Origin of the sequence: Bradyrhizobium canariense, assembly GCF_019402665.1 — a bacterium.
Taxonomy (GTDB): Bacteria; Pseudomonadota; Alphaproteobacteria; order Rhizobiales; family Xanthobacteraceae; genus Bradyrhizobium; species Bradyrhizobium canariense.
On sequence record NZ_VSST01000084.1, the window covers coordinates 110397 to 165512 of the forward strand.

General features: G+C 63.4%; 59 protein-coding genes and 2 pseudogenes (2 of these 61 running past the window's edge). 30 read left to right on the forward strand and 31 right to left on the reverse strand.

Going from position 1 to position 55116, the window contains the following annotated elements; all coding sequences use genetic code 11:
- From FXB41_RS35520 to FXB41_RS35540, 5 genes are all read left to right on the forward strand, one after another.
- Window positions 1-110 carry the 3' end of a hypothetical protein gene (locus FXB41_RS35520; RefSeq protein ID WP_219685030.1) on the forward strand. The gene continues 151 nt to the left of window position 1, outside the view, so the window shows 110 of its 261 coding nt (coding positions 152-261); its start codon lies off the left edge, out of view; it ends in the stop codon at window positions 108-110.
- A 77-nt stretch (window positions 111-187) separates the two neighbouring features.
- Window positions 188-763: a hypothetical protein gene (locus FXB41_RS35525; RefSeq protein WP_219685031.1), complete on the forward strand. Its 576-nt coding sequence runs from the start codon at window positions 188-190 to the stop codon at window positions 761-763.
- 12 nt (window positions 764-775) lie between these two features.
- Window positions 776-1330 carry an inner membrane-spanning protein YciB gene (locus tag FXB41_RS35530; protein WP_007602177.1) on the forward strand — a complete coding sequence of 185 codons (555 nt, stop codon included), beginning with the start codon at window positions 776-778 and terminating at the stop codon, window positions 1328-1330.
- A gap of 104 nt (window positions 1331-1434) precedes the next feature.
- The gene (locus FXB41_RS35535; RefSeq protein WP_219685033.1) at window positions 1435-1731 is read left to right on the forward strand and encodes a hypothetical protein; all 297 of its coding nucleotides are present in this window, start codon (window positions 1435-1437) and stop codon (window positions 1729-1731) included.
- A 14-nt stretch (window positions 1732-1745) separates the two neighbouring features.
- Window positions 1746-2666, forward strand: a complete 921-nt coding sequence (locus tag FXB41_RS35540) for an SH3 domain-containing protein (RefSeq protein ID WP_219685034.1) — start codon at window positions 1746-1748, stop codon at window positions 2664-2666.
- Window positions 2667-2827: 161 nt separating this feature from the next.
- Here the strand turns inward: FXB41_RS35540 and FXB41_RS35545 are convergent, their stop codons facing one another.
- On the reverse strand, window positions 2828-4483 hold the full coding sequence (locus FXB41_RS35545; RefSeq protein ID WP_219685035.1) for a fumarate hydratase: 1656 nt from the start codon (window positions 4481-4483) through the stop codon (window positions 2828-2830).
- 246 nt (window positions 4484-4729) lie between these two features.
- Here FXB41_RS35545 and FXB41_RS35550 point away from each other — a divergent pair, with 246 nt between their 5' ends.
- From FXB41_RS35550 to FXB41_RS35560, 3 genes are all read left to right on the forward strand, one after another.
- Window positions 4730-5203, forward strand: a complete 474-nt coding sequence (locus FXB41_RS35550; RefSeq protein ID WP_219685036.1) for a hypothetical protein — start codon at window positions 4730-4732, stop codon at window positions 5201-5203.
- A gap of 239 nt (window positions 5204-5442) precedes the next feature.
- Entirely contained in the window at window positions 5443-5616 is a 174-nt protein-coding gene (locus FXB41_RS35555) for a hypothetical protein (RefSeq protein WP_007612258.1), read from the forward strand.
- Between the two features lie 116 nt (window positions 5617-5732).
- Window positions 5733-6407: a methyltransferase family protein gene (locus tag FXB41_RS35560; RefSeq protein ID WP_219685038.1), complete on the forward strand. Its 675-nt coding sequence runs from the start codon at window positions 5733-5735 to the stop codon at window positions 6405-6407.
- Between the two features lie 24 nt (window positions 6408-6431).
- On the opposite strand, the gene FXB41_RS35565 is transcribed toward FXB41_RS35560, so the two are convergent.
- Together FXB41_RS35565 and FXB41_RS35570 are read right to left on the reverse strand one after the other, a co-directional pair.
- Complete coding sequence (locus FXB41_RS35565; protein WP_219685039.1) at window positions 6432-7139, reverse strand: glutathione S-transferase; 708 nt, start codon at window positions 7137-7139, stop codon at window positions 6432-6434.
- Window positions 7140-7325: 186 nt separating this feature from the next.
- Window positions 7326-8006 carry a lectin gene (locus FXB41_RS35570; protein WP_219685040.1) on the reverse strand — a complete coding sequence of 227 codons (681 nt, stop codon included), beginning with the start codon at window positions 8004-8006 and terminating at the stop codon, window positions 7326-7328.
- On the opposite strand from FXB41_RS35570, the gene FXB41_RS35575 reads away from it, so the two are divergent.
- The 5 genes from FXB41_RS35575 (at window position 7996) to FXB41_RS35595 (ending at window position 11898) form a co-directional block, all read left to right on the forward strand.
- A complete protein-coding gene (locus tag FXB41_RS35575) occupies window positions 7996-8211 on the forward strand; it encodes a hypothetical protein (protein WP_219685041.1) in 216 nt (71 codons plus the stop codon). The genes FXB41_RS35570 and FXB41_RS35575 overlap by 11 nt on opposite strands.
- 159 nt (window positions 8212-8370) lie before the next feature.
- The gene (locus FXB41_RS35580; protein WP_219685042.1) at window positions 8371-9384 is read left to right on the forward strand and encodes an NrtA/SsuA/CpmA family ABC transporter substrate-binding protein; all 1014 of its coding nucleotides are present in this window, start codon (window positions 8371-8373) and stop codon (window positions 9382-9384) included.
- A 182-nt stretch (window positions 9385-9566) separates the two neighbouring features.
- A complete protein-coding gene (locus tag FXB41_RS35585) occupies window positions 9567-10223 on the forward strand; it encodes an ABC transporter permease (RefSeq protein WP_240543214.1) in 657 nt (218 codons plus the stop codon).
- A gap of 20 nt (window positions 10224-10243) precedes the next feature.
- On the forward strand, window positions 10244-11083 hold the full coding sequence (locus FXB41_RS35590) for an ABC transporter ATP-binding protein (RefSeq protein WP_007602161.1): 840 nt from the start codon (window positions 10244-10246) through the stop codon (window positions 11081-11083).
- Between the two features lie 89 nt (window positions 11084-11172).
- A complete protein-coding gene (locus FXB41_RS35595; protein WP_007602160.1) occupies window positions 11173-11898 on the forward strand; it encodes a Crp/Fnr family transcriptional regulator in 726 nt (241 codons plus the stop codon).
- Between the two features lie 10 nt (window positions 11899-11908).
- On the opposite strand, the gene atzF is transcribed toward FXB41_RS35595, so the two are convergent.
- The 9 genes from atzF to flgB form a co-directional block, all read right to left on the reverse strand.
- Complete coding sequence (atzF, locus tag FXB41_RS35600; RefSeq protein WP_246649441.1) at window positions 11909-13516, reverse strand: allophanate hydrolase; 1608 nt, start codon at window positions 13514-13516, stop codon at window positions 11909-11911.
- Window positions 13461-14465, reverse strand: a complete 1005-nt coding sequence (locus FXB41_RS35605) for a Tim44 domain-containing protein (protein ID WP_219685044.1) — start codon at window positions 14463-14465, stop codon at window positions 13461-13463. Before FXB41_RS35605 ends, atzF begins: the two co-directional genes overlap by 56 nt.
- A gap of 203 nt (window positions 14466-14668) precedes the next feature.
- Window positions 14669-17251 (reverse strand): cell cycle histidine kinase CckA, encoded by a 2583-nt coding sequence (cckA, locus tag FXB41_RS35610; protein WP_219685045.1) that lies wholly within the window; start codon window positions 17249-17251, stop codon window positions 14669-14671.
- Window positions 17252-17405: 154 nt separating this feature from the next.
- Window positions 17406-18485, reverse strand: a complete 1080-nt coding sequence (flhB, locus tag FXB41_RS35615) for a flagellar biosynthesis protein FlhB (RefSeq protein WP_007602156.1) — start codon at window positions 18483-18485, stop codon at window positions 17406-17408.
- 11 nt (window positions 18486-18496) lie between these two features.
- Window positions 18497-19267: a flagellar biosynthetic protein FliR gene (fliR, locus tag FXB41_RS35620; protein ID WP_219685046.1), complete on the reverse strand. Its 771-nt coding sequence runs from the start codon at window positions 19265-19267 to the stop codon at window positions 18497-18499.
- A 17-nt stretch (window positions 19268-19284) separates the two neighbouring features.
- A complete protein-coding gene (gene fliQ, locus FXB41_RS35625; RefSeq protein ID WP_007602153.1) occupies window positions 19285-19548 on the reverse strand; it encodes a flagellar biosynthesis protein FliQ in 264 nt (87 codons plus the stop codon).
- A gap of 173 nt (window positions 19549-19721) precedes the next feature.
- Window positions 19722-20030 carry a flagellar hook-basal body complex protein FliE gene (fliE, locus tag FXB41_RS35630; protein WP_007612285.1) on the reverse strand — a complete coding sequence of 103 codons (309 nt, stop codon included), beginning with the start codon at window positions 20028-20030 and terminating at the stop codon, window positions 19722-19724.
- 16 nt (window positions 20031-20046) lie between these two features.
- A complete protein-coding gene (gene flgC, locus FXB41_RS35635) occupies window positions 20047-20472 on the reverse strand; it encodes a flagellar basal body rod protein FlgC (protein ID WP_219685047.1) in 426 nt (141 codons plus the stop codon).
- Between the two features lie 72 nt (window positions 20473-20544).
- A complete protein-coding gene (gene flgB, locus FXB41_RS35640; protein WP_007602147.1) occupies window positions 20545-20949 on the reverse strand; it encodes a flagellar basal body rod protein FlgB in 405 nt (134 codons plus the stop codon).
- Window positions 20950-21301: 352 nt separating this feature from the next.
- On the opposite strand from flgB, the gene FXB41_RS35645 reads away from it, so the two are divergent.
- Complete coding sequence (locus FXB41_RS35645) at window positions 21302-22273, forward strand: flagellar biosynthetic protein FliO (RefSeq protein WP_007602146.1); 972 nt, start codon at window positions 21302-21304, stop codon at window positions 22271-22273.
- Complete coding sequence (fliP, locus tag FXB41_RS35650; protein WP_035994574.1) at window positions 22270-23031, forward strand: flagellar type III secretion system pore protein FliP; 762 nt, start codon at window positions 22270-22272, stop codon at window positions 23029-23031. Before FXB41_RS35645 ends, fliP begins: the two co-directional genes overlap by 4 nt.
- Window positions 23032-23320: 289 nt before the next feature.
- Here fliP and FXB41_RS35655 read toward each other — a convergent pair whose 3' ends face one another.
- The 7 genes from FXB41_RS35655 to fliL form a co-directional block, all read right to left on the reverse strand.
- Window positions 23321-23602, reverse strand: coding sequence for a helix-turn-helix domain-containing protein (locus FXB41_RS35655; protein WP_007602141.1), 282 nt, complete (start codon window positions 23600-23602; stop codon window positions 23321-23323).
- Window positions 23578-23778, reverse strand: coding sequence for a type II toxin-antitoxin system RelE/ParE family toxin (locus FXB41_RS35660; RefSeq protein WP_311985937.1), 201 nt, complete (start codon window positions 23776-23778; stop codon window positions 23578-23580). The genes FXB41_RS35655 and FXB41_RS35660 overlap by 25 nt, the downstream gene beginning before the upstream one ends.
- A 230-nt stretch (window positions 23779-24008) precedes the next feature.
- Window positions 24009-27794: a tetratricopeptide repeat protein gene (locus tag FXB41_RS35665; RefSeq protein WP_246649442.1), complete on the reverse strand. Its 3786-nt coding sequence runs from the start codon at window positions 27792-27794 to the stop codon at window positions 24009-24011.
- Between the two features lie 63 nt (window positions 27795-27857).
- Window positions 27858-28616 carry a MotE family protein gene (locus FXB41_RS35670; RefSeq protein ID WP_219685048.1) on the reverse strand — a complete coding sequence of 253 codons (759 nt, stop codon included), beginning with the start codon at window positions 28614-28616 and terminating at the stop codon, window positions 27858-27860.
- Between the two features lie 9 nt (window positions 28617-28625).
- Window positions 28626-29072, reverse strand: coding sequence for a DUF6468 domain-containing protein (locus FXB41_RS35675; protein ID WP_007602137.1), 447 nt, complete (start codon window positions 29070-29072; stop codon window positions 28626-28628).
- Window positions 29069-30271, reverse strand: coding sequence for a flagellar motor switch protein FliM (fliM, locus tag FXB41_RS35680; RefSeq protein WP_007602134.1), 1203 nt, complete (start codon window positions 30269-30271; stop codon window positions 29069-29071). Before fliM ends, FXB41_RS35675 begins: the two co-directional genes overlap by 4 nt.
- Window positions 30272-30290: 19 nt before the next feature.
- Window positions 30291-30791: a flagellar basal body-associated protein FliL gene (fliL, locus tag FXB41_RS35685; protein WP_007602133.1), complete on the reverse strand. Its 501-nt coding sequence runs from the start codon at window positions 30789-30791 to the stop codon at window positions 30291-30293.
- A 379-nt stretch (window positions 30792-31170) separates the two neighbouring features.
- Here fliL and flgF point away from each other — a divergent pair, with 379 nt between their 5' ends.
- From flgF to flgH, 4 genes are read left to right on the forward strand one after another with little or no spacing between them, the layout of a single operon-like run.
- Window positions 31171-31932 carry a flagellar basal-body rod protein FlgF gene (flgF, locus tag FXB41_RS35690; protein WP_219685049.1) on the forward strand — a complete coding sequence of 254 codons (762 nt, stop codon included), beginning with the start codon at window positions 31171-31173 and terminating at the stop codon, window positions 31930-31932.
- Between the two features lie 16 nt (window positions 31933-31948).
- Window positions 31949-32737 (forward strand): flagellar basal-body rod protein FlgG, encoded by a 789-nt coding sequence (gene flgG, locus FXB41_RS35695; RefSeq protein WP_219685050.1) that lies wholly within the window; start codon window positions 31949-31951, stop codon window positions 32735-32737.
- Between the two features lie 10 nt (window positions 32738-32747).
- Entirely contained in the window at window positions 32748-33872 is a 1125-nt protein-coding gene (flgA, locus tag FXB41_RS35700) for a flagellar basal body P-ring formation chaperone FlgA (protein WP_219685052.1), read from the forward strand.
- 3 nt (window positions 33873-33875) lie between these two features.
- Entirely contained in the window at window positions 33876-34643 is a 768-nt protein-coding gene (gene flgH, locus FXB41_RS35705; protein WP_027518924.1) for a flagellar basal body L-ring protein FlgH, read from the forward strand.
- A 302-nt stretch (window positions 34644-34945) separates the two neighbouring features.
- Here flgH and FXB41_RS35710 read toward each other — a convergent pair whose 3' ends face one another.
- Complete coding sequence (locus tag FXB41_RS35710) at window positions 34946-35725, reverse strand: 2-keto-4-pentenoate hydratase (RefSeq protein ID WP_219685053.1); 780 nt, start codon at window positions 35723-35725, stop codon at window positions 34946-34948.
- A gap of 702 nt (window positions 35726-36427) precedes the next feature.
- Between FXB41_RS35710 and FXB41_RS41240 the strand changes: the two are divergent.
- Both FXB41_RS41240 and FXB41_RS35715 read left to right on the forward strand, forming a co-directional pair.
- Window positions 36428-36644 (forward strand): annotated as a pseudogene (locus FXB41_RS41240) (hypothetical protein).
- 297 nt (window positions 36645-36941) lie between these two features.
- On the forward strand, window positions 36942-38387 hold the full coding sequence (locus tag FXB41_RS35715) for a DUF1254 domain-containing protein (RefSeq protein ID WP_219685055.1): 1446 nt from the start codon (window positions 36942-36944) through the stop codon (window positions 38385-38387).
- A gap of 245 nt (window positions 38388-38632) precedes the next feature.
- On the opposite strand, the gene FXB41_RS35720 is transcribed toward FXB41_RS35715, so the two are convergent.
- The 3 genes from FXB41_RS35720 to FXB41_RS35730 form a co-directional block, all read right to left on the reverse strand.
- On the reverse strand, window positions 38633-39646 hold the full coding sequence (locus FXB41_RS35720; RefSeq protein ID WP_219685080.1) for a SphA family protein: 1014 nt from the start codon (window positions 39644-39646) through the stop codon (window positions 38633-38635).
- A gap of 611 nt (window positions 39647-40257) precedes the next feature.
- Window positions 40258-40560: a hypothetical protein gene (locus FXB41_RS35725; protein WP_219685056.1), complete on the reverse strand. Its 303-nt coding sequence runs from the start codon at window positions 40558-40560 to the stop codon at window positions 40258-40260.
- Between the two features lie 55 nt (window positions 40561-40615).
- Window positions 40616-40942: a hypothetical protein gene (locus tag FXB41_RS35730; RefSeq protein ID WP_246649443.1), complete on the reverse strand. Its 327-nt coding sequence runs from the start codon at window positions 40940-40942 to the stop codon at window positions 40616-40618.
- A gap of 915 nt (window positions 40943-41857) precedes the next feature.
- Between FXB41_RS35730 and FXB41_RS35735 the strand changes: the two genes are divergently transcribed.
- Window positions 41858-43177, forward strand: a complete 1320-nt coding sequence (locus tag FXB41_RS35735) for a TAXI family TRAP transporter solute-binding subunit (protein ID WP_219685057.1) — start codon at window positions 41858-41860, stop codon at window positions 43175-43177.
- Between the two features lie 94 nt (window positions 43178-43271).
- Entirely contained in the window at window positions 43272-44021 is a 750-nt protein-coding gene (locus FXB41_RS35740) for a bestrophin-like domain (protein WP_219685058.1), read from the forward strand.
- 21 nt (window positions 44022-44042) lie between these two features.
- Here FXB41_RS35740 and FXB41_RS41245 read toward each other — a convergent pair.
- Window positions 44043-44156: pseudogene (locus tag FXB41_RS41245) on the reverse strand (non-homologous end joining protein Ku); the annotation flags it as partial.
- Window positions 44157-44185: 29 nt separating this feature from the next.
- On the opposite strand from FXB41_RS41245, the gene FXB41_RS35745 reads away from it, so the two are divergent.
- Window positions 44186-44668, forward strand: a complete 483-nt coding sequence (locus FXB41_RS35745; RefSeq protein WP_311985938.1) for a YihY/virulence factor BrkB family protein — start codon at window positions 44186-44188, stop codon at window positions 44666-44668.
- Here FXB41_RS35745 and FXB41_RS35750 read toward each other — a convergent pair.
- Together FXB41_RS35750 and FXB41_RS35755 are read right to left on the reverse strand one after the other, a co-directional pair.
- Complete coding sequence (locus tag FXB41_RS35750) at window positions 44652-46094, reverse strand: DUF1254 domain-containing protein (RefSeq protein ID WP_219685059.1); 1443 nt, start codon at window positions 46092-46094, stop codon at window positions 44652-44654. The genes FXB41_RS35745 and FXB41_RS35750 overlap by 17 nt on opposite strands.
- 419 nt (window positions 46095-46513) lie before the next feature.
- Window positions 46514-46729, reverse strand: a complete 216-nt coding sequence (locus FXB41_RS35755; protein ID WP_219685060.1) for a hypothetical protein — start codon at window positions 46727-46729, stop codon at window positions 46514-46516.
- 179 nt (window positions 46730-46908) lie between these two features.
- Here FXB41_RS35755 and FXB41_RS35760 point away from each other — a divergent pair, with 179 nt between their 5' ends.
- Window positions 46909-47178 (forward strand): DUF2934 domain-containing protein, encoded by a 270-nt coding sequence (locus FXB41_RS35760; protein WP_219685062.1) that lies wholly within the window; start codon window positions 46909-46911, stop codon window positions 47176-47178.
- A gap of 331 nt (window positions 47179-47509) precedes the next feature.
- Here FXB41_RS35760 and dksA read toward each other — a convergent pair whose 3' ends face one another.
- Window positions 47510-47875, reverse strand: coding sequence for an RNA polymerase-binding protein DksA (gene dksA / locus FXB41_RS35765; protein ID WP_008554760.1), 366 nt, complete (start codon window positions 47873-47875; stop codon window positions 47510-47512).
- Window positions 47876-48091: 216 nt separating this feature from the next.
- Complete coding sequence (locus FXB41_RS35770) at window positions 48092-48703, reverse strand: NAD(P)-dependent oxidoreductase (protein WP_219685063.1); 612 nt, start codon at window positions 48701-48703, stop codon at window positions 48092-48094.
- Between the two features lie 149 nt (window positions 48704-48852).
- On the opposite strand from FXB41_RS35770, the gene FXB41_RS35775 reads away from it, so the two are divergent.
- On the forward strand, window positions 48853-49224 hold the full coding sequence (locus FXB41_RS35775; protein ID WP_007602122.1) for a winged helix-turn-helix transcriptional regulator: 372 nt from the start codon (window positions 48853-48855) through the stop codon (window positions 49222-49224).
- Window positions 49225-49228: 4 nt separating this feature from the next.
- Here the strand turns inward: FXB41_RS35775 and FXB41_RS35780 are convergent, their stop codons facing one another.
- Window positions 49229-49642 (reverse strand): flagellar assembly protein FliX, encoded by a 414-nt coding sequence (locus FXB41_RS35780; protein WP_007602121.1) that lies wholly within the window; start codon window positions 49640-49642, stop codon window positions 49229-49231.
- A 270-nt stretch (window positions 49643-49912) separates the two neighbouring features.
- On the opposite strand from FXB41_RS35780, the gene FXB41_RS35785 reads away from it, so the two are divergent.
- The 4 genes from FXB41_RS35785 (at window position 49913) to FXB41_RS35800 (ending at window position 52430) form a co-directional block, all read left to right on the forward strand.
- The gene (locus FXB41_RS35785) at window positions 49913-51037 is read left to right on the forward strand and encodes a flagellar basal body P-ring protein FlgI (RefSeq protein WP_219685064.1); all 1125 of its coding nucleotides are present in this window, start codon (window positions 49913-49915) and stop codon (window positions 51035-51037) included.
- Window positions 51037-51402, forward strand: coding sequence for a flagellar assembly peptidoglycan hydrolase FlgJ (gene flgJ / locus FXB41_RS35790; RefSeq protein WP_007602116.1), 366 nt, complete (start codon window positions 51037-51039; stop codon window positions 51400-51402). Before FXB41_RS35785 ends, flgJ begins: the two co-directional genes overlap by 1 nt.
- 11 nt (window positions 51403-51413) lie before the next feature.
- The gene (locus FXB41_RS35795; RefSeq protein WP_007602115.1) at window positions 51414-51911 is read left to right on the forward strand and encodes a hypothetical protein; all 498 of its coding nucleotides are present in this window, start codon (window positions 51414-51416) and stop codon (window positions 51909-51911) included.
- Window positions 51912-52070: 159 nt separating this feature from the next.
- Window positions 52071-52430, forward strand: a complete 360-nt coding sequence (locus tag FXB41_RS35800) for a hypothetical protein (RefSeq protein WP_007602114.1) — start codon at window positions 52071-52073, stop codon at window positions 52428-52430.
- A gap of 141 nt (window positions 52431-52571) precedes the next feature.
- On the opposite strand, the gene flaF is transcribed toward FXB41_RS35800, so the two are convergent.
- Together flaF and FXB41_RS35810 are read right to left on the reverse strand one after the other, a co-directional pair.
- Window positions 52572-52940: a flagellar biosynthesis regulator FlaF gene (flaF, locus tag FXB41_RS35805; protein ID WP_007602113.1), complete on the reverse strand. Its 369-nt coding sequence runs from the start codon at window positions 52938-52940 to the stop codon at window positions 52572-52574.
- A gap of 291 nt (window positions 52941-53231) precedes the next feature.
- Window positions 53232-55116, reverse strand: partial view of a DUF1522 domain-containing protein gene (locus FXB41_RS35810; protein ID WP_007602112.1) — the 3' portion only. Its footprint extends 356 nt past the window's final position; the window shows 1885 of its 2241 coding nt (coding positions 357-2241); its start codon lies off the right edge, out of view; its stop codon occupies window positions 53232-53234.

Sequence of the window (55116 nt, forward strand, 5' to 3'; positions counted from 1 at the left end):
TACCTGCGCTGTCCTACCTGCCCTGGGCCGGATTCATCGACGAAATGGCCGACCAAGCCGTTGCAGCAATTCAATTTTTGGAAGTCGCTTACGTCATTTTGACACTGTAAAGATTTTGCTTGACCCTGCTCCGCCCGTGACTTATTGATCTTTACATCGTAAAGATAAGGCCTGACCGAGGCGGACCATGGCGATTTTCCTGATCCTCGCGCCCTACGGCGCCTTCACCTTCCTGATGCTGATGACATCGGCCACGATCAGCGTATTCGTGGCCTCGGCAATCTGTCTCGCCACCGTCGCGATCGATGTCGTGCGCGGTCGATCGGTGAAGATCCTGGCGATGAGCTCGGCGCTGCTATTCGCCGCAATCGGCATCCACCTCGCGCTGTTCGATCCGGCGCTCGGCACACTCGGTGTCAAGCTGTCGGTCGACATCGGCATCTTCGTCATCTCGCTCGGCTCGATGCTGGTCCGCCGTCCATTCACGCTGCAATACGCGCTGGAGGCCGTGCCGGCCGAGACCGCGGCAATGCCCGGCTTTCTCTACGCCAATTACATCATCACCGGCGCATGGACCGCGGCTGCGCTGCTGATGGCGGCCGCCAATCTCGTGCTGCTCTATGTCCCCGGCCTGCCGCTCTGGTCGAGCCTTGCGGTCGCCTTCGCCGCCCGCAACAGCGCGATGTACTTCACAAAATGGTATCCCGAATATCGGCAGATCAAGTACGGTCCGCCGGCCAGCGCATTGCCCCACACTCGCTGAACAGGATCGACGATGAAGGACGTATTCGCCCGCCTCGCCTCCGACCTCTTCTCCGCCATCGTCTTCCTGGTCATCTACCTCGTGACCGACAACGTCGTCCTGGCAACGTCGGTGGCGATTGCCGGAGCGATCGCGCAGGTGATCTACGCGCGCGTCAAGGGGCAGCAGGTCAATTACATGACCTATGCGAGCGTCGCGCTCGTCGTCGTGCTCGGCACGATCACGCTGCTGACCAACGATCCCCGCTTCATGCTCGCAAAGCCCTCGATCGCGCATTTCGCGATCGGCGCCATCATGCTCAAGCGCGGCTGGATGCTGCGCTACATGCCCGCGATCGTCGTAGAGACCGTTCCGGAATATGTGACGGCTGCAGGTTATGCCTGGGCTGCGCTGATGTTCGTGATCGGCGCCGGCATGATCGCCGTCGCCTCCACAGGCGATCTGAAGCTGTGGGCGTTCTACATCACGGTCGTCGCGGGCGGCGCCAAGATCCTCGCTTTCGCCGTGCAATATGTCGTGCTCCGTCTCATCGTCACCAGCCGACGGCGCGCCGCCGCCCGCGCCTAAATGCCTCCGACGGAGCGTTAGGCGCGAGCGGCGAGTTGCGCTATACGCTCGGCCGGGACTGGCCCGCGGATCGTCGCGGTCCGCCGGGATCTTGGGAGACGCGAATGGCCGTCGACGGCAACTGGACTCTGACCCTGACAACCCCCATGGGCGAGCGCAAGGCGACGCTGCGCCTGACGGCTGCCGGCGGCACGCTCACAGGGACGCAGGGTGCGGAAGGCGATACAGCCGAGATATTCGACGGCACCGTCAGCGGCGATGCCGTCAACTGGAAGGTCTCGATCACCAATCCGATGCCGTTGACGCTCGAATTCATCGGAACCGTCTCGGGCGACAGCATGAGCGGTGAGATGGGCATCGGCCCGATGGGCAGCTTCCCGTTCACCGGCACGCGCGCCTAAGCCGCGCGTCAACCGTGCGCGCGCTCGGTCTCATCGCGGCGACGATCCTGTGTGTCGCGGCACAAGCGGCGCGCGCGGACGACGCCGAACCGGCGTGGCAGGCAAGCGCGCTCGCCATGCTACCGGCAGGCTATGTCGCCGGCACGGCCTATCGAACCGAAGGTTCGACGGGCTACCTCGCCGTCTATCCGATCTCGTCGAACGATCCGAAGTCGCCTGCAAGCGTTTTCGGCGCGCGCCAGGCTCTTGTGGTCGCGCTGACGTCGGATGCGACGCGCGCAGTCTCGGCCGCATTGAAGCCGCGTAGCGGGCCGGATCCTGACAACGACGACACCGAATTCGCAAAGCTGCATGCCGATCTCGCCGCCAAGCGCTCGACGCTTCCCGACGGTACCGAGCCCTGCGATTTCGGCGCATGGTCCGTCGACAAGGATCCTGATGGCCTCAACGTGCGTGCCGAACCATCGACCAAAGCGCGTGTGCTCGGCACGCTTCCGCCGCCCTACCTGCTCAAGCTCGGCGGCAGCGAGAACACGCCGGATGGCGGCTGGCTCACCGAATTCCGCATCATCGGCTTCAAGAACGGCTGGTTTTTGATCGAAGGCGCCAAGCCGCCCGGCAGGGACTACGAGGACGACAAGAAATATCCGCGCAGCGCGCCTAAGCCCTACGCCGGACGCGGCTGGGTCGCCTCCAACAAGGTCGGCGCGTCCTACGCAAATGGCGCGACACGCATGGGCGGCCTGTTCCAGGCGCCCTTCGTCGACGCGAAATGGATGCCGGCCCAGCGCGAGCTCGGCGGCCCGATCGACACCGATGGCGGGCCGAAGCACATCTTTGCTTGCAGCGGCCTCTGGGGCCTCGTCGCAAGCGAGGACGGCGTCTGCGGCTGGTGGCGCGGGCTGTGCTCCAATCAGGTCACGAATTGCAGTTAGCCTGCGGCCCATCCTTCGAGACGCCCGCCTCCGGCGGGCCCTCAGGATGAGGTCATGTTTCGCGGCGAGATATCAGACCCTCATGGTGAGGAGCCCGCCAAAGCGGGCGTCTCGAACCATGCAGGCCGAGCTCTTCCGGCACTCCGGAGCGAGGCGAAGAGCTAGCCCAGATTCAGCTCCTTGAAGAAGTCGTTGCCCTTATCGTCGATGATGATGAACGCCGGGAAGTCGACGACCTCGATGCGCCAGATCGCTTCCATGCCGAGTTCGGGATATTCGAGCACCTCCACTTTCTTGATGCAGTGCTCGGCAAGATTCGCCGCGGCACCGCCGATCGAGCCGAGATAGAAGCCGCCATATTTCTTGCAGGCCTCGCGCACGGCCGGCGCCCGGTTGCCCTTGGCGACCATCACCATCGAGCCGCCGGCGGCCTGGAACTGATCGACGAAGGAATCCATGCGGCCAGCGGTGGTGGGGCCGAACGCACCGGAGGCGTAGCCCTCGGGCGTCTTGGCGGGGCCGGCGTAATAGACGGGATGGTTCTTGAAATAGTCCGGCAGCGGCTCGCCCTTGTCGAGCCGCTCGCGCAGCTTGGCATGCGCGGAATCGCGCGCGACGATCATGGTGCCGGTCATCGAGACCCGCGTCTTGGTCGGGTACTTCGAGAAGGTGGCCAGGATATCCTTCATCGGCTGGTTGAGATCGATCTTGACGACCTCGCCGCCCAGCGACTGCTCGACCTCAGGCAGATACTGCGCCGGGTTGTGCTCGAGCTCTTCGAGATAGACGCCGTCCTTGGTGATCTTGCCGAGCACCTGGCGATCGGCCGAGCAGGACACGCCGAGCCCGATGGGGAGCGAGGCGCCATGACGCGGCATGCGGATCACGCGGACGTCGTGGCAGAAGTATTTTCCGCCGAACTGCGCGCCGACGCCGAGCGACTGCGTCATCTTCAGAATTTCCTGCTCCATCTCGAGATCGCGAAACGCGTTGCCGTCGGGCGAGCCGTGGGTCGGCAGTGCATCGAGATAGCGAGCCGACGCCAGCTTCACCGTCTTCATGCAGAGCTCGGCCGAGGTGCCGCCGATCACGATGGCGAGGTGATAGGGCGGGCACGCCGCGGTGCCCAGCGTCAAGACCTTCTCCTTCAGGAAGGCGAGCAGCCGGTCCTTGGTCAACACCGAGGGCGTGGCCTGGAACAGGAAGCTCTTGTTGGCGGAGCCGCCGCCCTTGGCCATGAACATGAACTTGTAGGCGTCATCACCTTCGGCGTAGATCTCGCACTGCGCCGGCATGTTGTTGGCGGTGTTCTTCTCCTCGTACATCGAGAGCGGCGCGACCTGCGAGTAGCGCAGATTGCGGCGCAGGTAAGCATCGCGCGCGCCTTCCGACAGCGCCGCCTCGTCGTCACCATCGGTGATGACGTTGCAGCCCTTCTTGCCCATGATGATCGCGGTGCCGGTGTCCTGGCACATCGGCAGCACGCCGCCGGCGGCAATGTTGGCGTTCTTGAGGAAGTCCAGCGCGACGAACTTGTCGTTCGGGCTCGCCTCGCCATCCTCCAGGATCGCGCGGAGCTGCTTCAGATGCCCCGGCCGCAGATAGTGGTTGATGTCGCCAAAGGCCGCTTCCGACAGGGCCCGCAGCGCCTCCCGCGACACCACCAGCATGTCCTTCCCCAGGACCTTCTCGACCCGCACGCCCTCGGCCGTGATCTTCTTGTAGGGCGTCTCGTCCTTGCCGAGCGGAAACAGCGGCGTGTGCTTGTAGGGCGGAACGGGCTTTATGGGGTCGGGGAAGGCGGTGGGAGCGTTCATGGGCTGGAATCTCGGGGTTTTGGAGCCCTCGTATGGGCCCCTTCCATAGAAGCGTTCTAAGCTTTTTTGCCGCAAAGGGAAGGCGCTCTGGTGCGGTCGGGGCATCCCGATTCGGCGACATGGCGACCTATTTTCGGCGGCAGTCGACGGACACGAGGCCCTCATCATGCCGGTGAAGACCCTGGGTGCACCCCTTGCGCTATGCGCGGGACGACGGTTGAATGCGCCTCTAAGGGGCTTTTCATCATGACATTGAACTTGCACGTCCGCGGCGCGATCCTGGTCGCCGCCGCCATCACCGGCCTTGTGACCCTCGCCTCGCCCGCGCGCGCAGACCGCTGCGACGACAGCGCCAAGGAGCTGGCGAACCAGGTCGATCGCCTCAAGGTGAATTTCCGCGCAGCCAATGTCGTCTACTTGACTCATCCCGCGGCCAAGGAATTGTCCGTGGCTTGCCGTGGCGACAAATATTCGATCGAGCTCTATGCCAAGGGCGATCGCAAGCCCAAGCCGGAGTTCTTTGCGCTGGTGGGGTCGATGGCGGCGATCGTCTTCACCGTGACCAAGGACGATACGACGACGGGCGCGACACGCTGCCTGAAGCGGATGGGGCTCTTGCGCGGCGACAAGATCAGCATGCGTTACCGGCGTCTCAACATGGAATGCACCCGCACCAAGACGGATGCGTCCATCGCGATCACGCGCGGCAAGGACGAATAGGCGGGGCGACCCCTCGCTCTTTCCACGCACTCCGTCATTGCGAGCGCAGCGAAGCAATCCAGACTGTCTCTGCGGTGACAGACTGGATTGCTTCGTCGCAAGGGCTCCTCGCAATGACGAGGAGAGGTCCGAGAGCACATTCCACCGCACCGGATCCCTCGCATTTTAACGATTGGCTTGAAGGAAATTTCGCTCCTCGCGGCGCAGGGTCAATTGTTTCCATGTGTGAGGATTTGTGGATGAGCGTTTCTACCGTTTCGCCGCCGCCGATCGCGATCGTGGTGCCGAGCTACGACACGACCAAGCAGCAGGACGATCAGATCAAGACCAAAGACAACGACCCGACCTATAAGCCGCCGCCGCCTGCGCCGCTGCCGCCGGGTCAGGGTACGCGGATCGATCAGCTCGCCTGAACAGCCGCGTCGAAGATGAAATGCCCGATCCGGTCGATCGGGCTTTTCGCGTGTCCGGCCGCAACTTCGCCGGATAGCGGGGCCAATATTGTGCGCGGCTACCCTGAGACCTGCGCATGATCGCAAGACTCCTGTTGCAGAGCACGATCACCACCGCCGCCATGGGCGCGCTGCTGTTCGCGTCCGCGGACACCCTGCATTGGCCTTCGGCCTGGGTGTTCCTCGCGACCTCCGCCCTGCTCGGCCCGCTTTGCGGCTGGTGGCTTTACCGGGTCGACCCCGCACTGCTCGCCGAACGTCTGCGGCCGGTCCTGCAAAAGGACCAGCCCGCCGCCGACAAGGTGTTCATGACAGTCTTCGTCGTCGCGATGCTGGTCTGGCTGGCGGCGATCGGGCTCGACCGGCGTACGCTGTCCTCCGACGTGCCGATGGCGCTGCAGATGCTCGGCTTCGCCCTGTTCCTGCTCTCGACGCTGTTCATCCTCTGGGTTTTCCGCGAGAACTCATTCGCGGCGCCCGTGGTGAAGCTGCAGGCCGAGCGCGCGCAGCACGTGATCTCGACGGGGCCCTATGCCCATGTGCGCCATCCCATGTACAGCGGCATGATCCTGTTCTTCGCCGGCGTGCCGCTGCTTCTGGGCTCGTGGTGGGGACTTCTGATGGTGCCGCTGTTCCTCCTCTTGTTTGCGGTCCGCATTCGCATCGAGGAGCGCACGCTGCGCGAGGGCCTGCCGGGCTATGCCGATTATGTGACGCGCGTGCGCTATCGCCTGCTGCCTGGCCTGTGGTGAGCGCGCGCATCACTCTGCTGTGCTTTAACCATCCAACTCGCGGTAGCGGCGGAAGATGCCCTGCTCGTTAAAGACAATGCGGCGCCCGCTATCGAGATAGGCCTTGATGTTCCGCCGCTCCGCGACGCGGTCGTGCAGATCGACCAGGCCCGGGATATCGGTCTCGAACGCCTTCATCCGCTTCGGAAACGCATAGCGCAGCCCCGCGACGATCTGGAACAGCGAGAGATCGACATAGGTCAGCCTGCGGCCCGTGACATAGGCACCGCCATTGTCCTCAAGGAGCTGCTCGAAATAGCCGAGATATTTCGGCACGCGCTCGCCCCAGAAGTCGGCGGTGCGCTTCTTTGCCGGCGGTTTCTGATCTTCGTAGTAGAGCGAGGGCCCCAGCGGATGATGGGTGTCGTGAATCTCGACCACGAAATCGGTGATCGTGAGCTGGAGCTGATGGACCCAGAGTTGACCGGCCTCCGACTTCGGGGCGAGGGCGTGGCGGGCGCCCAGATAGAGCAGGATGTTCGCGGTCTGGCCGATGACGAGCTTACCGGCTTTGAGGAACGGCGGCGCAAAAGGCGGCGTGCCCTTGTGCGCGTCCATCATCTTCATCATCGCAGCTGTGCCGCGTGGGCCACGCGCCACGTCGACATAACCCGCGCCCGCCTCCTCCAGCGCCAGCCGCACATATTCACCGCGGCCCTGGATCTCGGGCCAATAATAGAGCTCGTATTTCATGAAAGGGGTCCGTGAGCGTGGAAGCGACAGGACCAATTTATCACGCGCGACAAGGTTCCGTAAGGATGAGGCTGAACGGCGGCACCACACGCTCCGTCATTGCGAGCGCAGCGAAGCAATCCAGACTGTCACCCTGGAGCGACTCTGGATTGCTTCGTCGCTGCGCTCCTCGCAATGACGGCAGCCTCAATTCGATGCGAAGCAATACAGCAGCCCGTCGCCGCCGGTGCTCTTCAGATCGGCCTGCGAGCAGCCGCCATCGGGGCCGCGCGAGGGATGCGAGCTGTTCCACGATTTCGACGGCTCGTCATCGCGCAGGCCTTGACGATCGGCGTGGCCGACAACCGCCGCGCCTTGCGTGCTCGACGTCCAGTTCTTGCAGGTCTTGTCGTCACCCGCGGGAAATGCGCTGCCGTCGGCTTGCGAACCCGTGAGGATGTCGTGCCGGTTCGGCGTGTCGCCGCGGCCGTTGATGACCTCGCCCTTCTCGCTGAGCGCGGTCTGCTTGGTGAGGTTGTTGGCCGCCCCGTGCAGGTCGGCAACGTCCTTGGCGATCACAGCACCCTTGGCGTTCTGCCACGGTCCCTTGCCGATGCGGTCGCGCGCGTTGACGGCCGGCTTGCCGTCGGCGGCCTGCGTGGAGAGATAAGCGCGCCAGGTTTTGCTGCCGGCGCCGCCGGTCTGGGCCAGCTTCTGGCACTGCGCATCGGCCCCCTCCAGGCCGCCGAGATCGGCGCCTTTGCCAGGACCATTGGAAGTCACGAAGAACGTCATGTCGGCCGACTGCGCCTGCGCCGATGGCGCCGCAAGCAAGGCCGCAGCGAGCGCGAGGCCTGAAATCGTCACGGATCTCTCAATGCGGGTCATCCTGTCCTCCCTTTGTGTTGTCGTTGGCCGCCAGATTTCAACCCGACGCAGGCCCGCTTATTCCGACGTCGCAATGCGAGACGCCCAAAAGAGCAAGGCGCCGTGCAAGAAGCACGATGCCCTGGCTTTTCATGTCGTCTGCGATCAGTTGGTCAGCGGGATCGCCGACGATTCCCAGCCGCTTCCCGACTGCCATGTCGATTAATTGCTTCCCGGGACAAGGGTGCCGGGCGAGCATACCAAATGGGCCGATCCTCAAGTGATCGTCCAGGGGAGGACGCGGGGGACTGTGGCGGGACCGTTCAGGGCGGTATCCGCGATCACATCGGGGCTGCGCAGGGCGCGGCGCAAGGGGGAGATCGTCATGCACCGGACCACCATCCGCCCAATCACGACAATTGCCGGCCGTGCCACCCTTTGCTGCCTTGCCATCGGTCTTGCCATCGGTCCGAACTGCGCCTTGGCCGCGGAACTGCTCAAAGCCCGACTTGCGCAAAACCTCGGACCGATCTCCGGCATTGCGATCGTCGCCAAATCGAAGGGAATCTTCGAAAAGAACGGACTGGACATCACAGTCTCGAACTTCACGTCCGGCAAGCAGTGCCTGGACACGGTGATCGGGGGCGGCGCCGACATCGCGACCACGGCCGAGGCGCCGGTCACCGCTTCGGCGATGGCAAACCAGCCCATCGCCTTCGTCGCCGGCATGGAATATTCCGACCTCAAGACGGTCGTCGCGGCCAGGGCCGGCGTCAAGACCAAGGCCGATCTTCGCGGCAAGCGAATCGCCTTCACGGCCGGGACCGGCAGCGAGGTTTACACGGCGACTTTGCTGAAGTCGGCGGGATTGACTGCCAAGGATGTCACCCTCGTCAACCTGCGGCCCCAGGAAATGCTGCCGGCACTTGCAGCCGGAAGCATCGACGCGATCGACACCTGGGAGCCCCACGTCGCCAACGCGAAGAAGGCCCTGGGCGAAGCCGTCGCTGAGCTCGATACAACGGGCACTTACTCCGAGACGTTCAACATCGTCGTCATGAGGCCCTATCTGGATGCCAACCCTGCGCTGGTCGAGAAGTTCATCGCCGCACTGATCGATGCCGAGGTCTGGATGAAGGAACACCCGGATGAAGCGATCACGACAGTGGCGGACGCGGTTGGAATGAAGCGGGACGAACTCGCGCCCATCTGGGCCGACTATGTTTACCGGGTGCGTCTCGACGACCGGCTGATCGAGATTCTCAAGACCCACTCCGCATGGCGCCTCGAGAGCGGCAACCATCCTCCGGGAGCGGCGATGCCCGACTTCAGCAAGGTCGTCGTCACCGAGCCACTGAAAAAGGTCGATCCCGCACGCGTCACCCTGTCGTGGAAATAGGCACCCGCGCGGCCATGCAGGAAGCCACTTCAGCGGGACGCGATGTTGCCATCCGCACTGGCGGTCGCGCTCGGCGGCCGAATTCAGTTCGGCTTCGCCGTCTCAATATTCTGGTCGGGGCGCTTTCGCTTCCCTTGTTCATTGGGCTCTGGGAACTTGTCTCCCGTTCCGGAACCGTCAACATGGTGCTGTTTCCGCCGCCCACGGTGGTTGCTGCGGCCGTGCTTGAATGGATCCGAAGCGGACAGTTCTTTAGCGATCTGTTGGCCAGCCTCTTTCGCGTCACCACGGGATTCATCATAGGCGGCGCACTCGGCATCCTGCTCGGTGTTCTCACCGGCCAATTCCCCGTTATCTCGAGCTTGCTGTCCCCGCTATTCCATATCTTGCGGCCAATTCCGCCGATTGCGTTCGTGCCGATCGTCATCCTCTGGTTCGGCCTGTCGGAGGCGGGAAAATTGTTCCTCGTCGTATGGGGCGTATTCTTCACGGTATGGCTTTCGACTCACATCGGCGTGCAGAAGGTCGACCGTGGCCTGATTCGGGCGGCGTTGATGCTCGGCACGCCCCGACGGCAGATGCTGCAGGAGATCGTGCTGCTGGGCGCGCTTCCCTACATTGTGGTCGGGTTGCGCACCGCCGTCAGCATCTCCTTCTATACGCTTGTCGCGGCTGAACTGGCCGGCGCTTTCGCCGGCATCGTCTACAGGATCGAGATTGCGCAGCAGAATTTGCAAACGGGCCAGGTCATGGGCGGGCTCGCAGCGCTCGGGTTGATGTCGTTCATCGCCGACCGGCTGTTTGCGGCTCTTGCCGAACGTATCGTCTGGTGGCGCTGATGTCGGGATCTCGATCGGGCATGAAACTGGCGCTGGCAAGTTCGCCTGCCTCCGTCGAATCGGCCCGAAAACAACCGGCCATTCAAGTCTCGAACCTGAGCATCGTCTTCGACACCAAGCGCGGGCAAATGATTGCGGTCGATCGCGTTTCGTTTGACGTGGCGCCTGGCGAGTTCGTTTGCATCGCCGGGCCCTCCGGCTGCGGCAAGTCGACGGTGCTCAATACGATCGCCGGGCTGGAAGTGCCGTTCGAAGGCGAGATCCTGGTCGAGGGCGCGCCCGTCTACAGTCCGCGTCCCGATGTCGGCATGGTGTTCCAGCAGCCGCATCTCTTTCCCTGGAAGTCCGTCCGCAGCAACATCGCCCACGGCCCCAGGATGCTCGGGAAGTCCAAGACGGAAGCGTATGCCATCGCCGACGATCTGATCGCGATGGTTGGCCTCAAGCGTTTCGCCGACGCTTATCCGAACACGCTGTCCGGCGGCATGCAACAGCGCGTGGCGATCGCGCGAGCGCTGGCCAATCAGCCCCGTGTGCTGCTGATGGACGAGCCCTTCGGGGCGCTCGACGCGCAGACCCGCGCGGTGATGCAGGACAATCTGCTGGCGCTGCGCGACCGGATCAAGGCGACAATCGTATTCGTGACGCATGATATCGATGAAGCCATCGTGCTGGCCGACCGCGTTCTCATCATGAGCGCGGGACCCGGCCGCATCCTGCGCGAAGTCGCGGTCAAGCTGCCGCGCCCACGGTCGAGTTCTGTCATGGTCGAGCCAGCTTATCTGTCGCTCAAGAAGGATTGTCTCGACGTCATCCGCGCAGAAGGGTTGCGGGCGTTCAATCAGTCGGACGCGGACTGATGACGCGGAGCCCGCGGGTCTGAGGCGGACGCAGCGGGCTGGCATGGTTCTTGAATATTCGATGCCGGGTCTCACATGCGGAGCCGGCCATGCACAGGGCGAACAGCGCGATAGCGGCAGGTGTGATGCTCGCGGAGTCGGACGATCTCGTCAGACCGCTGCCCGGCTTGCTGGATGGTCTCAACCGGGCTGATTGCAATCGCTTGCGTGCGATCGGACGCGAAAAGATCCTGGAAGCCGGCCAACTGGTTTGGTCTCAGGGCGACGCACAGGCCGGGATCTACCTGATCAGCGAGGGACGCATACGCAGCTACTATGCTGCACCGTCGGGGCGCGAAGTCACGCTCGCCTATTGGTTTCCCGGCAACTTCGTCGGCGGGCCCGACATATTCGGGACGGGCCCGCACATGTGGACATCGGTTGCAGCCGAGCGCAGCCGGTTGACGTTCATGCCCGGACCGGCGCTGCGGCGGCTTGCGCTGGAATCGCCGACGATTGCCGTCGCCTTGCTGGATGCCCTCGCATTCAAGGCGCGATGCTATTCGGCGATGGCCCAGATGCTTGGGACGCGCTCGGTGACCGAGCGGCTGCACAGCCTGCTGATCTTCCTGTCGCACGTCTACGGCGTGAAGCGCGACAACGAGGTCTTCGTCGGCATGCCGTTCACCCACGGGGATCTCGCCAACCTCATCGGATCCACCCGCCAATGGGTGACCGTGCAACTCGCGCGGCTCCAGGACGAAGGCGTGATCAGATACGAAAGATCCGTGATTTCGATCCTGGATATTTCTACGCTCGGGCAGGCGATGGGATAATGTCCGCCCTTTAGCCGCCAGACTTCAATTCGAACGCCGATCCGTCTGCGCCTGCCTCGAACCGCCGCGCCAGTCCGATCAGCGCGCGATCGTGCCAGGCCGGCGCTAGCAGGGTCACGCCCATGGGCATGCCGTTTGACAATTTCGCATTCGGAACGGCGACGCCGCAGAGATCGAGTAGATTGGCAAAGTACGAGTAGTAGCCCAGACGATTGTTGAGGGTGATCGGATCACGATGCATCTCCTCCAGTGTGAACGGCCGCGGTGCAGTCGGAACCACCAGGGCATCGATGCCGGCAAAGATTGCTTCGGCGTCGCGGCGAAGCCGGTGCAGCCGGTGAATGGCGCCAAACGTGTCGATCGCCGAATAGCCGGCGGCTGAGCCCAGCACGGTCCTCGTGACATCAAGCAAGGAGCCGGATTCGACATCGATGAGAGAAGCGATGGCGGAGCGCCGCTCAGCGACCCAGGGACCGCTGAACATCAACTCCCCCGCTTGGCGGAATGGGGCGAAGTCCACCTCGATCGCCGTTCCTCCGATATGAGCAAGACGTTCGCAGGCGCTCTCGTAGAGTTCGCCGCATTCCGACATGCCGAAGCATTCGAGATCTGCTGGCGCAACGCGGCCGAACCGGAATGATGCCGCCGCCCCGTTGGCGGAGAAAAAGGTTCTGGGCAGGCGGCTGTAGGGATCTTCGAAATCAAACCCTTCGATGATGTCGAGGATTGCTTCGCCGTCGCTGACGGTATTGCAGAATACCGACACGCAATCGATCGTCGGACAATTCGGCACCAGGCCACGTGATGACACCAGCCCAACGGTCGGCTTGATTCCGACGATGTTGTTGAACCCGGCAGGTATGCGCCCCGAGCCGCCGGTATCGGTGCCGAGCGCAAAGGCGACGTGCCCCGCCGCCACGGCGACCGCGGACCCGGAACTGGAGCCGCCCGCAACATAGCGCGCATCGGCAATCGACGCGCAGGGGCCATGGGGCGAGCGCGCGCCGGACAGGCCTGTGGCGAACTGATCGAGATTGGTCTTTCCGAGGCAAATTGCGCCGGCTGCGGTGAGGCGTTCGACGCTATGCGCGGAATGCCAGGGCGTGTAGCTGAACGCCGGACATGCGGCAGTTGTCGGCATTCCCGCGACGTCGATATTGTCCTTCACACCAAATGGAATGCCAAGCAGCGGAAGATTTTCGCCCGTCCGCGCGCGCGCCACCAGCTTATGGCATTCTTCGAGTGCCTCCTGCCGTGGGCGAAGATAGATCCAGCAATTGCGGTCGCGCTCGGCCTCGATCCGGTCATACGCCGTTCCGATCGCCTCCAGCAGCAGGGACGAACTCCTGGCAATGCCTTCGTAGTTTGTCCTGAGGCGCGCGACACACTGGCTCACGGAATATCTCCTCATCCAACCGGCATGTGCGAAATTGCGGCAGTTCTGCGCCGCCAACAAGCAATTAAGTGCTTCGCCCAAATGGCCGCCTGACCGAAACGCGCAGCTCAAACAAAAAGGGCGCCGTGCCGAAGCACGACGCCCTCGTTTGTCGCTATACGCGCGATCAGTTGGTCTGCTGGATTGCCGACAATTCCCAGGCGCCGCCCGGACGTCGGGCAAAGGTCCAGACTTCGGTGGCCTCGCCCGGCTGCTCGCTGCCGGCGACGATTGCGCCGGTATTGCGGTCGAGCGTCTTGTCGGTGAGCGCGAAGCGCAGCGCCACCGTCGCGTAATCGGTCTCGCCTTCGCGCCAGGATTCCGCGAGGTCGCCCTGCAACAGCTTCACGCCGCTGACCTTGTTGACGACATTGCGCGCGCGGTTCTGGCCGAGGTCCTGCTCGAAATAGGAGACCATTTCCGGCGTCGCCAACGTGTGCAGCTTGGCCACGTCCTCATTCGACCACGCGGTCTGGACATCGCCGAGCAGGCGCTCGAACGCTTCATAGTCGTCCGGCTTGATCTCGAGCGGGGCGTTGTTGGCGCCGAAGCCGAAACCGCCGCCAAGACCGCCACCAAGACCACCACGGTTATTCGCCTGCGGTCCCGGACCGGCACCGGCGTCAGCGTTGGCATAGGCCGCCTGCGGGGTGTGCCGGCGCTGCCACCAGGACATCGCCAGCCGAACCACGAGCACCACGAGCACGATCTGGATGACCAGGCCGATGATCGACGACAGGCCGCCGAGGCCGCCGAACAGGCCACCGCCGAACAGCATGCCGAGCAGGCCGGCGCCGAGGAACCCGGCCGCAAGGCCGCCCAGGAAACCGCCACCGCGGCCGAACAGGCCGCCACGCGCGGGTGCGGCGGCAGCCGAATTCATGCCTGCGCCCGGCTGGGTGTAGGTCCGATTGAACTGCGAGGTCGAGCCCGGCGCGGTCGTGGTCGACGGCGGGGCCGAATAGGTGCGCGAACCGCGCGAACCAGACGACATGCCGCCACCGACGCGCGCGTCGGCGGACGAGATCGCCAGCGCAGTCGGCAGCGCAAGCGCCAGCACGACGGCAATCGTCTTGAAGAGGCTGCGGGAGCGTTGCGAGAAATTCATGTTGGTTTCCCAGATCCCCGGCATGGGGACGTGCCCCTAAGATGGGCAGCCTTCCGTAAAAAGGAAGCCACTATCGGAACTTATGGCTGCGGCCCTCAGTCGCGGGGATGTGGCAAAAGCCCATCTTTGGCGGCAGCTTGGCCGGGTACGCGAAGAGGCCGGTCGCGGGTTACCGGTCACTTGTGCGACGGGAGTTCCGGTTTCCCGTCGTCATTGCGTCGAGGGCCTCACCCCGCCTTCGCCATCGTCTCCTTCACGGCCGCCACGAGTTGGCTGAGCGTGAACGGCTTGGGCAGGAAGTCGAACTGCTGGCCTTCGGGCAGGCTCTTTTCGAACGCGTCCTCGGCGTAGCCGGAGACGAAGATGAACTTGATGTCGGGGTTCTTCTCGCGCATCGCCTTGAGCAGTGTCGGGCCGTCCATCTCCGGCATCACGACGTCGGACACGACGAGATCGATTCCGCCGCTCTGCTCTTCCAGCACCTCCAGCGCCTCGACGCCGTTCTCGGCCTCGACCACGGTGTAGCCGCGCGAGCGCAGCCCGCGTGCGTTGAGCGCGCGCAGACCCTCCTCGTCCTCGACCAGGAGGATGGTGCCCTGTCCGGTGAGATCGGTGCGGGGCTTGGCGTCAGCCGCAGGCCCGGCGTCCTTCGCGGCACCATTGCTGGCGCCAACGACCGGCGCCGGCTGCTCGACCTGCACCTCGGGCTCGGCATGGTGGCGCGGCAGGAAGATCTGGAACGAGGTGCCCTGCCCCGGCTCGGAATCCACGTAAATGAAGCCACCGGTCTGCTTGACGATGCCGTAGACGGTGGAGAGCCCGAGGCCGGTGCCCTTGCCGACTTCCTTGGTCGAGAAGAACGGCTCGAAGATCTTGTCCCGGATATCGGCGGGTATGCCGGTGCCGGTGTCGGCGACCTCGATCCGCACGTAATCCGCTGCCGGCATGCCCTTGTAGGCCAGCCTGGCCGCTTCCTCGGTGGTGACGTTGGCGGTGCGGATGATCAGCTTGCCGCCGTCGGGCATGGCATCGCGCGCGTTGACCGCGAGGTTGACGATGACCTGCTCGAACTGGGAGACGTCGACCTTGACCGGCCAGAGATCGCGGCCGTGGATGGTCTCGTGCTTGACCTTCTCGCCGATCAGGCGACGCAGCAGCATGGCGAGATCAGAGAGCGCATCGCCGAGGTCGAGCACCTGCGGCCGCAGTGTCTGCCGCCGCGAGAACGCCAGCAACTGCCGCACCAGCGTGGCGGCCCGCGTCGCGTTCTGCTTGATCTGCATGATATCCTGGAACGACGGGTCGGTCGGCTTGTGCGCGTTCAGCAGGAAGTCGTTCGCCATCATGATGGCGGAGAGCACGTTGTTGAAGTCGTGGGCGATGCCACCGGCGAGCTGGCCGACGGTCTCCATCTTCTGCGACTGATTGATCTGGTTCTCCAGCGCGCGCCGCTCGGTGGTCTCGAGCATGTGCACGATGGCGACTTCGGCGTCGTTCTCGGCCGCGTCCACGGGCGTGACGAAGAACTGGCCCCAGCGCTCTCTGGTTCCTTCGAGCGCCACTTCGACCGGCGCGACGTCGGCCTGGCCCTCCGCGGCCTGGTTGATGGCCGCGATCAAGAGATGCCGGTCGCGCGAATTGACCGCGCGGAAGATCGACTTGCTGGTGCTGTCGAGCCCTAGCGCCTGCCCGAGCTTGGCGTAGCGCGCATTGGCGCGCACGACGTTGCCGCCGCGGTCGACGGTGGCGATCGCCATCGGGGTATGGTCGAAGAAGCGCATGAAGCGCACTTCGGCGGCACGGTCCGGATCGCTGCGCTCGTCGCGGGCACGGCTGATCACCAGCGTGCGCGACGGGCCCGGCGCGCCGTCGGCGCCGAAGGCGAGCTTGTGATAGAGCCGCACCGGCATGGTCTTGCCGGTACGCATGCGCAGGTCGATGTCGAAGACCTCGGTCTTCACCTCGCCCGGCACCGACACGATCGCGGTCAGCAGCGAAGCGCCATCGCCGGAGACAATGTCGGTGAGCTTCAGCCCGCCCGAGCCGATCTCGGCAAGGTCGTAGTCGAGCCAGTTCGCCAGCGTCGCGTTGACATAAGCGAGCTCGCCGGCCGGATTGACCGAGAAAAAACCGCAGGGCGCGTGATCGAGATATTCGATCGCGTGCTGGAGTTCCTGGAACACGTCCTCCTGGCGCTCGCGGTCGCGGGTGATGTCGGCGATCGACCACACCGCATATCTCGTCTCGCGCTTGCCGGTGCCGAGAGGCCGCACCCGCATGCGTAGCCAGCGGCCCTGGCTGCCGTCATTGCCGGAGATGCGCACCTCTTCCTGCTGCCGCTTGCCTTCGCGCGCGGCTTTCAACAGGCGGAACACCGCCTCGGAGACGTCGGGGTTGCCGATGAAGACGCGCTCCACGGGACGCACGTCCTGTGGGCCGGCGGCGCCGGTCAGCGTCAGATAGGCCGCGTTGGAATAGACCACATGGCCCCGCGGGTCGGTCACGGCGAGGCCGTCAAAGGCGTGGTCGGCGATGCGCCCCATCACGGGATCGTCGAGATTGCGATCGACGAAGCGGATGATGCCGGCGGCGAAGGCGAACAGGTTGAACAGGCCGACCATCGCCAGCACGGCGAGGATGCCGAGGATATAGGGCTGGGCCTGCGCGCGCCCAAGCGTCATCAACCCGACGGCAACGGCGACGAGGCCGGCGGCCACCAGCAGCACCAGCGCAATGCTGCCCGAGCGCGGCGACGGCTCGTGCGCCGCAACGGGCTCGCGTGTGAGGTCGTGGTCGGTCTCGGCAGTCATCTCAAGCTGGCACAGCCTGTCGGCAGAGAATCAACGCGCTACAGGGCGCGCAGGGTCCTCCCTGCCTGAATCGGACCCGCAGACGCAAGGGCAGCAGGGGCGAAAGGTACGCTGATTCCCAGATTACGGCCATTTCCAGTACTTTTCAGGGGTATTATTGCCGGCTGGCGCCAAATCCGCTCTTCAGACGCATGACGTAGCCGATCACTTCGGCGACCGCATGGTAGTGCTCGGTCGGGATTTCCTCGTCGATCTCGACGGTGGCGTAGAGGGCGCGGGCGAGCGGCACGTTCTCGACGATCGGGATGTCGTGCTCGCGCGCGATCTCCCGGATCTTGAAAGCGAGGTTGTCGACGCCCTTGGCGACGCAGATCGGCGCCGACATGCCGCGCTCGTAGGACAGCGCGATCGAATAGTGGGTCGGGTTGGTGATGATCACGGAAGCCTTGGGAACCGCCGCCATCATGCGCTTCTTCGAGCGCTGCTGGCGCAGCTGCCTGAGCTTGCCCTTGATGTGCGGGTCGCCTTCGGACTGCTTGAACTCTTCCTTGATCTCCTGGAGCGACATCTTCTGCCGCTGGAACCAGCTGCGATACTGGAAGAAATAGTCGCCGATGGCGATGATCGCGAGCGCCGCGACCACCGCGCCGAGCAGGTGAATGGTCAGGCTGGTGGAGGCGCCGAGCAGGGCGGCGGGATCGAGCCTGACCATCGCCTCCATGCGATGCCGCTCCGGCCACAGGATCATGGTCATGACCGCGCCGAGCACGATCAGCTTGCCGAGACCCTTGAGGAAGTTCGCCGCCGCTTGCTTGCCGAAGATGCGCTTGAGGCCCTCGGCCGGCGACAGCTTGCTGAACTTGGGCTTGAGAGATTCGGCCGACCAGACCAGGCGGTGCTGCAGCACGTTGCCGGCAATTGCCGCCAGTACGAGCATCAGCAGCGGCACGCCCACCGCCGCGAGCACCGCGACTTCGATCTGCTGCATCAGAGCGAGCAGAGCCCTGCCGTCGGTCTTGATCATCCAGGAATTGGCGAGCAGGTTGCGCATCGGCGCCAATAGCCCGCTACCGACCGATCCTGAGAAGCTCGAGACCACCAGCGTGGCGCCCGCAATCATGAACCAGGTGTTGATCTCCTGGCTCTTGGCGACGTCACCGCGTTCGAGCGCCTCTTCGAGACGTTTTTGCGTCGGGTCTTCTGTTTGACTCTCTGGATCGTTGTCTTCCGCCATCGATCACCCGGTCACTTGAGTGGCATCATCTGGTGCATGACACCGATGAAATAGTCGAGATAGGTGCCCATCATCGCCGTGAGCACCACGGCGAGCACCAGGAAGCCGGCGAAGATCGAGAGCGGCACGCCGACGAAATAGACCTGCATCTGCGGCATCAGCCGCGCCAGCACGCCGAGCCCGATGTTGAAGACGAGGCCGAACACCAGGAACGGGCCGGAAAGTTGCAAGCCCAGGCGGAATGCGGCGGCAAAGGCGCGCGTCGCCAGCGCGGCGACATCGCCGCTCGACACCGTCTCGCCCGGCGCGAAGATCGTATAGCTGTCGTTCAGTGCCGCGATCACCAGATGATGGCTGTCGGTGGCGAACAGCAGCGTGACCCCCAATATCGTCAGGAAGTTGCCGACCAGCACGCCCTGCTGTCCCTGCGTCGGATCGACCGAGGTGACGAAGCCGAGCCCCATCTGCTGCGCGATCACGGCACCGGCAACCTGCAGCGCCGACAACGTCACCCGCGCGGTCGCCCCCAGCACGATGCCGATCACGATCTCATGCAGCATCAGGACCAGCAGCGGCGCGATCGAACCCATGTCGACCTGATAGGCGTTGCGATGCAGCGGCAGGATGATCAGCGTGAGCAGCAGCGCGATCGACAGTTTGACCCGTGTCGGGATATTGGTCTCGCCCAGGCCCGGCAACAGCATCACCATCGCGCCGACCCGGGCAAAGGCGAGCATGAAGGAGGCGGCAAGCGCCGGCAGCAGCGAGACGTCGATGCGCATGATGGGCGCATAGTGCCTCAGCCGCCGATGATTCGCGACGATATCCGCAGCATGTGGGAATGCAGTGCGTCGGCCATGAACGGCAAGGCCAACAGCATTGTGGCAAAGATGGCCAGGATCTTCGGCACGTAGATCAGCGTCTGCTCCTGGATCTGCGTCAGCGCCTGGAACAGCGACACGACGACGCCGACCACGAGGCCGACCAACATCAGCGGCGACGACACGATCACGATGGTCCAGATCGCATCACGCGCGACGTCGAGGGTTTCCGGTCCGGTCATTGCACAATTCCTTTGTCTTATTCCTCGCCTCCCACCGCTCTTGCGAGCGATGCGAAGACCTATCCCCCGTCATTGCGAGCGTAGCGAAGCAATCCAGACTGCCGCTTCGGAAAGACTCTGGATTGCTTCGCTGCGCTCGCAATGACGGTTGGGGCGGGCGCGAGCGCCAAAAATCAGATCGGCATCTTCATGATGTCTTCATAGGCCGCGATCACACGGTCGCGGACCGAGACCAGCGTCGACACGGCGACGTCGGTGTCTGCGACCGCCGTCACCACGTCCATCACGTTGGCCTTGCCGGCGGCCATCGCCACCGTCTGCGCATCGGATTTTCGGCCGGACTCCAGGACGCTGCCGACAGTGTCTTTCAGAAGAGAGGCGAAGGACTGCCCGCTCGGCTCGCTGCCCTTGCCGGCACCGCTGTTCTCCAGCACGCGAGCGAGGTTTGCATAGGCGTTGGCGGCAATTGTCGGTGTTGCCATGGTTCAAATGTCCTGTTCAGCTCTTGAGGATGTCGAGGGTGCGCTGGATCATCCGGCGTGTCGCGCTGATGATGTTGAGATTGGCCTCGTACGACCGCTGCGCGTCGCGCATGTCGGTCATCTCGACCACCGAGTTTACGTTCGGATATTTGACGTTACCGGTCGCATCCGCCGCCGGATTGTTCGGCTCGTATTTGGTGCGGAAATTGGACTGGTCGGGCTTGATCCTGCCGAGGGCGACGACCTGCGCGTCGAGTGTACGGTCGAGCGCCGAGGAGAAGGTCGGCACCTTGCGCCGGTAAGGATCGCCGCCGGCGGTCTGCGACGTCGAATCCGCATTTGCGATGTTCTCCGAGATCACCCGCATGCGCCCGGCCTGCGCCCGCAGACCGGAGGTCGCGATCGCCATCGAGCGGGCAAAGTCGCTGCTGTCGTTCGCCATGGTCTATCTCCAGCGCTCATTTTTGAGCATGATCTGGTCGGAAAACCGCTGCACACTTTTCCGGATCATGCTCTAGCCTTTGCCGATCGCGGTCTTGAGCAGATGCAGGCTCTTCGAATAGAGCGAGGTCACCGCCGCATAATCCATCTGGTTGCTGGCGGCCTTCATCATCTCCTCTTCGAGATTGACGGCGTTGCCCGCGGGGCGGGTCTCAAAACCCGCATTCTTGTTCTGGTCGAATCCGGAGGCCGCACCTGACGGCGCCATGTGGGAACCGCTGGTGCGGGTGAGCGCCAAGGGGCCCATCGAACCCGTGACGGCACCGCTCTTGTCCAGCTTCGGCTCGACCAGGTCGCGCGGCCGGAATTTGGGCGTGTCCGAATTGGAGACGTTCTCGGAAAGGACGCGCTGGCGCTCCTGGTGCCATTGCATCTTGGTGCGAAGCGCCGATAGCACCGGAAGATCGTTGATGGACATCGTTGCGGCTCCTTCCGCCTCGCAGGACCCATGGGTCCGAAGCTAGGCAGAATTTGCCGCCTGTATGGTTAACAGCTGGTTAAGGAGGTCGGAGGCAGTTGTACCCCGCCGGGACACGAATGCGCACGCCCCGTGATTCTACGCCTCCAAAAGCGGCATTAACCCAACCGCTTGGCGGCGCATGCACAGGCCAAGAAGTCGTTTTGGATCGAGCGATTCATGGGTTATTAAGAGTTGGGGACGGCAAAACTTGCCGTGGGACGTTAAGAAATCGCAGTTTGGGGCAACGTAAGCCAGTGGTTGGCGCATCTGACCACGGGCCCGAGACAAGCGCCATTTGTCGGGGACAAGTATGCAAGGCAGTCCTATCACCTTCATCGTCGCGTTCATCGTCGTTCTGGCGTTGATCGGCGTCGCTGCATGGCTGGTTCGCCGATTCGCCACCAGCCGGCTCGGCGCCAACACCCAGCGCGGCCGGATGCCCCGGCTCGCCGTGATCGATGCCGCCGCAGTCGACGGCCGCCGCCGTCTGGTGCTGGTCCGGCGTGACAATGTCGAGCATCTTCTGATGATCGGCGGCCCCACGGACATCGTCGTCGAACCCAACATCGTGCGCGCAGCGCCCGGCCGCGACCAGCTCCCGCAGCGCTCCAACGCTGCCGAGCCGCCGCGTCTCGCGCCGATGCCTGATAGCAGCAGCTGGGCCGACGAAGTACCGCGGCCCGAGCTGCTCGATCATCCCGAGCCGCAAATGCCCGAGCCGCCACCGCGGCCCGCGCGCCCCTCCTTTGCCGACGAAGTGCGCCGGCCCGCTCCTGCGCTGGCCGAACGCCGCAACGAGCCGCCACTGGCCGGCTTCACCTCCGAGCCGATCGCGCCGCGCCCCGAGCGCGAGCTTCGTCCCGAACCTGTTCCGCCGCGCGTTGCGCGCAACGAACCCCCTCTGATGCCGCGTCCGCCGCGCCAGAGCGAGCCGGTGAAGGCGCCGCCAGTGCGCGCCGAGCGCGTCGCCGCACCACCTCCGCCCGTGCCGCAGGCTCCGCCCGTTCCGCCGCCGGCGCCCGCTCCTGCGGCGCCATCGAGCGCCGAGCAAAATCTCGCGGAGATGGCGCAGCGACTCGAAGCAGCACTCCGCCGCCCCGCCGGCGAGACGCTTGCCCCTCCGGTCGCCCCGGAGCCCCCGGCCGCTCCTCCGCGTGTGGCCCGCAGCGAGCCGCCGGCACCCCCGGCCCCTCCCGCAAAGCCGGCTCCGGAAAAGACCAGCTTTGAAAATCTCGAAGACGAGATGGCCTCGTTGCTCGGCCGTCCGAAGCCGTCTTCGTGAGGCTGCCGGCCCTCCCGCGTAGAGTTTTTCTTCTTTCTGTCCTGATCGGCGCGGCTTCGCTCGCGATGCCGGCGCATGCGCAGGATATCAGCATCAATCTCGGCGGAGGAGGCGCTGGCGGTGGCGGCGTCACCGAGCGCGCGATCCAGCTGATCGCGCTGCTGACGGTGCTGTCGATCGCACCGTCGATCCTGATCATGATGACGTCGTTCACGCGCATCGTGGTCGTGCTGTCGCTGCTGCGCACCGCGATGGGCACCGCGACCGCCCCGCCGAACTCGGTGATCATCGCGCTGGCGATGTTCCTCACCTTCTTCGTGATGGGACCCGTCCTGCAAAAATCCTACGACGAAGGCATCCGTCCGCTGGTCGCCAATCAGCTCGGCGTTGAAGACGCGCTTCAGCGCGCCTCCGTCCCCCTGCGCGGCTTCATGCAGAAGAACGTGCGCGAGAAGGACCTCAAGCTCTTCCTGGATCTCTCCGGCGAGCCGCCGCCGGCAACCCCCGACGAGCTCGGCTTACGCATCCTCGTCCCCGCCTTTATGATCTCGGAGCTGAAACGTGCCTTCGAGATCGGCTTTCTGCTGTTCCTTCCCTTCCTGATCATCGACCTCGTCGTCGCGTCCGTGCTGATGTCGATGGGCATGATGATGCTGCCGCCCGCAACCATCTCGCTGCCGTTCAAGCTGATCTTCTTCGTGCTCGTCGACGGCTGGTCGCTGGTGGCAGGGAGTCTGGTACAGAGTTACGGAGGTTAGCGGGCGCGTGCCCAGGGGCGAACTGCGGAGCCCGCCTTGCATCCCTCCCGCACTCGACTTGGCCCCGCTATCTCCCCATCATTGCGAGGAGCTCTTGCGACGAAGCAATCCAGGCTGCCGCCGCGGACAGACGCTGGATTGCTTCGCTGCGCTCGCGATGACGGAGAATGGGGCGACCAGCAGCGCTTCGCGCGATACGGCAGCGCCCGCCCTCCCCCTACACGTCGTGCTGCTTGCTGAACTGATCGCCAATCAGCACCAGCATGCGGTGAGGTCGCATTGACCTGCATCACGCTGCCGAAAGCCTCACATGCATCTTGCTGCCTGTCGCCTCCGCGAAGCGCAGAAGCGTTTTGGTGCTGGGCAGGGTCTGGCCATTTTCGAGCCGGGCAATCGTAGATTGACTGGTGCCCATCCGAGCCGCGAGTTCCGCTTGCGAAAGACCAGCACGCAAGCGGGCCCTGAGCAGTTCGGCAGCGATCTCGAACTCGGGCGCCAGCGCGTCATACTCCGCCTTCACTTTCGGGTTGGCGAGCAGACGCGCCTTCAGCTTCTCAAAAGCGATCGACATGAGACGTCCTTTGCTCTTCGCAGCTCGATCTCGGAACGCGGCGTCTTCTGTGTCTTTTTCACAAACGCGCGCACAACGATCACTCTGCGTCCGATCGCAGTAACGTATAATGCGCGGGCAATTCCATAGCGACCGGCCAAGCGCAGTTCCCAGAGCTTCCCCTCTAGATGTTTCACGTGTGGCTCGCTAAGGCTCTCCAGCCTGCTGAAGCGATGCGCTCTGCGAGCCGCAGAAAACGTGCCTGCATATCGGCCGGCAGAGCCGCAATCTCTGCGGCGGCGGCCTCATCGAGAATTTCAACCCGCCAGGACACGGATCGACATTATCTCATTTTTGAGATTTTGAAAAGCGCAAAGAACCGACGCCGTGGCGGATCCGCTGTGCTGCTGGCTAACGATCTTGCAAACTACCGCGTCATCTTGATCTGCCGCACGACGGGAATCGTGGGCAACGAGCCGGTGTGGTCGGACTCGTCCTTGGCCTGCGGAGAGGCCGGCGCGCGGGCGGTGGCGTCGGGGAAGCGCTGCTTCATCTCGCGCAGGAAGCCGTCGAGCGTGTCGACACTGGCAGCCAGCTTCGCGATATCGGCAAACTCTGCGCTGGAGGCGCCGGTCGGTTTGCTCGCGATGTCGAAGGCGAGCCGATCGGCGCTCTCGCTCATCAGCGGCGCATATTTCTCGCGGAAGCGCGACATGCCGATCGAGTCGTCGGCGAGCGCATAACCGACAGCCGCGCGGATGATGTCGCTTTTCTCCACACTGTTGAGCGGCTTGAAGTCACGGAAGCGCTCGCCGTAATAAAGCTCGATCTGCTCGGCGGATTCACGCCAGCGCCGCGCCGCCCAGAAGATGTCCGAGCGCAGCCGCAGCACCTCGCGTCCTGTAACGTTGGAGACGATGTCGAGCGCGAGATCGTGGCGGCCGACGTCGCTCTGCGCACGCGCCTCCAGCAGCAGCCGTTGCTGCCTGAGCTCGCCCGAGAGGTCGCTGATACGGCTCGCGCGCAACGCCGTGATCGCCATGTCGGGTCTGCGGTTGGCGAGATAGATCATGGAAAGGCGCGCGGCGACTTGCGCACGCGCCGCGCCTTCGAGGCGGTGGTCGACCTGGTATTGCAGGAGCTCGGCGGCCTGGTCGAGCAGATCGATCGAGGCGAGCCGGTCCGAGAGGCGCCGGATCAGTTCGTCGCCGCGGCGGCCGATCGGCGTCAGCTCGCGGAACTCGTAGAACATCCCCAGCGCTTCGATCGGCGGCAGCTCGTCGCCCTTGGGTCCCAGGAAGATCTGCGTGAACAGGTCGGAGGCGAGGTCCTGCGCCTGGCGCGAGGCTTCCGCGTTCGGCTGCAGCTTTGTCGCGGTACGCGCCGCGGTGAGCGCATCCCGGTAGCGCCCGTTCTCGGCAAACATCTGCGACAGCATCTGGAGCGTCTTGACCTCGATCGAGTCGCCGCGCCAGGTCATCGCGAGCGTTTCGAGCTCGCGCAGCGCGTCTTCCTTGCCGATCTCGTCGCGCTTCTGCCGCAGCGCGACTTCGAGCTGCTTGGCCTCGGCCGCGGCCGGCCGGTCGGACGAGCCGACCGCGAATTTGTAGTCGTCGAGCGCGTCCTTGTCGTGGCCGAGCGCTTCGGCGAGCCGGCCGCGCAGCACCGCGAAGCCGGGCGCTGCCTCGGGCGAGACGCCGACCACCTCGAGCTCGCTGCGGCGCTTGGAGGCACCGGCATAATCCTTCACCTCGAGCGAAGCGCGCATCGCCTCCATCGTTACGATGCGCTGGATGTCGAGCGGCAGCGAGGCGATGGCGAATTCGACGTTCTTGAACTTCTCGCGCGCGTCCGCCCATTTGCCCTGGCGCGCATAGGCGAGCGCCTTCCAAAGCTGAGAATCGTGACTGTTGCCGATCACGGGGTTGGCGAGGTCCTTCAGGCCCTGTGCCGGCCGGCCGATCAGGATGCTCGCGATCGCATGCATGATCAGCGCACCGCTCTCCTCCTTGTTGAGGGGATCGGCCAGCATCAATTCGGTGACGGCCTTGGCTTCGTGATACATCGCGCGCGACATGTAGAATTGCGCGAGGTCGAGCCGCGGCAGCGAACGCATCGCCGGCTCGACGTTGGAGATCGCCGTGATCAGCTCGTTCTGGCGCGCTATGAAGTTCTCCGACTGGCCCTTGCGCCAGGCTTCGGGGCTGAAGACCGGCCGCACTGCGGTCGGCGCGCGCTCGGCCGAGATGTCGACCGGCGACAGCGTCAGCCCGCCCTTCTTGCCGAGGATGACCTTGTCGGCTCCCACCTCGACGCCGACCTCGTCGGAATTCGGCCGGATCGCGATGCCATGTGCGGACTCCAGCAGCGCGAGGTCAACGAGGTCCTGTCGCTTGATGAAGCCGCGCACCGGCCGCTGCGCGGTGACGACATAGAGCGTGTCGCCGGCATCGGGATCGGTAAGCTTGTGCAGGAGGCCCGGATTGGCGAAGGGGATCGCGATGTTGGCGAGCGCCGGATCGGTGATGTTGCGCGAGATCATTAGCGGCAGCGGCGTCGCTTGGATTTTGTCGGCGAGGGTCAAGAGCCAGTTGGTCTGCTTGCCGACCTCCTCGCTCGTCAGCGAATAGACCAGCGGCCGGGTGAGACGGATGCGCACCGCCTGTCCCTTCTCGAGCGGGACGCGGCCGACCTCGCCGATCATCGCACCGCCCTTGGTGCGGATCGCCTCGACGTCGATCGGCTTCGCCGTATCGAACACCAGCCAGACGGTGTCGCCGCGGCGGAACGCTGCCGCAGGCGTTGCGACCTGAAGCGGGAAGGTCACCCGCAGGCCGTCGCTGTCGCGGCGCACATCGACGCTGGCACCAGTCGGCTGCGGCGCGGCGGGCGCCTCTGCCGGCACGGCCTTGACGGCTTCCTTGACCGGCTCCTTGACTGGCTCTTTGGCAGCTTCCTTCGCGGCCTCTTGAGGCGCTTCGACCACGACCGGCTTGGCAGGCGCGACCGCAGTTTCCGCAACTGGCGCGACGGTCTTTGAGACTTCCTTGGGCGTTTGCGGGGCGGACGCAACTTCGGCCGCAGGAGCCGGCACCGATTTCGGCGCTTCAGCGGGCGACATGGCGGCGGGCGCTTCCGCCTTCACCTCGGGCTTGACGTCGATCCTGGCTTCGCGCGCGATCGCCTCGGAGGTCGGCGGCGCGATCTCGCGCTGCGCGTCCTTCGGCTTCTCGGCCGCCGGTTTTTCGGGCCCAGGCGCCGGTCCATGAGCGGCGGGCTTGGCCTGCGCGATCGCAGCCTCGGCCGAATTGGCCATCTTGCTCTTGTCAGGCTGGAAGGAGATGTCGACGACGTAGTTCTTCTCGTCGCGGAACGAATGCACGTCGGAATCGCCGATCAGCGCGATCTCGACACTGGTCTGGTCGATGTCGGCCTTCTGCTTGATCGAGGCGACGTTCGGCGGCGCCGCGACGACCGCGTCCGCGAGATCGAAATTCAGGTTGGCGTTGAAGGCGAGCGTGAGCTTCTGCTCGTTGAGCACGGAGGATACGCCGACGCCGTCCGGCATCTCGAACACGAAGCGGACGAAGGTCGGCTGCACCGAGGCGCGCACGCGGATCTGCGGACGCTTCTTGCTCTCCGCCGCGGCGCGTTGGGCGCGCAGCGCCCGTTCGGCGACGCGCGCGCGCTCGGCGAGTTCCTTGACCACGTCCATCGGCAGGCTCGGCGGCGGTCCCTTCCACCCCTCCGGCAAGAGGTCGATGAAGGTTCGTTCGCCGGCATTCATGGTGTTGACGGTAACGCGCCGTGCCAGCGACAGGCGGATGGCGCCGCCATCGGGATCGCGGCGGGCGGAGTTGACGTAGTCGGGCGCGCCTTCCGGGACGCGGTCGACGGGCACGTCGACCGCCCGGTCGAAGCGGATGACGAGAATGGAGCCGGCCGTCGTCACCTCAGAGGGGACGTCCTCCCCGAGCTTGATCACGAGACGGGCAAAGCCGCCGCTGGCCGAGAAAGTCGCCTCGCCCCTGACAGCATCGGCCGCCCGGACAGGCGCCGTGAAGCCGATCAGCAGGCCGGCTGCCAGCAGCGGCGCCGCGCGGACATGACGCGACAGCCTCCGCGCCAGGGCGCGGGCTCGCGACACAAATCCAGCGGCAGCCTCTCGCGCCATTGGCGGCATTTCTTCCGGTTCGACGGTCCACGCCGGCATTGGTGCCGGCCCCTGCCCCAGACTGTAGATTTTGGCAATTAAGGACTTCTTAAGTATGAGCCCTCAATTCGGCTTTTGCGTCGGCTTGCCGTCGATCTTGGGCAGCTCGCCGGCCGAAGCGGACTGATCGCCGCCGCCATTGGCCCGGCGGGCCATCTCGACCGTCAGCCGCTCGGCGGCCTCCGGGGACATCAATCCCATGATGTCCGACATTTTTCGCGGCGCGATCTGCGAGGCGATCTCGATCAGCACGCCCATCTCGAGCCGGTCAAAGACCCGCGCGGCGTCCTTGGGCTTCATGCCCTCATACATGGTCACGAGGCCCTTCATGCGCTGGGCTTCGGCGGCCTTCTGCTCGGCCTGCGTCGCGGAGATACGGGTTTCTACCGCCTTCATCTCCTCGACCTTGTTTTCGATGCGCTTCTCGGCGGATTTCAACAGGCTCTCGCGGATGTCAATCTCGCGCTGGCGGGCCTCGATCTCCTGGCGGCGCGACTGCAAGCGTTCCAGGATCGCGCGCTCCGAGGCGGAGATCTGCGACTGGGCTTCCTCCTTGACGGCGGCGCCTTCGGACTTGGTGTCGGGTGCGGCCGGCTTCGGCGCCTCCTTCGGCGCGCCATGGGTCGAGCCCGTGATGTCGGGATCCTCACGGCTGGCCGGGAAGTTCAGATTCTCCTGCGCCCAGGACTTCTTGGTCTGGCTCGGCTTGTAGTCGAAGACATAGCCGCCATTGATCACAAGACCCGTGACCTTCAGCGTGGCGAGGCCAGCGACGGCAACCAGCACGATCGGAATGACGCGGATGTTGCGAAAAGACTTCATACCCTGACTTTATGCGGCAAGACCGTTGGATCGTCGGCGCTCGGAGAAGGCTTCGGCCGCAGCCGCCACCGCCTTCGCCGACGAGGGCTTGGCTGCGGGCGCGGCGACCATTTCCGCGTTCGTCACGGGGCGCGCGGCGATTGCGATCTTGGACAGGCGCCGCACCACGTTGTCGGCTTCGCCGAGCTGCTTGTAGAGCTGCTCGGACATCTGGGTCGCCGCAGCGAGCTGGCTGCCGAGGTTCTCGTTGACGTCGCGCACGGCGAGCTTCAGCCCGCCGATCGCGCGCTCGGCGATCTCGGTTGCGGTGATCAGCTCCCCGATGACCGCCTTCAGCGAATGCTCGTCCGCCTTCAGCCGCGTCAGCCGCTTGTTGAGCGTGACGCAGTAGACGATGGTCAGCATCAGCAGGATAGCCACCAGCGTCTCGATCGCCATTCCTAGGGAGTGGTTCATGGGGCCTCCATCATCTTGTTCTGCTCGTCGACCTTTTCGAACATCGCAAGTGTCGTACTTGGCTTGCGCAAGGGTTTCGTCACCCGTATCGCGACGCGATCGCCGACCCGGCCCATGCGTCCTTCGGTGATGGTGACGTCGCCGCAGCGAACGGTGACGTTGGCATCCGCGCGCATGTCCAGCGGCAGCGTGTCGCCGACCTTCAGCCGCATCAACTGCTTGAGCGGAATGTCGGCTTCGTAGAGCACGGCGTCGACGGAGATCTCAGCCTGGACGATCTCGGTGGCGAAATGGCCTTCCCAGATCTGGTCGCGGCCGAACTTTTCGCCCATGAACATCTGGAGCAGGACGCCCCGGATCGGCTCGATGGTCGCGTAAGGCAGCAACAGCTCGATGTTGCCGCCGCGATCTTCCATGTCGATGCGCAGGCGCACCAGGATCGCGGCGTTGGCAGGACGGCTGATCGCGGCGAAACGCGGGTTGGTCTCGAGCCGGTCGATGGTGAAGGTCACCGGCGACAGCGGCCGGAACGCCTGTTCGGCATCGGTCATGACGACTTCGACCAGCCGCTTGACCAACTCTGTCTCGATCGTGGTGTAGGGCCGGCCCTCGATGCGCAGCTGGCTCGAGCCGCGGCGGCCGCCGAGCAGCACGTCGATCATCGAGTAGATCAGGCTGGAATCGACCACGGCCATGCCGAAATTGTCCCACTCTTCGGCTTTGAAGACGGTGAGGACGGCGGGCAGCGGAATCGAGTTCATGTAGTCGCCGAAGCGCACCGAGGTGATGCGGTCGAGCGAGACTTCGACGTTGTCGGAGGTGAAATTGCGTAACGAGGTCGTCAGCAACCGCACCAGGCGGTCGAAGACGATTTCGAGCATCGGCAGACGCTCGTAGGAGACCATCGCCGAATCGATGATGGCGCGAATGCCGGAATGGTCGTCGAGCGTGACGTCGCCGACCGCGAAGCCGAGGAGGTTGTCGATCTCCTCCTGCGACAGCACCCGTTCGCCGGAATTCTTGCCGGCGCCGAGATCGCGGCTGCCATCCTCGACCATGGCCGCCCATTGCAGGGCCATGGTCTCGGACAGTTCGTTTTCGGCAGCAGCCTTCGCGGCCTCGGCGGGATCCTCGGAATCAAGCGAGGCCTCCCATTGGGCGGCAATTGCATCCTGGTCTGGTTGGTCGGTGCCTGCCATGATCCCTAGCCCGTCATGCTCACTGGATCACGACTTCCTTGAACAGCACCGCGCTGACCTGGACCGGAGCGACCGCCGCGTTGACGCGCTTGGTCAACTCTTCCTTGAGGCGGAAGATGCCGGCGGAACCGTTGAGGTCAGAGGAGCGCAGCTCGCGCGCATAGGTCTGGAAGATGTCGGTGATGCGCGGCATCGTCGGCTTGATCGCCTCGACCTGCTTCTCTTCCTTCAGCTCCAGCACGATCTTGAGCTTCAGATATTGCACGCGCTCGCCCGGCGCGCCGGCGAGGTTGACCATGATGTCGGGAACCTCAACAAAAGCCGGCGGCTTCGGCGGAGGCGCCGCCTCGGCGTGATGCTCGTCGTCGCCGTGACGGAAAAAGAAGAACCAGGTCGCGGCGCCGCCGCCGAGAACGGCGAGCAGGCCCACCACCATGATCATCAGCTTGAACTTGTTCTTGGGCGGAGCGGCTTCCGCGCCCTCAGCGGCTCCGCCGCCTTCCGCTTCATTCTCTGCCATGATCGCCGCGCTCGCTCATCTCTCAAATGGGTCGAAAGAGCGAAGCTCCTGGCAGACAGTGACGCGATACAAATGCCCCAGCGCAGTGCTCCTCTTACGCGCAAACGCTACGGTAATAATGGTTAACGGAACCTTTCGATTGGGCCTTCACTAGGAAAAATCTGCCGGGCAAACATGGCTAACAGACCCTTTCTGCCGCCTCCCCGCGCCCTCGAAAAACAGACAAGAGACTGAAACAACACAATTTTCCAGCTTGGCACGAGTTTCGCTGAGAAAGGATCGAGACCCAGGGTTTGGGAGAACCCGAGGTCTCGTTCACGGGATCGGCCAAGGCGCTTGGGAGAGCGAGCTGGCAGATCTCACTCAGGGGAGATTTCCGATGCAGAACGCGCTTCTGATCGGGTTGTCACGACAGATGACGTTGGAACGGCAGATGGATGTCATCGCCAACAACGTCGCTAACGCCAACACCAACGGCTTCAAGGCCGACCATTCGCTTTTCGAGGAGTACCTCAACTCGAACGCGCGTGAGGACAATTTCGTCGGCTCCGACCGCCGGGTCTCCTATGTGCAGGACCGCGGCACCTTCCGCGACGTCGGTCAGGGGCCGATGGAGCCGACCAAGAATCCGCTCGACATGGCGATCAGCGGCAACGCCTATTTCGCGGTTCAGGCCAATGGCGCCGAGCGCTACACCCGCGACGGCAAATTCTCGCTCAACAACACCGGCCAGCTCGTCACCTCCGACGGCAACCTCGTGCTGGGCACCAGCGGCCCGATCACCTTCCAGCCGACCGACCACGATATCAACGTCGCGCCGGACGGTACCGTCACGGTGCTCGAGGGCACGGCCAAGAACGACTCGATCCGCGGCAAGATCCGCATGGCCTCGTTCGACGATCCGGCCAAGCTGACCAAGCTCGGCGCCAACCTTTACAACATCGGCTCCGCGGTCCCGCAGGCCGACACCAAGTCGACCGTGCAGCAGGGCTACGTCGAGAAGTCGAACGTGAACTCGGTCGGTGAGATGAGCCGCATGGTCGAAGTCATGCGCAGCTACACCGCCATCGCCAACCTGCTCCAGCAGCAGAGTGACATGCACAAGTCGGCGATCGAGAAGCTCGCCGACGTTCCGGCCTGATTGAGGGAGAACTGACATGCAGGCGCTTCACACCGCAGCAACCGGAATGGCGGCACAGGAACTCAACGTTCAGGTGATCTCCAACAACATCGCGAACCTGCGCACCACCGGCTTCAAGAAGCAGACCGCGGCGTTCCAGGACCTGATCTACGAACACGTCCGCCGCGTCGGCGCCCAGTCGTCCGACCAGGGCACCATCCTGCCGGTCGGCGTCGACATCGGCGGCGGCGTCAAGACCGTCGGCACGCCGCGCAGCATGACCCAGGGCACGCTGTCGCAGACCGGCAACGACCTCGACATGGCCATTACGGGCGAAGGCTTCTTCAAGATCCTGATGCCTGACGGCAGCTTCCAGTACACCCGCGACGGCACCTTCCAGATGGACAATCAGGGGCGCATCGTCACGGCGCAGGGCAACCCGGTGCAACCGACGATCACGATCCCGAACAACGCCTCGGGCCTCACCATCAACGTGCAGGGCCAGGTCTCGGTGACGCTGCCGGGTTCGTCGACCTCGGCCGTCCAGGGCCAGATCGGCCTGACCCGATTCATCAACAAGGCCGGCCTCCAGCCGGTCGGCAACAATCAGTTCACCGAGACGCCCTCCTCCGGCCCGCCGCAGGACGGCACCGCGAGCTCCGAGGGTTTCGGCAACATCACCCAGAGCAGCCTTGAGCAGGCCAATGTCGACGTCGTCTCGGAAATGAGCGACCTGATCGCCGCCCAGCGCGCCTACGAGATGAACGCCAAGGTGATCAGCGCCGCCGACCAGATGATGCAGTCGACCACGGCGCTGTTCCGCTGAGGTGATGACGATGATCCGCACCACCCTCGCCACGATCTCCGCTCTCCTCGTGCTGGCGCTGCCCGCACGGGCCGCCGACGATTTCATCGCGACGCCGACGCTGCGCGCGAGCATCACCGTGACCTCGGACGTGGTGCGGGTCGGCGATCTCATCGACAATGCCGGCTCGGCCGCGCTGATCCCGGTCTACCGCTCGCCCGATCTCGGCACCACCGGTGCGCTGCCGGTCGCCCAGGTGCTGGCGGTGTTGCGCGCAAAACAGGTGATCGGCGTGATGACCGGCGACATCAAGGAGGTCCAGGTCATCCGTCTCGCCCGCACGCTGGCGAACAAGGACCTCGAAACCGCGGTCGCCACGGCGCTCGAGCGCCGCTTCGGGCTTGGCGATGCCGCCAACATCACCGTCACGTTCGACCGCGGCATTGCCGACATGCGGCTGGATGCCTCCAACACCGGCACGCTGCAGCCGGTCGCGACCCGCTACGACGCCCGCAGCGGCCGTTTCGACATCGCCTTCGAGATCAACAACGACAGCAATCCGGCACCGACCAAGCTGCGTTTCACCGGCACCGCGATCGAGACGGTGGAAGTGGCCGTGCTGACGCGCGACATCGATCGCGTCGATCTCCTGAAGGCCTCCGACGTCGCCATGGAGCGCCGGCCGAAGGCCGAGGTCACCGGTGAGGCCGCCTCGCGCGACCGCACGCTCGGCATGCAGCTCCGCCGGCCGATGCGGGCGGGGACGCCGATCCGCGTCGCCGACATCGTCAAGCCCGACTTCGTGCAGCGTGACCAGAACGTCACTGTTATTTACCAGGTCCCCGGAATCTACCTCACCACGCGCGGCAAGGCGATCGAGAGCGGCGCCGAGGGCGACACCATCAGCGTGCTCAACCTGCAGACCAAGCGCACGCTGAGCGGCGTTGTCACCGGCCGCGGCCAGGTGACGGTCCAGGGCGCCAGCCAGGCCGCGCCAATGCCGGCCGCGGTCGAGCAGACCTCCTCGCTCAAGCGCGACGAGGCGCCCGCCCCCGTCGACACCGCAGCCCTCGTCCGGAACCTGGTCCAGACCCCGGCATCCCCGGCCCAGATCGCGCAAGCCCAGATCCCGCAAGCTCCAGCCAAGTCAGAGTAAGTCATGTCCACGTTCAGTTCGGCTTTTCGTCTTCGTCGCATCGCGATCTCTGCCCTGCTGCTGGCGACTTGCGCGCTGGCGAGCGGCTGCTCATCGATCGACCGTTTGTCACAGATCGGCGAGCAGCCGAAATTATCGGCGATCGACAATCCGACGACGCAGCCCGGTTACAAGCCGGTGCAGATGCCGATGCCGAAGCCGGAAGTCGCCTCCTACAATCCGAACTCGCTGTGGCGCAACGGCAGCCGTGCCTTCTTCAAGGACCAGCGCGCCCACCAGGTCGGCGATCTCCTGACGGTGGCCGTGAACATCACCGACAAGGCCAATATCGAAAACGATACCCAGCGCAGCCGCACCAACAAGGAAGATTCCGGAATCACCGACTTCATCGGCGCCAAGACATTGGGCGCCCAAGCGCAGAAGGTGTTGCCCGGCCGCATCCTCACCGCCGACTCGACCGCGTCTAGCGAGGGCAAAGGAAGCGTGGACCGCAAGGAAGCGTTGCAGACCAACGTCGCAGCCGTCGTCACCCAGGTCCTGCCCAACGGCAACCTCGTGGTCGAAGGCAAGCAGGAGATCCGCGTCAACTACGAAATCCGCGAGCTCATCGTCGCCGGCATCGTCCGTCCCGAAGACATCCAGAGCGACAACACCATCGATTCCACCAAGATCGCGCAGGCCCGCATCGCCTACGGCGGCCGCGGCCAGATCATGGACGTGCAGCAACCGCGCTACGGCCAGCAAGTCATGGACGTGCTGCTACCCTTCTAGCTTCTCCCGAGCTCCCACATCGTGTTCGCGAACCTAGGCGCGGACGACGATGTACGACGCGGCCCTCGCTAGCTCCCCTGGCGAGGGCCGCATGTATTTTGCGACGGCTGCATACAGCGCGTCGGGCACGCGCGATTGCAGCGACGCCGCTCCCCCTATCCGCCCTCTCAACTGTCATCGCCCGCGAAGGGGGGCGATCCAGTATTTCGAGACGTCAGTGATGAACCGAGAAGCCGCGGCGTACTGGATTCCCCGCCTTCGCGGGGCATGACGACGTAGTGCCCGCAGCGCGCCCGCAGCGCCTACGTAAACTCCGCCTCCACCGTCCCCAGCCCGTCCAGCTCCATTCGCACCTTGTCGCCGGGTTTCAGCCACAGCGTCTTGACGAGGCTCCCGGTGAGAACGAGCTGTCCTGCGTGCAGACCCTTGCCCTCGGCGGCGAGATGGTTGGCGAGCCAGGCGAGTGCGTTGTGGGGATGGCCGAGCACGTCGGCGCCGGTGCCGTGGCTGACCTCTTCGCCGTTGACGATGGCGCGGCCTTTGACCGCCTTCAGGTCCGGCACCGACGAGCGCGGCACGACCTCACCCAGCACGCAGCCGGCGGCGAAGAAATCGTCGGCGATCAGCGTCGGCGCCCCCATCGTTTCCCACTTCACATAGCGGTCGTCGACGATCTCGATCGCGGGATGATAGGCCTCGACGGCTTCGCCGACCCATTCAGCCGTGAACGGCGCCTCGCCGGCGGCGAGATTGCGCTTCAGCCGCACCGCGATCTCGCATTCGACGCCGACGCGGACATAGTCGGCAGCCGCGAGCCGCACACCGCTGTCGTGGACGCCCTTCTGGAACACGCCGCCGCCGCAAGGATGCGGAATGCCGATGTATTCCTGCATCACCTGGCTGGTGCAGCCGATCTTGTAACCGACCAGCGGGCCGACATGCGGCAGCAGTAGATCGTGCAGCGCGCGCTGGACCTGATAGCCCTCGGCTTCATCGGCCGGAGGAACTTCGAGCGCCGCGAGCGGTGCATGGTTGCGGCGCGCCTGCGCGATCGCCTTTGCGGCTGCGAGAATTCTGTCCATCGGCGCCGGCTCCTACACACCACAATCGAGGGCGGCACTTCAGCATCCCCGCCGGGGCGTGACAAGCGCAAGAGACCCCACGGCAGCACGTCATCGCCAACCCAAGCTGGATGAGCTGCGAACGCTGATCGGGCACATCATGGCAAGCCACACGGGCTGTGCCGGCGTTTAAGGAAATATTGAGCTGGTCCGGGCTTTATCGGGATGCGCGCCTTGTAGCGTCGCATCAGGCCTGATTGCAGCAATGCGTGAAGCTGCTGGATCGGTGCCTCAGCATTCGAGTCGATGTCCTTGATGCGACTCGCAAAACCTCCCGCACCTGAAGTGAAAGGCTGTTTCTCATCCGAACTCACGTGAGCTCGGAGGAGTTGAGTCTAGCCCATTGATCGCGATTCACTTTTCGCGATTGCGCTCGCGCGCCGAATGCGCGGTTGCAAGCGACAGGCAAAATGCAGATCACGGCGCGAAAAGGCGCGCCTTGCGTTTATGCCGCCACATTAAGAGCGGGTCCCCTAAGTTATTGAAATCACGAGCAGCGGCATCGGGCAAACGAGTCGACGCTGACTAAAAGAACGAGTCGATTGGCAGCCTTTGACGAGAAAAACGAGTCGCGCTCCGCAAGCGGTTGAAATACCTAAGCAAAGTAGTTTGTCAAAACCCCCGAGGGCGCAATCGGTCTGAGGGAAAGAAAGACGGCCCGCGATCCGCACGCCGCGCGGCTGGGCATCCGTGCTGCAGGAAGCCGGCGCCATCCGCGAATGCGAGGGGCACGGCTGGAAGCGGGACCGAGACGACCCGCACGCCCGCGCGCGCGCTCGACATCGCGCGTCGCGATCGGCCGTCGGGCCTCTCGTTCGACGAGGCAGTTGCCGAGGTCCGTGACGTCCCGGACTCGAGCGGTGACACCTGCCCGGAGTGACCACCCGAACTCAAGTAGGCCCTCTACTCCGTAGGCCCTCTATTCACAAGAGGCCCTCTATTCACAAGTTGAGCCGCTGCCGCCTGCGACGTTTGCTATGCCCTTAGCAGCAGCGCAAACGCCATATGGCCGGAAGGCGGAGTGGGCCAACAGCGGTCATGGCACGCTTGGCTTTAGAGTGCAATTAATGGTATGCTTCAAAGATTAAGGTCAACTGGGCGTCGTGTTGAGCCGCTGAATTTTCCTTAGGTTCGACGAGCGCTTGTCTCCCCTTTGAACCAAAGTGAGGAGTTCGCCATGAAATCGACCCGACGATCATTCGTAAACGGCGCGGCTGCAGTCAGCTTGGCATTCACAGTCTTCAACGGAATGCCCCTGCCTGCAAACGCACAAACAGTCACTCCTGAGGAAGCGCGGCAGATCGCCGAGGGCGCGTATATCTATGGCTATTCGCTCATCACCACCTATGTCACCCAGGTTCAGATGAGCAATGTGCCAAAGGTTGAAGGGCTTACGGCGCCGACCGGACAGTTCATCAACGTTCCGCGCTATCCGCCCGCCGATTATCGTGGCGTTTCGGCGCCAAATGCGGACACACTTTATTCTCTGGGTTGGCTCGACCTGACTGAACCGCAGGTGTTCAGTCACCCAGATATGGGCGATCGTTTCTATTTGTTCGAGCTGACCGATCTTTGGATGTCGGACTCCGAGTCATCGCCGAGCAAACGCACGGCTGACGGCAAGGCCGCCAACTACCTGTTCACCGGGCCTGGCTGGAAGGGCGAGGTACCGGCAGGCATGAAGCAGTTCCCCATGGCGACGCGCTACATGGTCATTCTGGGCCGAACTTATGCCGATGGCACCGAACAGGATTACAAGGCAGTCAACGAGCTGCAGGCACAGTACAAGATCACGCCGCTTTCCTCATGGGGCAAGTCGTATACACCTGTCGCGCCGCCGGTGAATCCGAATCCCGGCTTCAGCATGACCGATAAGCCGCAACCGGTCATCATCGCTATGGGAACCGAGGGATATTTCAATCTCTTGGCGAAGCTAATGGGTGGAGATGCACCGCCAGCCGCGGGAGATGGCCCCATCCTTGCGAGCATGGCGAAGATCGGCATCGTACCTGGCAAGCCGTTTGAGATGAGCAAGCTCGATCCCGCTGTGCAGGCTGCATTGAAGGACATTCCGCAATCAGCCCTGAAGAAAATTGAAGACAACAAGGCAGCCTTGGGCGGAATCATGGACGGCTGGGTGGTGACAAAGGGACTAGGTACCTACGGCCCCGACAGCTACATGAAGCGCGCTGTGGTTGCGGCATTCGGTTGGCCCGCCAACCAGCAGCGGGATGCGGTCTATCCCTACACGGAGACCGATTCGACGGGACAGAAGCTGACGGGCGCAAACAAGTACACCTTGACCTTCGCCAAGGACGCGACGCCGCCGGTCAACGGCTTCTGGTCGATCACCATGTACATGATCGACCAGGGCTGGTGGTTCGTTCCCAACCCGCTGAACAAATTTACCGCCAGCCTGCGCGACAATCCAAAGTTCAATGCCGATGGTTCGCTGACGCTTTACTTCCAGAATGAATCGCCGGGTAAGGACAAGGAAGCGAACTGGCTTCCGGCTCCGAAGGGCGAGTTCATTCCGATGCTGAGGATGTACTGGCCGAAGAACGAGTCGCCTTCGATCCTGAACGGCTCGTGGAAGCCCCCGGCAGTACAAAAAGCCAGCTAAACATGTACCGCGCTGGGGCGCCAACGCACCGGTGCGGTATTTCCCACGCGCAGTTAAATCGGAGAAAAGTTTGACGTCCGAGTCGGGTCAAAACGCGAAAAACTCAACGTGAGAAAATTTGGTCCGCCATGCCTCGGTGAGCGGACCTCGTGGGGATGCCGCCACTTCGCCAGGGCCAATTGCAGACATTAGACAGCGGCGCAGGATCGGCTTTCTCAACACTGAAAGCCGCAGCTTGCTTGCTCCTAGTATTTTCTGACGACGGGTTTTGTTGTCGGAGGCGCTCCGGGCGCAGGCGGCGAGATAGAGAAGGTGACCCAGGTATTCCAGCCTGATGGCCGGTTTTCCGCAGCGAACTCTCCGTAAGCTTTCAGATTGAGATAGCCCTGCATGTCGCCGACCGGGAAAAGGAAACCGATCTGGGGTCCGATACCAACCACCTGGGACTGGAAGCAGCCGACACGGTCACCCGAACCGCTGTCACAGCCCAGCCCCTTGTATACATAGCCGACGAGGCCGACCATCACCTGCTTCGACAGGAATTGCGATGCACCCCAGTCGAAATGCATGTCGACGCCGCTTTGATACTGCGTCGCAGTGTTCTTGAAATTGTAGGTGAAGCCGAGCACGCCGGAGAATTCGTGACCGGTCTGCGGATTGAAATAAGTGTAGCCGCCGCCGGCGTCGATCGCGCCGTGTCCGATGCCCAGGTTCGACAAGCGATCGGATTGGTAGGCGCCAACCGGGATGTCGCCGGTGATATAGGTCATGTAGTTGTGGACGCCGGCGTTCCAGCGCAATGCGAACTGCGGCGCCAGATCCCCAAAGCCCCAAGTCGTGTCGCTGATGGTGTCGGACCGGGCAAAGGGAACATTGCCGAACGGCGTCGTGAGCACGCCGGACAAGGTCCCCGCCAGGCTGGTGCCGACGACGCCATAGGCTGCCAGGAGGGACACTGAGGCCTGGCCGCCGAGCACCGGCGTTGCAAACACGTAGCTCGGCAGCACAAGGCCGAGATCACCGGTGGCGTTGAGATGCAAATTCAGATTCGCGTTTACGTTGAGGTTGGCGGGAACTCTTCCAAGCGTGAATTCACGCGCCCGCGCGACGTCGGCGCCGGCGGAAACGGAGGTGTGGTAGTAGATATTTGCCAGTGACCAACCCGGCTGCTGCGGTGTGGCCGCGAGGCTTCCGAAGAGGCCAGGGATCCAGAAACTGATGCCGTTTTCGTCGGCGAAAGCAGACGGGGCGGAAAGCATTAGAGTGGACGTCAGGAGCGCTGCAGAAATAACTCTGCGTCGATGTGCTGTGATTGGCCGCGCACCATTAGCCGAGGCCAGTGCAATTCTCGCCGTCATAGCCAGCCGTCCCCCGCAGGATGTGTCGCCTCCGAATACAACTCGGCGATACTGTAGCCCTGGAGCAAGCAGGACTGCTATGTAAAATCCGCTCAGGATTGATTTGCCAGAAAAAAGGTGAAAACTGCGACGAAAGAGCAACAGCCTCGCCGGTGCGGCCTGCTGGCCGATGCTCCGACGCAGCGGCGCCATCGCGTTCTCGCGGACCGGGAATCCATCCAGCGGCTACTGCGCTGTTGATGTTCACGGAAAACGACAATCCGCTTCCCATTCCCTTCATGGTCGTGCTGATTTTCTGGCTGACCATGATCTGCGTAAGCTTTGGCCTGTTTGCCCAGCCCGGCGCAACCGTCGCCGGCCTTGCTCGTCGCCTTCGCGCCGTCGGGCGCCGGAGCGATCTACCTTGTCCTGGAGCTCGGGCAGCCATTCGCAGGCCTGATGCAGATCTCAAGCGCACCGCTTCGCCAGGCGCTTTCGCCGCTGAGCCTTTGGCATTGACCAGGGCGGTTCAGCTACTTGGCTTGCTTGGCGAACTGCAGGCAGGTCAGCAAGCTGACGTAGCTTCGCGTGCTGTTTTCCATCCCGGCGCAGCTTACTCGGCTCGAGCTGGTAAATGTTGACCACTGGCTTTCGAGCTGGCGCTGCGCGTCCTGCTCGTCGCTTATGCACCGCTTGAGCGGCTGGTCCTCGGACATGCCAGCCGTCGCACTGGCAGTGGCCTTGCAGCTACCCCCGATGTCAAATTTAGGGACCGTATCGGCCGCGGCGACGACCAATTGCGAGCTCAGAACTATCAGCGAAATCGAGAGAGGCATCTGAAATCTCCTACTCACCAGTGCCAAGGCAGTAATGTGCCCGAAGAACCTGCCCTCATCGAACAGATTCGACCTTCGCGGCCATATCGGGGGCGCGTCCGATCCGGTACGTCCCGTTGCTGCATTTCAGTGTCCAGACGGCGTAGTCCGGCCTGGAGCGCTTTTTGTCCCTCACCGCCTCCAGTGGCTTGTCGCATGCGAACCCCTGCAGACGTATCTGCGCGGCCAGCCCCTCCTGCGGATTGTCGGCCCCCGCAAGCGGCTGCGCCTGCGCAACCGGGCTGAAAAGAACAGCGACGGCCAGCATCATCGGTCCAAGCGATCTACCCATGATGTCGTCCTTCTCGCCGTCCTTACCGCTCGCATGGCCAAGCCCATCCAACCATTGTTCAGCCTGGTCGCGCGAGGCCTATTTGGTCACTATTCGCCGCAAATGGCTTGAGATCAATTCGAGCTGTTTGCAGCCCCTCAACTCATCTTCTTCGCCGGCGGAAGCTTCCAAGAATTGTCGATGATCAAGGGATCGTTTTCGCTCGGCCAGTACAGCCGCATCATCAGGACGAAATCGCCGCGAGGGGCCGAAAACCTCGGCTACCTCAACGAGTATTACCCTAGCACGGAACGCAAGCGTCAGCCATTGCTATTATGCGCCTCCACGTCCATGTGGCCCGTCCGCAACATTTCGGATGGGGCGACGGGTCGAAAGGGGCTGATCAAACGACTTGACGCTGCGGCCCGTCTTTCACGATGTCGATTTTCCATGAATTTTCGTGCGGCACGACGGAGGGCCAGGTCCGTCGGCTACTCGCTGATATCTTCCATCCCCACCTGATCGCCACTTCGATTTCACAGTCTCAGACGAGTGATTTGGTCTTTCGTCATCGGGCGTCTCCGCGTTGTCACACAGCGAACACCCATCTCGGACACAGCATTCGATCAAACCTCTGCCGTTTTTGGCATAGCTAACCATCGCAACCCGCGGTAGTGTTCCACGCATTCGGTTCGAGGCTTAAAAACGGAGACGATATAATGAAGCTCCTTCTTAGCCGCCTTGCAGTCACTGCAGTCAGCGCCGCGCTGACCTTGCCACAATTGGCCCCCGCACAGACCGCCCCCGCCAATGCTCGTCAATTGGTCAGATGAGGCAATACCCTTCGCGACGTATTCTCGCGCCGACTTGGGCATAGCCGACATCGGCCGACAGTTCTGATATATAGTGCGGTGCGTTTGAGCAGGGGCCGCTGCAATCAAGGCGATGCAGCGATGTCCATCGGACGACGTGTCTGGAGTGGCGAGGATGTCGAGGAAATTACCGCTCTGGCTTCGCTTCTTCGCGCTTATCGGAGTAGTGATCGTTGCGACAGGCGCAGGTCTCCTCGCCTATCGGTACTACGCTCGCCCGGTCACGCTGACCGTGGCGGTCGGGTCGATCGACGGCGAGGCAGCCAATGCAATGTTGGCGATGGCGAGCGAACTCGTTTCGACGAACGCGCCGGTGCGGCTCAAGGTCATCGACAGCGGCACAGCGCTTGAGGCCGCTGCCGCGTTCTCCACGGGTAAGGTCGATCTGGCCGTGGTTCGCGGCGATGTCGGCGATTTGTCGCAGGCGCAAGCCGTCGTCGTCGTCAGCCATATGGTCGTACTGGTCATCGCGCCGCCGGGATCGGGCACCGACAGCATTGAAAACCTCAAAGGACGCGCGATCGGCGTGGTCGGTGGGGTGGCGAACGCCAAAATTGTCGATGTGCTGACCAAAGAATATAATTTGGCAAACGCAAAAGTTGTGTTCAAAAATCTTCCTTTGGCGGACGTCCGGCAAGCCATTCAGTCAAAACAGGTCAGTGCCCTGCTGGTCGTGATTCCGCTCGCCGAAAAATACCTCTCACTCGTTCGCGGATTCTTTCAGCTCGACCATAAAAAGGTCCCGGTATTGATCCCGATCGATTCAGCGGGAGCAATTGCAGAGACAGAACGCGCCTTCGAAAGCTTCGACGTGCCGAAGGGCACGCTGCGGGGGTCGCCACCGGTCCCGGAAGATGATCTGACGACCTTGAGGACGTCGTTGTACTTGGTTGCGCAAAAGAAGCTCGGCACCGATCTGGTGACCAGACTCACGCAGGCGATCATGAGCGCGCGCAGGAATCTTCTGCGCGAGCAGCCGATTTTCGCGCAGATCACCGCGCCCAGCACCGACCAGGATGCCTACCTTCCGCTCCACCCCGGTGCGGCCGCTGTCTACAACAGCACCACGCAGAGCTTCATGGATGAATACGGCAACTGGATCTATCTGACGCCGATGGTGTTGGGCGGCGCCGCCACTATGCTGGCGGCGGCGTGGAAATTCCTGGGGCTCGGTAGCCCCGCACCTGAAGGCCCGCTCGACTCTCTCTACGCCCTGGCACGTCGGATTCGGAAAGTCGATACAGAGGCTGAGCTTTCGGATATCGAAGAAGAAATCGACGGCATTCTAAGAGCGGAGCGCGCCAAATCCGCTGGTGGAGACGAGCGCGCGGTGGATGATGCCACATTGAACGTTGCAGCCCACCGGCTGGAGGGCTTGATCCACGACCGACGAGCCCTGCTCGCGAAGAGGCCCGCAGTTGCTTCCGCGGCCTAGGCGACACCGCAACGTCGCGGCATGCCGTGGCACGGCGATTGCGGGAACGCAAAATGGACGGAGTGACCCCGCTGCCTCGCGACACTGGTGAATCATGAATGCAATCGCGTTATCGGGCATCACGTTTGTATGCATCGCGGGCGGCGCCCTGTTCGGTATGTTCCTTCCTGGGCATCACCTGAGCACCGATGAGAAGGATGTGGTCAGGCTGGGCACGGGCCTCATCGGGACGATAGCCGCGCTTGTCCTCGGCCTGCTGATTGGCTCGGCGAAGGGCTCCTACGACACGCAGAGCACTCAAGTGACGCATATGACGAGCAGCGTGGTAGTGCTGGACAATCTGCTGGCGCAGTACGGACCGGAGACGAACGACGTACGCCGTCTGTTACGGCGCAGCGTCGCTGTTTTGGCCGATCGAATGTGGCGCGAGAATAGTTCCGAGGCGGCCAAGGGGACCCCTTTCGAGGCGAGCGCCGCAAGCGAGGCATTCTTCACGAAGCTGCAGCAGCTTTCGCCGCAGAACGATGCCCAGCGCTCCGTGCAGGCCAGGGCCGTACAGATCGCCACCGAGATTGCGCAAAGCCGCCTGCTGCTGTTCGCACAGACGAGCAATTCGATCCCCATGCCGTTCCTGGTGGTGCTGATTTTCTGGCTCACCATCATCTTTGGAAGCCTCGGCCTGTTTGCCAAACCCAGCACAACCGTTTTCTGCGCGCTGTTCGTTTTTGCACTGTCGGCCGCGGGAGCGATCTACCTGGTCTTGGAGCTTGGTCAGCCATTTACGGGTTTGATGCAAATTTCCAATGCGCCACTGCGCAACGCTCTCACGCCGCTCAGCCCCTAGGCCATTCGCATGATCGAGGTTGTTGAGCTGATTGAACGAGATCTTCTCGTTCTCCGAGGTGGCCGGATGGAGCGCGACGGGACAGGTGACGAGCGATAGACGCAAAATTCGTTTCCAGTTCGCGCGGGGGACCATGGGTACGCAGCGCTCCGCTCGGCGGCATCGTGTTTGTGATAATGGCGCTGGGGTCCATTGTCGCGGTGCCCATCATCTTGGGCTATGTCGGTCTGAGTGGCGCAGGCGACCTGCTGCTCCGGATCGGACGGTGGCCAGCGATGTTTCTGATCCTGACGCTCGCGCTCGCAGTGATCTATCGCTATGGGCTCAGCCGGGAGACGGCGCGCTGGCGGTGGGTCGCCTGGGGCAGTGCGATCGCCGCCCTGCTCTGGATCGCAGTTTCCGGCGCCTTCTCCTGGTACGCGGCGAATTTCGGCAAGTTCAACGAAACCTACGGCTCGCTCGGCGCTATCATCGGCTTCACGACCTGGCTGTGGATCTCGGCCATCGTCGTTCTGCGCGGAGCGGAGATCGATGCGGAGATGCACCCGCGCTCCTCTGGAGCCGACCGGCTTCGAGGGGCCGGTCGTGGTGGTGGATCGCAACGCAACCGAGTGTGTCGGCCTGCGCCTGCTACGAGACCCGCTTGACGCCGGGCGGCTGCCACGTCCCTGCGCCCGCCGGAAGGATCGAAGGCGGCGTTGGCTTCGGCCAGTACAGGCGCATGACAAGATAGATTCTGTCATCCGGCGCTGGAAGCCAATTTGCTGCCGCATCTGCGCCGGGGCTATCCTTTTGGATGTACAGCGTCACCGAGCCGTCTGCGTCCTTCTTCATCGCCGTCAGCATCGGAGAGTTGATGAGGTAGCGATTGATCGGGTTCTTGACCAAGAACTGGCTCTTGCCGTCGTACATCGTAACCGACCAAAACGCATTGACCGGCGGTAACTGGCCGGGCGCAAAGGTGATGGTGTACTTGTGCTTGCTGCCGTCGAGCGCCTCCCCGGTCGCGTCCGTTCGCGTATAGGGGTACATGGCTTCCACCGCATCGTTGCCATAGAGACCGCCCTTGGCAGCCCCGGCCCGCATCACCCAATCACCGTTGTAGAAGGTCTCGTCGCCAAAAAACGAACCGACGTTCCAGCCGTTGATGTTTTTGTTCCCACCAGCCAGCCATTTGTCGACCTTGTCGTCACCCTGCTTCATGCCCACGAGGATTTCGGCCTTGTGTTCGAGGGATAGATCCTTGAAGGCGAAGGTCTTGCCGGGACCGACGCCAAGCCTTGCAAGTTTCGCACGGATCGCCTTGTCCCTCGCTGTCTCGGGGACGAATTGGAGGGCTGCATCGAGATATTGGAAGAAGTTATCTTTGATGCCGGCCGTGCTGGCAGGAAGAAACTCAATCTTGGGCGCCGCCGGCGGGGCGGGTTGTTTACTGAAGGCAGAAAGCGGCTCCGCCCTGTAGCCGGACTGAACTTTCTCGACGTTCGACATGTCGCCGGGATTGAAGAGCTGAGTGCGAAAAATCGCAAGCGTGAACGGCGTGGTCGATCGGAACACCTGCTTGATTCTGCTGGGCGTTTCACCCTTCCAGTCGGGACCGACCACCAGATAGTCGCCCGGCTCGCTCCCCGTGGCGCGGGCGCCGATGTAGCCGAAATTGTAGGTGTTACCGTCTATCAACTGGACCGAGTAATAGCGCTCCTTCTCGATCGTCGGCACCGAGACGACTATTGGTTCAGCCCGCAAATCCAGCCAGAGCAACGAGTAAGGGGTGTCGCTGTTCGGCGTGATGACGGCGGTGTCCTCCGGGGTAGCGACGTGGTGCTCGTTGTTGATCTGGTTGAACGGTGCCTTGAACTGCCCCGAGTTCTTGTTCACGGCAAATTCTTGCATGACCGCATAATTCATCACGAGCGGTAAGCCGTAGATGAAGCCTTCCTCGGCTATGTCCTTGGCCTCGATTAGGTTCGGCCATTCGACCTTATTCTGCCCAAACGCCGGGGCGGACCTCGCCGTGGTGACCGCGAGCGCTGTCATCGAAGCAGAGCGAAGCAGGTCTCGTTTCGTAAGCATCTGAACAACTCCTGCCGGTCGCACTTATGATCGGAGCGCGCTTAGGTAGCAGGAGGACGTTAGCACCAACCAGGATGCTTCGCTATGCGGAAACACCCACCCGCCGCGTCGGCAGAATCACGCCCGCCGCCGATCACGCCGGGATGGTTGCGCAAAAGCGAATGTCATGTGTATGCAAACGAAATAGGATCAGAAAATGCTTTATTTCATATATGCGCGCGACGGTGCGTGCCGGATCATATTGAGACGAGAGACGCGGGCTGCGGCCGAAAAGAAGGCTGCCGAACTCCGCGACATGGGTTGATTCGAGGTCGAGATCATCGAGAAGCCCGAAGAAAAAGCTGCCTGAGCGCTCTCGTCGGGCCGCAGCGGGTCATGTTCGCAGATGGTAGACAAGCTGCGGCGTCTGAAGAGGCGCTCTAGGCTGACTTAGGCGCATTCCTCAAATGAATGAGAGCTCGACGACCCGCAGAGGTGAGGTCAGTGAGGGTGATCTTCCCCTCCAGTGCGGTTTGGATCAGTTCCTCGGCGACGTATCTGCGGCTTTCGTGATCGCCGCCGTTCGGCAATTCCCGACAGACCTCTTCCAGGACCACGTCCATGTTCGCTTGAACTCGTTCCGGAAACTCGCCCATGCCCTTCGCTCCTTGGAGGAAAAAACGGCGGAAAGCTAAGCACTTTTCTGCGGCGGGTACAGCGGAGGATCGCGGCGAGGTTAAAGGGCGTTTGTGCAGAAGTGAACGGACGCGTTGATGGTTCGCGAACAATTGCACGCGGCGGGAGTCGTCTTAGGAGAGGAGAACGGAGCGCCGCGATGGATGAAAGGAAAAAACTCGAGCATCAGATCGCACTGGCTACCCGCACTGCCGCGTCCACAAGGGATGAAGGTACCGCGAGCAGGCTGCGGCAATTCGCAGACCAGCTCAGGCGCGCGCTATTCCCGTCCGCTTCCCGGCGCTCCCAGATCACCGCACGCGCCTATCAGCTTTGGGAGCAGGCCGGACGCCAATCCGGACGGGACGTGGAGTTCTGGCTGCAAGCCGAGCGGGAGATCAGCCGCCCGGACCCCGAAAGCCAGGATTAGGGGATACCGTCCTGCAGGCCCTCCGCTGCGAGTCAGCGTCGGCGGGCAAACCACATTCCGAGCACGAACGCGAGGGCCAGGGATTGCAGCGGCGCCTCGACGGTCGCCTTGCGGAGGCGATCCGCCCAAACCATGGCAGCATCCTCCCAAAACGTTCTTCCGCTTGCGCCGAATCGAGCGCGATCGAGAACGTTTTTCCAGTCGTGCGTCGACTGTCGGTTGTGAGCGTGCCTTGGCACCAACCGACTCGTTCTTATTGCGCTACCGACTCGTTCTTTCGGTGGCGGCATAGCGTTCAAAAACAAAGAGCCGCATCGCTGCGGCTCGGACTCTATTCGTCGCGATAGACCTTCTCGCGTTTCTCGTGGCGCTCCTGCGCCTCCACCGAGAGCGTCGCGATGGGACGGGCCTCGAGCCGCTTCAACGAGATCGGCTCGCCGGTGTCCTCGCAATAGCCGTAGGTGTTGTCCTCGATACGCTGGAGCGCGGCGTCGATCTTGGCGATCAACTTACGCTGGCGGTCGCGGGCACGGAGTTCGATGGCGCGGTCCGTTTCGGACGATGCCCGATCGGCGAGATCGGGGTGGTTCACGTTCTCCTCCTGCAAGGCTTGCAGGGTGAGCTTGGACTCTTTGAGGATCTCATCCTTCCAAGCGAGGAGCTTCAAGCGGAAGTACTCCTTCTGCCTGTCGTTCATGAAAGGCTCTTTTTCGGTCGGTCGGTAGTTTTTCAACTTTTCCAAGGGCGGCCTATCTGTCTAAGCAACGACTCGTACGCGGAACGGGGTCCGCTGAGCGGGGCGTTATATAGCGGCCTCCTGTGACAGACAATGTTTCCCTGATCGCCCGACCGGCGCCCCCAAGCCCTTGCACAGGAAAGGTTTATCCTGAAGGGCTCGGGAGCGGCCGACGGCCTAGTAGCCGACCGTGAAACGCTGCCTTTCATGGGCCGGCCGCTCGATCTCGTCGGCGAGCGCGATGGCGTAGTCCGCGAAGGTGATCCAGCTCTTCCCGTTCGCATCTGCGAGAAGCTGATCGGTGCCAAGCCGGAACTTGCCGATGCGCTCGCCCTCGATGAATAGGGCAGACGGCGAGATGAAGGTCCAGTTCAGCTCCTTTTCCTGCCGTAGCAGGTCGAGAAAGGTCGAACCCGCCTCCGCCTCGGCCTTGTACTGAGCCGGAAAGCCGGGAGTTGTCACCAGTTTGACGCCCGGAGCGACCTCCAGGCTGCCGGCTCCGCCGACGACGAGGTAACGACCGACCTTGGAGTCCTTGGCCGCACCGATCAGCTTGAGCGCGTCACTGGCCAGGAAGTGCACGGAACTCACGGCGACGTCGTGCCCGGCCCACAGCTTGGCAAGGCCTGGCTGGTCGAGCACGTCCCCCTTGGTGGGGGTGACGTTCGGCAGGGCGGCGATCTGCTCAGGGTTGCGGGCGATGGCCGTAAGCGTGTGGCCGCGGCGGGACAGTTCCTTGGTGATCTCCGACCCGGCCCGGCCCGAGGCGCCGGCAACTGCGATTTTCATGGAAGGCTCCTTTGCTTCTGTGGTAACTATGGGTAACTAGATATCGCAAAGAGCGCTGGTGTTAAGAGAGCACTTTGTGCTTACCTGATTACACAAGAGTAACCGGCGGCGGCCGGCAAATCAGTGGAATGGATCGTGAGGACCCGACGATGAAGCCAGACGTCTACGCAGCGAACTGCCCCACGCGACAGATCCTCGACCGCGTCGGTGACAAATGGGCGGTGCTGATCCTGCTGCTGCTGCGCGAGGAGCCGATGCGCTTCAATCAGTTGCGCCGGACGATTGAAGGCATTTCGCAGAAGATGCTGAGCCAGGTTCTCAAGTCGCTCGAGCGCGATGGATTGCTCAAGCGTCACGCCATCGCAACCGTGCCGGTGACCGTGGAATACTCGATCACGCAACTCGGCGTGACGCTCGCCGCAGCCGTCGATCCGCTGCGCGATTGGGCCGAACAGAATCTGAAAGACGTGCTGGCCGCCCAGCGCCGCTACGATTCGCAGTTGAAGGATGAAGCGGCGTAAGACGCTACGCCTGCCCGGCCTTGGCGAGCTCGACCTCGACGCGCAGCTCGATCTCGGACAGCACCGAGTCCAGGCCGGGATCGCCGGAGGACGATTTCAGGTTCGCCGCAGCGTCACGCAGCCGCATCACGGTCGAGGCGTCGAGCTTGCCGGACAGAAGTCCCATCTTGAGATCGTCGAGCACGTCGAGCGCGGTCTTTCCACGCACGACCGAGCGCTTGCGACGCTCGACCGGATCCTCCTCGATGCCTTGCAGCGCCAGCAGCCCGTCGATGTTGGCGGCGGCCTTCGGCGCCGCGGCGCCCCGCGTCTCCGGCGCCGACGAGGTGTCGGGCAACACGAAGGTGCCGGAGCTCGTCCGCCTGGCCTGGCTGGCCGGCGTTCCAAGCGTGGTGCCGTTCGGTCCGTAGATGCGCATCGGAAGCAATCCGGGTGATCGATGTGCCACATTCGCCGTTTTATGGTTAACGGCCCGTAAACAGCCCGGCAAAATCTGCCGACAGGCGGCAGTTTCGCTCCTCAGAGACAACACAGGCTGAGGTCGCTCGAAACAGATTTATTCAACCTATTCAGCTACCTACCCCCGCTGCCCCGACTTGGCACAGCGCTCGCAAGGACAGCGTCGGACCAGCTCGTCATGGGAGTGTCGCGATGGTTCTTTGATTTGAGGAGCCTCGGGGAGCAGAGGATGCCAAGCGTTCGTTGGGTGAGACTTGTGGGGGTGGCCTGCGCCGCGCTGTCAGCGCTGGTGCTCTCGGCCAATTCTGCAAGCGCGACATCGCGCATCAAGGATCTCGCCAACATCGAAGGCGTGCGGCAGAACCAGCTCATCGGCTATGGCCTCGTCGTCGGCCTCAACGGCACCGGCGACACCCTCAACAACATCCCCTTCACCAAGCAGTCGCTGCAAGCGATGCTCGAGCGCATGGGCGTCAACATCCGCGGCGCCACCATCCGCACCGGCAACGTCGCCGCCGTGATGGTGACAGGCAATCTGCCGGCCTTCGCCACCCAGGGCACGCGCATGGACGTCACCGTCTCCGCGCTCGGCGACGCCAAGAATCTCCAGGGCGGCACCCTGCTCGTCACCCCACTCCTCGGTGCCGACGGCAACGTCTATTCGGTCGCACAGGGCTCGCTCGCGATATCCGGCTTCCAGGCCGAGGGTGAGGCGGCGAAAATCGTGCGTGGCGTGCCGACCGTCGGACGCATCGTCAACGGTGCCATCATCGAGCGGGAGATCGAGTTCGCGCTCAATCGCCTGCCGAACGTCCGTCTTGCGCTGCGCAATGCCGACTTCACCACGGCCAAGCGGATCGCCGCCGCGATCAACGACTATCTCGGCGTCAAGACCGCCGAGCCGATCGACCCATCGACCGTGCAGCTTGCGATCCCACCGGAGTTCAAGGGCAACGTCGTCGCCTTTCTCACCGAGATCGAGCAGCTCCAGGTCGATCCGGATCTCGCCGCCAAGATCATCATCGACGAACGCAGCGGCATCATCGTGATGGGCCGCGACGTCCGCGTCGCCACCGTTGCGGTCGCACAGGGCAACCTCACCGTCACGATCTCCGAGAGCCCGCAGGTCAGCCAGCCCAACCCGCTGTCGCGGGGGCGGACCGTGGTCGCGCCGCGCAGCAGCGTCAGCGTCACCGAGGACGGCAAGAAGTTCGCCGTCGTCAAGGACGGCGTCTCGCTTCAGCAGCTCGTCGACGGCCTCAACGGCCTCGGCATCGGCCCGCGCGATCTCATCAGCATCCTGCAGGCGATCAAGGCCGCCGGTGCGATCGAAGCCGACATCGAGGTGATGTGATGCAGGCCGGCATGGTCAACACCGCACGCGTCGCCAGCTCCGCCTTCTCGGTGGAGAGCCGCAACGGCCGCCCGGACTTCGATCTCGCCGCGGCACTGCAGAAGGTCTCGCCGAAGCAGCAGGTCAAGGCGCAGAAGATCGCCACCGACTTCGAGGCGATGTTCCTCAACAGCATGTTCTCGCAGATGACCTCGGGTCTGAAGGGCGAAGGCCCGTTCGGCGACACCCCTGGCACCGGCGTGTGGCGCTCAATGCTGACCGAGCAATATTCCAAGAACTTCGCCAACGCCGGCGGCGTCGGCATCGCCACCGACGTCTATCGCACCCTGATCATGCAGCAGGCAAAAACGATCCGCACGGCATAAGGTCAAACGAGATGAACCACTTCAACGCCTCGCGTCAGCCGGTGCAAGCGCAGCGCCCGAACACCGCATCCGGCAGCGCCGAGGCGCGCAAGATCGCCGAGCAGTTGATGGATGCGATGAGTGCCCTGCTCGGCCTGATCGAGCGCGAGACCGAGCTGGTACGTGCCGGCCAAGTCCGCGAGGCGATGACCCTCGAGAGCAAGAAGCAGGAACTGTCGCGAAACTATGTCGGCGCCGTCACCCAGTTGAAGGCGAACCAGGCCCAGCTCGCCAAATCCGCGCCCGAGCTGCTCTCGACGCTGCATCGGCACCATGATGCATTCCGCGCGATGCTCCAGGTCAACCTCACCGTGCTCGCAACCGCTCACGCGGTGTCGGAGAGCGTCGTGCGCGGCGTCAACGCCGAGATCCAGAAGCGCAACGTGCCGAACACCTACACGGCCGCGGGACGCCGCGCCACGCCGGGCCCGCGCCACATCACGCCGCTCGCGGTCAGCCGCTCGCTCTGAGCGCGCGCAATAACAAATGACAATTTTACGAAAAACCGCGGGGCAACATCGTCGCGCGGTTAGGCACGTTTCCTTACCGGATGTTCAATCCCGGTGTTCCATGCTTGCGTATTGAGAGGGGTTGGGATTTGACTCACGTGAGGCAACCAGGAGGCTGCCATGAGTACAGATTTCAGCATCAGGCCGGTGGGGATACCGGTTGCCGTGCAGATCGTAACGACGTCGAATGCGGCGGCGAACGAGGCCGTGCAAACCGATCTGCCCGTGAGCCAGACAGTGGCCGCTGGCGATGCGAGCGCGCCTGCACGCAATGATTTGCGAAGCAACGAGAACATCTCACGCCAGGTCGTGTTCGACCAGGCGGCGGCGTCGTTCGTCTTCCAGGTCGTCAACGACAGGACCGACGCGGTGGTGAACCAGTTCCCCGACGAAGCAATGCTGCGCCGGCGGGCCTATTTCCATGCGCAGGATTTGAAATCCGAGCCCTCGCGTCCGGCCAGCACGGACCGCAGCGCCTGACCATCAGGCGTCGAGCCTCGCAACGGCAACATCGAGATCGCTCGAACGGTCGCGGGACCGGTGACGACGTTGTTGATCTGCGCCTTGCCGCTATCCGTCACTTGAACTTGATATTGCCGCCGCGGAACGAGCCGTGCTCGATCACGGACGGCCGGACAGACCAGCGGCGATATTGCGGTTGATCTCGATCAGGGGACGGAAGTGATCGAACTGCGGGCTCATCTGCAGCGCGGCGGTCTGGCTCAGCACGAACACGCTGATGTTGGCGATCTTCTGCCGGACCTCGATCGGCTGCGGATTGTTCTCGCGCATGGCCTCGCCCAGAAAGATCGTCCAGAGCTTGCGATTGAACATCAGGGCCTGCGTGGTCTGCTCGCTGAACGGCTCGGCGCTGTTGATCGCATCCTGAAGCTTGTTCGCGGCCTTGAGCAGGGTCTGCGCTTCGATGTCGCGAGGAGATGCGGTGGTCGTTGCAACACGCGCGTAGGCCGAGGCAGCGGAATTCGACATCAATCACACCCTGGAGGTTACCTAGCCCGTTGAACGCGCTTAAGGATTTCTTTCCCGACCCTAGGCAGCACCGCTTAAGATTTGCTTACATGTGTGCTTGGAAGCACTCCGGATTATTACGGGTCTCGGAGTTCTTCGTCATCGTGAAGCTAGACGCGCATGTGCACGCTGTAAACACGTCACGCGCGGTGTGCGTCGATCTCAGCTAATCCTGCCTTAGCGATCTCCGTAAAATGAACGGCGGAGCCTTAGCCCCGCCGCGAAATCGATGAGCGAGCTTGCGCCGCGAAATTAGCGGAGCAGCTGCAGCACGCTCTGTTGCGACTGGTTGGCCAGCGACAGCGCGGACACCGCGATCGACTGGCGGGTCGACAGCGCCTGGCTGTTGGCCGCTTCCTCGTTGGTGTCGGCGAGCGTCAGGTTGGACGAGCCGGTCTGCAGAACGTTGATCAGGTTCTTGGAGAAGTCCTGACGCACCTGCACGATCGACAGGTTGGAGCCGAGCGCAGAACCTTCCGAGCGCAGCGTACTCGAGGCCGCGTTCAGGCTGGTCAGCACCCTGTTGGTGGCGCCGTTGTCGATGAAGTCGATACCGTTGACGAGGTTGCTGAGGCCGAGGCCCGCCGCGTTGAAGACCACGCCGTTGATGCCGAGCGTGGAGCTGCCGGTCTCGTTGAAGATCAGCTTCAGCGTGTCGCCGTTGAGCAGGTTCACGCCGTTGAATGAGGCATCCTGCGACGTCGTATCGATCTGCGCCAGGATGTTGTTGAACTGGTTGACCAGGTTTGAGCGCGCCGTCTGCGCGACCGGATCCTGGATCGGCGGCTGGGCGGTCGTGAAAGCGATCACACCCGTGATGGTGCCGGCGACCGCGCCCCCGGCAGTTATCGAGCCCAGCGTCGAAGAGGCATACTCGTTGACGGTGGTGATCGTGAGCACGCCGTTGGCGTCGATCGTCGCCGTCAGGTGGTTCGCCTGCAGCTGAGAGTTCAGTTGATCAAGCGTCTTGACAGTCCCGTTGGTGCCATCGCCAAAGGTCACGTTGACCGGCGTGCCGCCGTTGAACGAGGTAAAGGTCAAGGTCTTGCCCGAGATGCTGCCCGCTCCGGGAGCGCGGCCCGCGGTGAAGGCCGTGCCGGTGCCGGTCGGACCGGTCAGTCCGAACGAGGACAACGCATTGCCGGTTCCCGTGATCGACAGATCCGCCGTGGTGCCGGTGCTGAGCTTGAGCGCGCCGTTGACGACGGTGGACAGAGACGAACCGCTGGCCGCAACCACGGCGGCGCCGCTGACGATGCCGGCACCCGACGCCAGGTCGATCGCGTTCAGCGAATCCTGAACGCTGGCGCCCTGGAGATAGACGACGGAGTTGCCGTTGTTGTCGGTTACGATGTTGCCGATCTTGGTGGAGCCCGTCGGAGCGGCAGCAGGAACCGCAGCGTTCTTGAACGAGACGGTCTTGCCATCAACGTTCAGCGTGGAGCCGTCATTGATGAGCGTGCCCAGCGTCGTGGGGCTCGTCAGACGCGCCTTGCTCACATTGACATTGCCGGAGCCGGTCGCGGTCGTAAGGCCAAGCGCCTTGAGGAAGTCGGCCTTGCCGGTGATGCTGAGGTCGGCGCCCGTGCCGGTGGTGAGGGTAAGCTGGCCGCCGGCGATGGAGGCGACGGCGCCCGACGAGAGCGATAATGTCGCGGTGCCGCCGGTGATGGCTGCCTTTTGCACGCCGGTCGCGAGATCGATCGCGTCCATCACGTCCTGGACTTTTGCAGCCGGGACGGCGCTTGTCCCGAGGTAAACGGTGGAATTGCCATTGCCGTCGGTGACAACGTTGTTGTTCCTGCCGGAACCGGCGGGAACGCTGGCCGCCGCAGGTGCAGCGCCGGCCCTGAAGGTGATGGTCTTGCCGTCGACGATCACGACATCGCCGTCCGTCGGTGCACCATTGGCCGCAATGGTGCTCGCGCTGGACGGACCGAGAAGGGTGAGGTTTGCAGCAAGGCTTGCCGGAGTGGGGACACCGTCGGGAGCGGCAAGCCCCGTCAGGGATTGCGAAATGCCGCCGAGCGTGGTCGTGCCCGTAATCGGAGTCGTACCGCCAGCAGTACCGTCGGTGACGACGTTGCCGGTTGCGGTGGCGTAGGTGTAGCTCGTGGTGCCGCGCAGATCCGCCGGC

Coding starts and splice junctions, on each gene's coding strand:
- FXB41_RS35525 (WP_219685031.1), top strand. CDS start 188: ATGGCGATTTTCCTGATCCTCGCGCCCTACGGCGCCTTCACCTTCCTG.
- FXB41_RS35530 (WP_007602177.1), top strand. CDS start 776: ATGAAGGACGTATTCGCCCGCCTCGCCTCCGACCTCTTCTCCGCCATC.
- FXB41_RS35535 (WP_219685033.1), top strand. CDS start 1,435: ATGGCCGTCGACGGCAACTGGACTCTGACCCTGACAACCCCCATGGGC.
- FXB41_RS35545 (WP_219685035.1), bottom strand. CDS start 4,483: ATGAACGCTCCCACCGCCTTCCCCGACCCCATAAAGCCCGTTCCGCCC.
- FXB41_RS35550 (WP_219685036.1), top strand. CDS start 4,730: ATGACATTGAACTTGCACGTCCGCGGCGCGATCCTGGTCGCCGCCGCC.
- FXB41_RS35555 (WP_007612258.1), top strand. CDS start 5,443: ATGAGCGTTTCTACCGTTTCGCCGCCGCCGATCGCGATCGTGGTGCCG.
- FXB41_RS35560 (WP_219685038.1), top strand. CDS start 5,733: ATGATCGCAAGACTCCTGTTGCAGAGCACGATCACCACCGCCGCCATG.
- FXB41_RS35565 (WP_219685039.1), bottom strand. CDS start 7,139: ATGAAATACGAGCTCTATTATTGGCCCGAGATCCAGGGCCGCGGTGAA.
- FXB41_RS35575 (WP_219685041.1), top strand. CDS start 7,996: ATGCGGGTCATCCTGTCCTCCCTTTGTGTTGTCGTTGGCCGCCAGATT.
- FXB41_RS35570 (WP_219685040.1), bottom strand. CDS start 8,006: ATGACCCGCATTGAGAGATCCGTGACGATTTCAGGCCTCGCGCTCGCT.
- FXB41_RS35580 (WP_219685042.1), top strand. CDS start 8,371: ATGCACCGGACCACCATCCGCCCAATCACGACAATTGCCGGCCGTGCC.
- FXB41_RS35585 (WP_240543214.1), top strand. CDS start 9,567: ATGGTGCTGTTTCCGCCGCCCACGGTGGTTGCTGCGGCCGTGCTTGAA.
- FXB41_RS35590 (WP_007602161.1), top strand. CDS start 10,244: ATGAAACTGGCGCTGGCAAGTTCGCCTGCCTCCGTCGAATCGGCCCGA.
- FXB41_RS35595 (WP_007602160.1), top strand. CDS start 11,173: ATGCACAGGGCGAACAGCGCGATAGCGGCAGGTGTGATGCTCGCGGAG.
- FXB41_RS35605 (WP_219685044.1), bottom strand. CDS start 14,465: ATGCCGGGGATCTGGGAAACCAACATGAATTTCTCGCAACGCTCCCGC.
- cckA (WP_219685045.1), bottom strand. CDS start 17,251: ATGACTGCCGAGACCGACCACGACCTCACACGCGAGCCCGTTGCGGCG.
- flhB (WP_007602156.1), bottom strand. CDS start 18,485: ATGGCGGAAGACAACGATCCAGAGAGTCAAACAGAAGACCCGACGCAA.
- fliR (WP_219685046.1), bottom strand. CDS start 19,267: ATGCGCATCGACGTCTCGCTGCTGCCGGCGCTTGCCGCCTCCTTCATG.
- fliQ (WP_007602153.1), bottom strand. CDS start 19,548: ATGACCGGACCGGAAACCCTCGACGTCGCGCGTGATGCGATCTGGACC.
- fliE (WP_007612285.1), bottom strand. CDS start 20,030: ATGGCAACACCGACAATTGCCGCCAACGCCTATGCAAACCTCGCTCGC.
- flgC (WP_219685047.1), bottom strand. CDS start 20,472: ATGGCGAACGACAGCAGCGACTTTGCCCGCTCGATGGCGATCGCGACC.
- flgB (WP_007602147.1), bottom strand. CDS start 20,949: ATGTCCATCAACGATCTTCCGGTGCTATCGGCGCTTCGCACCAAGATG.
- FXB41_RS35645 (WP_007602146.1), top strand. CDS start 21,302: ATGCAAGGCAGTCCTATCACCTTCATCGTCGCGTTCATCGTCGTTCTG.
- FXB41_RS35655 (WP_007602141.1), bottom strand. CDS start 23,602: ATGTCGATCGCTTTTGAGAAGCTGAAGGCGCGTCTGCTCGCCAACCCG.
- FXB41_RS35665 (WP_246649442.1), bottom strand. CDS start 27,794: ATGCCGGCGTGGACCGTCGAACCGGAAGAAATGCCGCCAATGGCGCGA.
- FXB41_RS35670 (WP_219685048.1), bottom strand. CDS start 28,616: ATGAAGTCTTTTCGCAACATCCGCGTCATTCCGATCGTGCTGGTTGCC.
- FXB41_RS35675 (WP_007602137.1), bottom strand. CDS start 29,072: ATGAACCACTCCCTAGGAATGGCGATCGAGACGCTGGTGGCTATCCTG.
- fliM (WP_007602134.1), bottom strand. CDS start 30,271: ATGGCAGGCACCGACCAACCAGACCAGGATGCAATTGCCGCCCAATGG.
- fliL (WP_007602133.1), bottom strand. CDS start 30,791: ATGGCAGAGAATGAAGCGGAAGGCGGCGGAGCCGCTGAGGGCGCGGAA.
- flgF (WP_219685049.1), top strand. CDS start 31,171: ATGCAGAACGCGCTTCTGATCGGGTTGTCACGACAGATGACGTTGGAA.
- flgG (WP_219685050.1), top strand. CDS start 31,949: ATGCAGGCGCTTCACACCGCAGCAACCGGAATGGCGGCACAGGAACTC.
- flgA (WP_219685052.1), top strand. CDS start 32,748: ATGATCCGCACCACCCTCGCCACGATCTCCGCTCTCCTCGTGCTGGCG.
- flgH (WP_027518924.1), top strand. CDS start 33,876: ATGTCCACGTTCAGTTCGGCTTTTCGTCTTCGTCGCATCGCGATCTCT.
- FXB41_RS35710 (WP_219685053.1), bottom strand. CDS start 35,725: ATGGACAGAATTCTCGCAGCCGCAAAGGCGATCGCGCAGGCGCGCCGC.
- FXB41_RS35715 (WP_219685055.1), top strand. CDS start 36,942: ATGAAATCGACCCGACGATCATTCGTAAACGGCGCGGCTGCAGTCAGC.
- FXB41_RS35720 (WP_219685080.1), bottom strand. CDS start 39,646: ATGCTTTCCGCCCCGTCTGCTTTCGCCGACGAAAACGGCATCAGTTTC.
- FXB41_RS35725 (WP_219685056.1), bottom strand. CDS start 40,560: ATGCCTCTCTCGATTTCGCTGATAGTTCTGAGCTCGCAATTGGTCGTC.
- FXB41_RS35735 (WP_219685057.1), top strand. CDS start 41,858: ATGTCGAGGAAATTACCGCTCTGGCTTCGCTTCTTCGCGCTTATCGGA.
- FXB41_RS35740 (WP_219685058.1), top strand. CDS start 43,272: ATGAATGCAATCGCGTTATCGGGCATCACGTTTGTATGCATCGCGGGC.
- FXB41_RS35750 (WP_219685059.1), bottom strand. CDS start 46,094: ATGCTTACGAAACGAGACCTGCTTCGCTCTGCTTCGATGACAGCGCTC.
- FXB41_RS35755 (WP_219685060.1), bottom strand. CDS start 46,729: ATGGGCGAGTTTCCGGAACGAGTTCAAGCGAACATGGACGTGGTCCTG.
- FXB41_RS35760 (WP_219685062.1), top strand. CDS start 46,909: ATGGATGAAAGGAAAAAACTCGAGCATCAGATCGCACTGGCTACCCGC.
- dksA (WP_008554760.1), bottom strand. CDS start 47,875: ATGAACGACAGGCAGAAGGAGTACTTCCGCTTGAAGCTCCTCGCTTGG.
- FXB41_RS35770 (WP_219685063.1), bottom strand. CDS start 48,703: ATGAAAATCGCAGTTGCCGGCGCCTCGGGCCGGGCCGGGTCGGAGATC.
- FXB41_RS35775 (WP_007602122.1), top strand. CDS start 48,853: ATGAAGCCAGACGTCTACGCAGCGAACTGCCCCACGCGACAGATCCTC.
- FXB41_RS35780 (WP_007602121.1), bottom strand. CDS start 49,642: ATGCGCATCTACGGACCGAACGGCACCACGCTTGGAACGCCGGCCAGC.
- FXB41_RS35785 (WP_219685064.1), top strand. CDS start 49,913: ATGCCAAGCGTTCGTTGGGTGAGACTTGTGGGGGTGGCCTGCGCCGCG.
- flgJ (WP_007602116.1), top strand. CDS start 51,037: ATGCAGGCCGGCATGGTCAACACCGCACGCGTCGCCAGCTCCGCCTTC.
- FXB41_RS35795 (WP_007602115.1), top strand. CDS start 51,414: ATGAACCACTTCAACGCCTCGCGTCAGCCGGTGCAAGCGCAGCGCCCG.
- FXB41_RS35800 (WP_007602114.1), top strand. CDS start 52,071: ATGAGTACAGATTTCAGCATCAGGCCGGTGGGGATACCGGTTGCCGTG.
- flaF (WP_007602113.1), bottom strand. CDS start 52,940: ATGTCGAATTCCGCTGCCTCGGCCTACGCGCGTGTTGCAACGACCACC.